The sequence below is a fragment of the Streptomyces sp. NPDC030840 genome (genome assembly GCF_055572015.1).
The window spans coordinates 41,448-98,560 of record NZ_JBVIEE010000017.1 but is presented as its reverse complement, the minus strand read 5'-3'; the positions used below and the strand labels follow the sequence as shown (position 1 = coordinate 98,560).

The window sequence follows — 57,113 nt, the reverse complement described above, 5'->3', positions numbered from 1 at the left end:
GCGCCGATGGTCCTGCTGACGCGTTCCATGCGGGCGGGCTGGCGCGCCAGGTGGACGGGGATCTGGGTCTTCGGCTTGAGCGGCTGGGTCGGCCAGGACTACTTCTCCCCCCAGGGCTTCACGTTCCTGCTGTACCTGGTCTTCGTCGCGATCCTGCTCGTGTGGTTCCGCGCGCCGCGCATGCTGTGGGGCGCGGTCCGTCCTGGCGAGGCGGAGGTGGAACCGACGGACCGCCGGCAGCGCGTGGTGCTGCTGGCGATCCTGATCGCGCTGTACGCCGCGACGGTCCCGGCCCACCAGCTCACGCCCTTCGTGATGCTGGGCGTGCTCGCGGCACTGGTCCTGACCGGCCGCTCGGAGCTGCGGGGTCTGCCGATCCTCTTCGCGGTCATGGTGACGGTGTGGATCGGTTTCCTGGCGGAGCCGTACTGGTCGGGCCACTTCGACGAACTCTTCGGCGGGGTCGGCGGCGTCGGCGGGAACGTCACGTCCTCGGTCTCCGGCCGGATCGGCGAGGGCAGCTCGACCCACAAACTCGTTCTGTACGCGCGCGTGGCACTCGCCGGCTCGGTGATGGCGATGGCCTGCTACGGCTGGTGGCGCCGCCGCGACCACAAGTACCGCGAGCGGTCCCTGCTGGTCCTCACCTTCGTCCCGTTCCTGGGCTTCGGCATGCAGTCGTACGGCGGCGAAATGGCCCTTCGCGTCTTCATGTTCGCCCTGCCGGGCGCGGCCCTGCTCGCCGGGCTGGCCCTGTTCCCGCGCACGGGTGTGACCGAGGAGGAGCGGGACAAGGACAAGGTGAGTCTCGCCCCACTGGCCGCGCTGATGGCCGGGCTCGTCCTCATCGGCGGCTTCCTCGTGGCCCGGTGGGGCAACGAGCCGTTCGAGCGGACCCGCACGGACGAGGTCGCGGCCATGGAGTACGTGTACGCCCACGACAAGCCGACCGTACGGCTGCTGTGGCTCAGCGCCGACCCCGTGAACGACGTGACGCCCGCGATGCCGTGGGGCGCGCGGGACATGGAGAAGGTCGAGTACGTGCCCACGCCGGCGCCGCCCGATCCCGTCCTGGTCTCGGGCCTGGCCAAGTCCCTGAAGGACGCGGGCCCGAACTCGTACCTGATGATCAACCGCAGCCAGGTCACCTACCTCCAGCTGGACTCGGGCTACTCGCGCACCTGGGAAACCCGCCTCATCAGGAACCTCGACGCCCGCGAGGACCTGAAGAGGGTCTTCACCAACGCGGACGTCACGATGTACGCCCTCCGCGACCAGCCGGACGGCAGGATCCCGAAGGCCGACCCCGGCCCGATCGGCCCGCAGGTGACCTGGACGCCCTGGTCGGTCGTGGGCGGCCTGGCGGCGATCGCGCTGATCCTGCTCCTCACGGCACGCGAGGTCGTCCGGGTGGCCGTGCGCCCGAGCGTCCGCCAACTCCGGTGGCTCCAGAGCGCCTTCTGGTTCTCCCTGCCCCTGCTGGCGGTGCTGCTGGCTTCGCTGGTGCAGCGGTTCCTGACGATGGGGGGGTCGTAGGGAGGGCGGCGCCCCCGGAGGGGGCGCGGGGCTGTATCGATATGCGGCTCCGCCGCGTGGGCGCGACAAGCCACGGCGAACCCGCAGCCGGCCACAAACACAACCGGGCAGACGCTAACGCCGCAACCACTTCACTTCGTACGCGCCCATCTCGAACCGCTTCCCGTCAACCTCCGTACTGATCGACCGGTCCAGCGTGTTGACCACAAGCACGACCTTGTCGTCGGCCAGCACCCGCACATGGGGCTTGTCGTCCGCCGCCACGGACACCGTCTCGTACTTCGTCCCGGGCGGGAACGCCTCACTGAACCGGGACAGCAGATCGAACATGGGCAGCGCCCGCCCGCCGTCGGAGCCGGCGGTGGGGGTCCACAGACAGCCCGCGCAGCTCGACCCCTTCTCCTTCTGCGGGTTCCAGTAGAAACCCGAGCTCGCCCCACCCCGGGCCATGGCGATCAACCCGGACGCGTGCACAGCGGAGCGCCGCGTCTCCGACCACCCGTCCCGCTCGTCGTTCGCGTCCCCCGGCTCGACGTAGTACTCGGCCCACCACAGCGGCAGATCCCCGGTCCGCTCGCGCACCCAGCGACTGACGGCGGTCAGCTTGTCGGTCGCCCCGAACTCGTCGGGCAGCATCTCGTCGTCCTCGGTGTAACTGGAGCCGTCGACGACGACGAAGTCCGCACCCGCCTTGTTCTCGTTCCAGTAGTCGAAGGCATCGAGGACCCGCTGGTCCATGGCGCCCCACGGGCCCTTCAGGGTCGTGGACGTGCCCTGCTTCTGGCGGGGGTCGAGACTGTCCATGACCAGGTAGGGGCCGCCCACCATGATGTCCTTGTCGACCTTCTTCAGGGCCTTGTGGACGAGGTTGTACAGCTTGGTGTAGCCCTCGTGGTCCCAGCGGCCCTCGGCGTTGTTCCAGAAGCCCTTGAACTCGTTCCAGACGATGAAGTGCCGTACGTCCGGGTAGCGCTTGGCGACCGTCGCGGCGAGCTCCGCGTAGTCCTCGAAGTGCTCCGGCTCGGGGGCGGTCTCCAGCGAGGCCTGGCTCCAGTTCGTGTTGTCGGCGCCGGCCTTGCCGCCCTTCATCCAGTCCGGGGCGCAGCACAGGGTGACGACCGGTGTGCCGCCGGAGGCGCGGACGAAGTCGACGCGCCGGTCCAGGTCCGCGAAGTCGTACCGCCCCTTGACGGGCTCCGGGTTGCCCGCGCCCCAGCCCATGATGTGCTGGATCTGCGGCATCCCGGTCCTGGACAGCAGCCCTTCAACCCGATCGGTCGCTCCCCCGCTGCCCTCGTCGGCGCTGAACTGGGTGTGCGTGAAGCCCCAGCCGACGTCCGGTCCGAGGTCCTCGGGCGGGACGGCCGGTGTGCCGTGCGCCTTGTCCCCGTCGCGTGAGGTCCCGGCGGTGCTCCCGCCGTCCCCGGGCAGTGTGTTGAGCAGGGTCAGCACCAGGGCCAGAGCGGCCGCGCCCACACCGAGCAGAGCGGTGAGCCGCCACCGCCGTACCCCCGTATTCCACCCATGACGTCCCATCAAGGACAACAGTAATGTTGGGGATGCCCGGGAGGACAGACGGCGAAATGCGACAGCCCGGTAACAGGACGACTCGTACACAACGGGAAGTACGGCCCGCGCGCGCCGGGAGTTCGGCCCGCCGGTACCGGAGGGCCGTGGCGGCGTCGACACAACCGGCGCGCGCGGGAAACCGGGTGCACGGGACGCCCCCGTGCCCGATCATGGCGGCATGTCTGCGAACCCACACGACGCTCTGCCGATCCGGCTCAACGTCGACGACAGCGACTCACCCTCGGACGTCGTCGACGCGCTGTTCCTCGGCCGCTTCGCGACGGGCGAGCAGCCGCACGCGCACGCGGCGAACATCGACCGGGTGCGGTCCGGAGCCACGCTGATGCCGCCGGGCGCCCGTGTACTGCGCTCGACGCGGGACGACGACCGCAGCGCGACCCTCGCGGAGGGGGACGGCTGGACGCTGCTGATCTCCCGCTGGAACCGCGGCGCGGACGTCACGGTCACGGCGACCAGCGCCGAGCTGGCCGAGAAGGTGCTCGGCCAGGCCACTCAGGGCGCGGCGGACGAGCCGGAGCCCCAGCCGGAGAACGTGACGATGGGCTTCTGGTACGTGTCGCCGAGGCGCGGCCCGCACCGCACGACACGGCAGATCTCGGCGGGCACCTGGGAGGAGGTCCGGCCGAACTACACGGCGCCGGTGGCGGAGGCGATGGATCGCCTGATGAAGACGACTCCGGAGGACATCGCGGGCCGGCTCCTGCTGCTGCACGGCCCGCCCGGCACGGGCAAGACGTCGGCGCTGCGCACGCTCGCCCGCTCGTGGCGGGACTGGTGTCAGGTGGACTGCGTCCTGGACCCCGAGCGGCTCTTCTCCGACGTGGGCTATCTGATGGACATCGCGATCGGCGAGGAGGACGCGGCGGGCAAGGGCCGCTGGCGGCTGCTGCTCCTGGAGGACTGCGACGAACTGATCCGCGGCGAGGCCAAGCACACGGCGGGGCAGGCGCTGTCCCGTCTGCTCAACCTCACGGACGGCCTGCTGGGCCAGGGCCGCAACGTCCTGGTGGGCGTCACCACCAACGAGGACCTGGAGCGCCTCCACCCGGCCGTGGTCCGTCCCGGCCGCTGCCTCGCCCGTATCGAGGTCGGCCCGCTGACCCGGCGGGAGGCGGTGACCTGGCTGGGCACCGAGGAGGGCGTGGGCCGCGACGGGGCGACGCTGGCGGAGCTGTACGCGCTGCGCCGGGGGACGTCCCCGACGTCGCTGCCGGAGCCGCGGTCGGGGGCGGACGCGGGGCTGTACCTGTAGTGGTTTGATGAGGGTATGACCCTGTTCGTCGGCACGTCGGGGTGGCAGTACAGGGACTGGCGCGACCTCCTGTACCCGTCCGAGGTGCCCATGCGGCTGTGGCTGGAGGAGTACGCGGCACGGTTCGCGACGGTCGAGCTCAACAACGCCTTCTACCGGTTGCCGTCCCGGGAGAACTTCGAGGCCTGGCGGGACCGCACCCCGCCGGACTTCGTGATCGCGGTCAAGGCGAGCCGGTTCCTCACCCACATCAAGCGGCTGAAGGACCCCGAGGAACCGGTCCACCGCCTCATGAGCCGCGCCACCGGGCTCGGCGGCCGCCTGGGCCCGGTCCTCCTGCAGCTCCCGCCCACACTCCGCGCCGACCCCGGCCTGCTGGACGCCTGCCTGGCGTGCTTCCCCTCCGGCACCCGAGTCGCGGTCGAGCCCCGCCACGACTCGTGGTGGACGCCCGAGGTGCGCCGGACCCTGGAGAACCGGGGCGCCGCCCTGTGCTGGGCCGACGTCCGCGCCCGCCCGGTGACCCCCCTGTGGCGCACCACCAACTGGGGCTACGTCCGCTTCCACGAGGGCCGCACCCAGCAGTGGCCCCGCTACGGCCACCGCTCACTGGAGACCTGGGCCGACAGAATCGCCACCACCTGGCCCCAAGACGAGGACGTCTACACGTACTTCAACAACGACCCGAACGGCGCGGCGGTGAAGGACGCGAAGCTGTTCGCGGCAACAGCAAACAGGGCAGCCCTACGGGTCACGAGAGTCCCGACCCCATCGAGAGCGCCCTGAAGGGGCGCGGTGACCTGCGCGGTCCCTGGGGGCGCGGGAACTGCGCAGTCTTTAGGGGCGCGGGGAACTGCGCAATCTTTAAGGGGCGCGAGGAACTGCGCAGTCTTTAGGGGGGCGAGGAACTGCGCAGTCTTTAGGGGGGCGAGGAACTGCGCAGTCTTTAGGGGCGCGGGGAACTGCGCGACAAGCCACACCAAACCCGCACCCGGCCTACAACAGACCCACCCGAGCCCGGCCCCGCCCCACCGCACCCCACCGCACCCCACCGCACCGCACCGCACCGATCCCCACAGAACCCTTACCCCCCGTAAGCCGCCCGCAGGGCATCCCGCACGGCGTCCAGCGCATCCCCCTCGCTCAACCCCAGCCGCCGCACCCGCTCCGCGTACCCCTGCGCCTCCGCCGCGGCGGCCCGCTCCGCCGCCGAGCCGGCGGCAGCCACGAACGTCCCGTTGCGCCCCCGCGTCTCAATCACCCCGTCCGTCTCCAGGGCGCGATAGGCCTTGGCCACGGTGTTGGCGGCCAGCCCGAGCTGCTCGGCGAGCCCCCGCACGGTGGGGAGCCGGTAGCCGACCGGCAACGCCCCGGAACGTGCCTGCTCGGAGATCTGCGCGCGTACCTGCTCGTAGGGCGCGGTCCCCTCGGTGATGCGGATCTTCAAGGTCACGGACCGATTGTCGCGTACCCGCCCCGGACGATCACCCCGTACCCGCCGGAAAATCGGAGGCGTCCGCCCGCGCTCCCCCCGTAGCGTGCGACTCCATGACAGTGATCGTTCGCGACTTCCGCCCCGAGGACGCCGAGGCCTTCGCCCGCGTACGGCGGCTCGCCCTGCCCGTACTGATCTCCACCGCCGAGTCCGTCGTCCACGACATCACCCACGCCCACCCCGACGCCCACTACCAGCTCCTCGTCGCCGAGGAGGACGGCGAGCTGACCGGCACGGTGCAGATGGGCATCGCCCACGACAGCCCGATTCCGGGGCAGGGGTACCTGAACGTGTACGTGCACCCGGAGCAGGTCCGTCGGGGCGCGGGCAGCCGACTGGTGCGCACCGCCGAGGAGCGTCTGACCGCACTGGGCGCGACAGCACTGTTCAGCTGGGTCCTGGACACCCCCGACAACCGCGCCTTCGCCGAGCGGCGCGGCTACCGCGCGAGCCGCTCGTCCCGCTTCCTCAGCCTCGACCTGGCGCACGGCACGCTCCCGCCCCTCGCCGCGACGCCCCCGGGCGTCGAACTGCGCCCCTCCGCAGCGTGGGCCGACGACCCGCGTCCCCTGTTCGCGCTGGACGCGGAGGCGACGGCGGACGAGCCCAGCGACATCGACGCGGAGCTCGACGACTACGAGCAGTGGCTCCGCGACACCTGGAACCACCCGCTCCTCGACCACGAGCTGACCACGGTGGCCGTCGTGGACGGCACCCCGGCCGCGTTCACCGCGGCCCGCACCGACGGTCAGGGCCGCTACTTCACGGCGATGACGGGCGCCGCGCGGGCCTTCCGCGGCCGGGGCCTGGCCAAGCTCGCCAAGAACGCCTCCCTGCACCGGGCCCGGGCCGCGGGCTGCACGGAGGCGTTCACCGGCAACGACGCGTCCAACGGGCCCATGCTGGCCATCAACAAGTGGCTCGGCTACGTAGAGTGCGTGACGGAGGTGCGCTATGTCCGCGAACTCGGCTGACCCGACGGCTGACCCGGCACCCGACCCCGCGTCCGACCTCGCATCCGACCCGGCGGCCGGCTCGAAGGTTCTCCTGGACGTCGTCCTCGTCAAGGCGGGCCGCACGAAGATCCGCTACCCGGCCGAACTGCTCCACGACGACGGCACCCGCGTCACCGTGCGGGCCTCCTGGGCGGGTGACGGTGTCCGGGACTTCGGCTTCGTACGGTTCGAACCGGGAGACGTCTTCACCGAGTACTACTGGCGGGACCGGTGGTACGCGGTGAAGGAGGTCCGCGATGGGGCGGGCACCCTCAAGGGCTGGTACTGCGACGTCACCCGCCCCGCCGTGCTCTCGGGCGCGGAGCTGGTCGTGGAGGACCTCGACCTGGACCTGTGGCGCTCCGCGGACGGCGGCACCGTACTGCGGCTGGACGAGGACGAGTTCGCGGCGAGCGGCCTCGCGGTCACGGACCCGGATGCCGCCGCGGCGGCCGTCGTCGCCCTGGACGAGCTCGAACTCCTCGCCCGGCGCGACGACCTCACCACCCTGCTGGAGTGACGGTCAGAAACGGGCCACCACCGCGTACCGCTCGTCCTCGACTGTCCGCCCCCACAGCCGGGCGTCGTCCGAGAGCCGCTCCACCCGCACGTCCTGAGTGAGGGGCGCGAGCAGCCCCGTCAGCCGCCCGGCGGATATGCCGACCGGGGCGACAGTCCCCCACACGCCCTCCACCAGCACGAGCCGCCCTTCGGGACGCAGCAACCCGGACCACCCGCGCAGCACGCGCGCCGGGTCCGGCAGCGTCCACAGCACATGGCGGACGAGCACGACGTCGAACCGCTCCTCCCCCACCGGGGGCGCGGCCGCGTCACCGACGAGGAACACCGCGGCCCGGCCGGCGAGCTTGGCGCGGGCCCGGTCGACCATCGCCGGGGAGAGATCGACACCCGTCACCCGGTGTCCCCGCTCGGCGGCGAGAAGCGAGAGGGTTCCCGTCCCGCAGCCGAGATCCAGCACGTCGGCCGGGCGCGGGGGCAGCCAATCGGCCATCCGGTCCGCCCAGGCCCGCCGCACCTCGGGGTCCCGCAGGCCGTGGTCCGGCTCGTCGTCGAAGGTGACGGCCTCGGCGTCCCAGTCGACGTCACGGTTCGTAGTCATGGCCCCACAGTGACACGCGCCACTGACAACCGGATCGTGACAGCCGCCACTGACAGACCGCGAGCGATGAGGAACGCTCCCGGAAAGCGTCCACCTCCGTACGAACGGCGAAGACGGAACCCGGTGGGCACGAGGAGGCAGCCATGCGCCGTACCACCGTGCAGAAGCCCCTGAAGAAGAACGACTCGCGCCGCGTGCGGGAGGAGGCCGACGAGCGCCCGGCAGGGCGCCCGGAGATCCGGAAGGACATCGCGCGCACCTGGTGGCCGGACGCCTGAGCCGCCCGCCTGTCAGTCAGTCAGCCAGCCAGTCAGTCCAGCCGCTTGCGGTAGTGGATCCGGTCGTACGGCCCGTCCACGCGGCGCTCCACGACCTCGTAGCCGAACCTCGGGTACAGCTTCTGGTTCTCCCACATCAGCGCGTTCGTGTAGAGCCTGACCTCGGACAGGCCGAGCGTACGGGCGCGCGCGTCCACGAACTCCAGCAGCCGTCGCCCCACGCCGTATCCGTGCGCGTCGGGGTGGACGGCGATGCTGTCGAGGAACAGATGGTCCTCGTACGCCTCGACGACCACGAGGCCGATCACGGGGTCACCCGTGACGAACACCCGGCCCGCGGCCACGTTCGCCGCGTGGTCCGCCTCCATGGGCACGGGTGCCACTCCGATGCGCTCGATGTACGGCGTGAACGCCGCGTCGGTCACGGCCTTCACGGCGGCCACGTCGGCGGCGACGGCCTGCCGGATCCCCTCGTCGTCCATGCCCGGAACGCTACCTACCTGAGCGCAGCCTGAGCACTCCCTTAAGGCGACCATAAGGATCTCCCTCACCCGCCCCCAGCAGGCGATTCCACGGCTTCCTCGGGCTAGCTTCTGATCACCCCACGGGATTCACGCCACGGTGCTCACCCCACGGTCCGTCCCCCAGGAGATCCCATGCCTGCTCGCCGTAAGGCCACCGCGGTCGCCGCCCTCGGCATGACGCCGCTCGCCCTGACCGCGCTCGCGGGCACGCCCGCCGCCGCCCACGGCTCGATGGGCGACCCGGTCAGCCGGGTCGCACAGTGCCGTGCCGAGGGACCGGAGAGCCCGACGTCGGCCGCGTGCCGGGCGGCGGTCTCGGCCGGTGGTACGCAGGCGCTGTACGACTGGAACGGGGTGCGGATCGGCGAAGCGGCCGGGCGGCACCGGGAGTTGATCCCGGACGGCGAGTTGTGCGGCGCGGGCGACGAGGCGTTCAAGGGGCTCGACCTGCCCCGCGCCGACTGGCCCGCGACGCGGGTGAGCGGCGGCTCGTACACCTTCAGGTACCGGGTGACGGCGCCGCACAAAGGCACGTTCACGGTGTACGTCACCAGGCCCGGGTACGACCCGTCGCGGCCGCTCGCCTGGGACGACCTGGATCTCGCCCGGCCCGTCGCCACGGCCGCCGACCCGGTGGCGTCGGGCGGCTTCTACACCTTCTCCGGCACCCTCCCGGAGCGCTCCGGCAAGCACCTCCTGTACGCGGTGTGGCAGCGCTCGGACAGCCCGGAAGCCTTCTACTCCTGCTCCGACGTGACCTTCGGCAAGAGCTCCGGGCCGTCCGACCCGGCCCCGTCCGACCCGGCCCCGTCCGCCTCCGCGCCGTCCGAGGACCACGTCGTGGACGACGCCGCCAAGTCGGCCGTCGAGCGCAGCGGTCACGGTGACGAGCCCAGCGTCTCCAGCACCTCCGGCTACGGGAACGAGATCCAGCCCGCCGGCGCCGAGGAGAACCTCGCCGAGACGGGCGGCGACCGCGTGACCCCGTACGTCGCGGCCGGCGGGGCGGGCGTCCTGGCGGTCGGTTGCTCGCTGTTGTTCGCGGCGGCTCGCCGCCGCGCCGCACGCGGTCACCGCTGAGGCGGTCCGGCTTCCGGGTTCTGTCCGGCGGCTCAGGCCGGACAGAACCCGGAGAAACACCGTTCACACGTGTCAGCCGAGCACCGAAAGGCACGTCGTCGGCGTGGCGTTGGCCGGGTCCAGGGCGTTGGTCACCTCGTGGAACGCGACGCGGTCGAGGAGCCCGATCGCGGCGTGCTCGGAGAGATCGGTCGCGCACAGGTCCTGGATCACGACGTTGCGCACGTTCGGCCCGCTCAGGAACTGCGACCGGTACGGCGTGACCACCTCGTCGTACTTGGTGGCGATGACCGTGTACTTGACGCCGGGCACGGTGTCGCCGCCCGCGTTGAGCTTGGTGAGGAAGGCGGAGCCCGCGACCTGGTCGGCGAGCGCGGGTGTCGCGGTGGAGAGGAGGTCACCGGCGCCGGGGAAGTGGTCGAGCAGTTGGGTGAGGCCGTTCAGGGTCGTGCCGTGGTTGCTGGGCGCGATGCCGACGAGGGCGTTCACCTCGGCCGCCCCGCCGAGGAACCTGAGGTAGTAGCGGGGCATCATGCCGCCCTGCGAGTGGCCGACGAGGTCGGCTTTCGCGGCACCGGTGGCGGCGAGCACCTTGTCGACGAAGTCGTCGAGTTGCTTGGCCGACTTGTCGATGGGTCCGAGGCCGTTGAAGAACGGGACGCCGGGGAGTTGCCCGTAGTCGAGGGAGTAGACGCAGTAGCCGCGGTTCACCAGGTAGGGGGCGAGCCCGAGCCAGTTGTCGACGGAGTTCGCGAACGTCCCGTGGACGAGGACGACGGGACGGGGGTGGGCGGCGGAGGGTTTGCAGGAGTAGTCGTTCCAGCCGCGGCTCGGGGCCGCTTCGGCCTGTGCGGTGGCGGCGGGGACGAGGGTGGCGGCGGAGGCCAGCAGCAGTGCGGCCAGTGGTCTGAGCACACGTTTCCAGGGCAGCATCGGGTGATCTCCTTGCGGCTCAAGGGAGTTGCGACGACGTACGCCCTGTGATCCGGATCACGAGGATGCTGTTCCACTCGTCAAGTTACGGGCGAGTAGGTGAAGTGGGAAGTTACGGGTCAGTAAAAAACTTGCCGTGACAGCTGTGAGGAACTGGTGCGCACAGCCGCACATGCGATAAGGGGGTTACGGCGAAGGGGGGCCACGAGACCGCGAGTCCGAGTCCCTCGTGCACCACGGCGACGCGGATGCGCATCGGCCGGCCTTCCCTCTCTCCAGTCGCGCGCACAGCCGCCCGCGAGTATCAGCCCGGTGTGACGGAGCAGTCATCCCCACAGGTACTAGGTCGTCCTACTATCTCGTGGACCCGTGCGTGACCGCCGATTCCCGTGCTGGTGCGCCGGATGACAAAGGAGAGGGGATGCCCATGCCCGACACCGAGAAGATCGTGATTCTCGACGGGGCCCGGACACCGGTCGGAAGCTTCGGCGGGGTGTTCAAGGACACTCCGGGCTTCGAACTCGGTGCGACCGCGTCGCGGGAGGCACTGGGGCGCGCGGGAGTCGCCGCGGAGGACATCGGCGAGGTGGTGATGGGCTGTATCGGCCAGGTCGGCCCGGACGCCTACAACGCCCGCCGCGTCGCGTTGGCCGCGGGCCTGCCGAAGAGCGTGCCGGCGTACACGGTGAACAGGCTCTGCGGAAGCGGTCTGCAGGCGATCTGGTCCGCGGCGATGCAGATGCGCTGGGGCGGGCTGGACTTCGCCCTGGCCGGCGGGAACGAGTCGATGACCCGGATGCCCTTCTACGACTTCGGGGCGCGTGCGGGCTACCGGCTCGGCGACCGCACGCTGGCGGACGGCACGGTGTTGATGCTGACCGATCCGTTCCACGGCGTCCACATGGGCATCACGGCGGAGAACGTGGCCGCCAAGTACCAGGTGTCACGCGCGGAGCAGGACGAGTTCGCGGTGGAGTCCCAGCGGCGCGCGGCAACGGAAGCGGCCCGGACGGCGTTCGCCGACGAGATCGTGCCGGTGGAGGCCGGTGGGCGCAAGCCGTTCACGGTGCGCGAGGACGAGCACCCCAAGCCCGGCACCACGGCGGAGACCCTGGCCAGGCTGCGCCCGGCGTTCACCCAGGACGGCACCGTCACCGCCGGCAACGCTTCCGGCATCAATGACGGCGGCGCCGCGGTGGTCCTGGCGCGGGAGTCGGTGGCCAGGGAGCGCGGACTGACGCCGCTGGTGTCGCTGGAGTCGGTGGCGACAGCGGCGATGGAGCCCGAACTCATGGGCTACGCGCCGGTGCTGGCTCTGCAGAAGTTGTTCGCACAGACCGGGACGACTCCTCGCGACATCGACACGATCGAGCTGAACGAGGCATTCGCCTCCCAGGCGGTAGCGGTGATCCGCGACGCCGGACTGAATGCCGAGAAGACCAATCCCTACGGCGGCGCGATCGCACTGGGCCATCCGGTGGGGGCGACCGGCGCGATTCTCTCCCTGCGGGTGGCCAAGGATCTGGTCCGCCGCGACCTCGAACTCGGCATCGTCACCATGTGCATCGGCGGTGGGCAGGCGCTGGCCGCGCTCTTCAGGAGGGCGTGACGGCGTCGGGCAACCGGGACCCAGCCCCTGCGCGGACGAGACGCACGGGCTGGGCAGGAGGCCGGTTGCCGGCGCAGGTCGGTCAGGCGTCGTAGGTGTAGAACCCCCGCCCGCTCTTGCGGCCGAGGTGGCCGGCGGCGACCATGCGGCGCAGCAGGGAGGGGGGTGCGTACAGGGGCTCCTTGAACTCCTCGTACATCGACTCGGCGACCGCCTGGGCGGTGTCGAGGCCGATGAGGTCGAGCAGGCGCAGGGGGCCCATGGGGTGGGCGCAGCCGAGTTCCATGCCCTGGTCGATGTCCTCGGGGCGTGCGGCGCCGGACTCCACCATGCGGACCGCGCTGAGCAGGTAGGGCACGAGGAGCGCGTTGACCACGAAGCCGGAGCGGTCGGGCGCCTGGATGGCCTGCTTGCCCAGTTGTCCGGCGAAGTCGCGGGTGCGTCGCACCGTGTCCTGGCTGGTGGTGAGGGCGGGGATGAGTTCGACCAGCCGCTGTACGGGCACGGGGTTGAAGAAGTGCATGCCGATGACCCGGCCGGGGCGCTCCGTGGCGACGGCGAGGTCCACGATGGGGATGGAGGACGTGTTGGTGGCCAGGATCGCCTCGGGGTCCGCGACCGCCTTGTCCAGGGCCCTCAGCACATCGGTCTTGATATCGCGGTTCTCGGCGACGGCCTCGACGACGAACTGGCACTCCGCCAGGTCACCGATGTCGTGGGTGAAGGAGAGCCGCCCGAGGGCCTGGTCGCGCTGTTCCTCACTGAGCTTGCCGCGCGTCACCCCCTTGTCGAGGGAGGCGGTGAGCCGGCGGCGGCCGGCGTCGACCGCGTCGGGAGTGGCCTCGGCGACGCGGACGTCGATGCCTGCGAGGGCGGCGACTTCGGCGATGCCGGAGCCCATGAGGCCGCAGCCGACGACACCGAGGCGGGTGACGGGATCCATCTGGGGGTCCTCTTTCGTTCGGTTCAGACGTTACGGCGGTACTGGCCGCCGACTTCGAAGAAGGCGTCGGTGATCTGCTGCAGCGAGCAGACCCGGGCGGCGTCCATGAGGACGGCGAAGACGTTGCGGCCGCCCATCGCCGCCTCCTTGAGCTCGGTCAGCGCGGCGTGGGCTTCGTCGCGGTGGGATGCGTGGTATCCGCGTACGCGGTCCAGTTGGGACTGCTTCTCCGCCTCCGTGGCGCGGGCGAGTTCGATGGCGCCGGGTTCGGTGGTGTCGGCGTGGGGGTTGCGGAAGGTGTTGACGCCGATGATGGGCAGGGTGCCGTCGTGCTTGCGCTGCTCGTACAGCATCGACTCGTCCTGGATGCGGCCGCGCTGGTAGCCGGTCTCCATGGCGCCGAGCACTCCCCCGCGTTCGCTGATCCGCTCGAACTCCTGGAGCACGGCCTCCTCGACCAGGTCGGTGAGCTCGTCGACGATGAACGAGCCCTGGAGGGGGTTCTCGTTCATGGCCAGGCCCCACTCGCGGTTGATGATCAGCTGGATGGCCAGGGCCCTGCGGACGGAGTCCTCGGTGGGGGTGGTGACGGCCTCGTCGTAGGCGTTGGTGTGCAGGCTGTTGCAGTTGTCGTAGATGGCGATGAGGGCCTGCAGGGTGGTGCGGATGTCGTTGAAGTCCATCTCCTGGGCGTGCAGGGAGCGTCCGGAGGTCTGGACGTGGTACTTCAGCTTCTGGCTGCGCTCGCCCGCACCGTACTTCTCCTTCATCGCCACCGCCCAGATGCGGCGGGCGACCCGGCCGAGGACGGAGTACTCGGGGTCCATGCCGTTGGAGAAGAAGAACGACAGGTTGGGCGCGAAGTCGTCGATGTGCATGCCCCGGGCGAGGTAGGCCTCGACGTAGGTGAAGCCGTTGGCCAGGGTGAAGGCGAGCTGGCTGATGGGGTTCGCGCCGGCTTCTGCGATGTGGTAGCCGGAGATGGACACCGAGTAGAAGTTGCGGACCTTGTGGGCGATGAACCACTCCTGGATGTCGGCCATCATCCGAAGCGAGAACTCGGTGGAGAACAGGCAGGTGTTCTGGCCCTGGTCCTCCTTGAGGATGTCGGCCTGCACCGTGCCGCGCACGGTCGCCAGCGCGTGGGCGCGCAGTTCGGCCGTCTCCTCGGACGAGGGGTCGCGGCCCTCGGCGGCCCGGAACCGGTCGATCTGCTGGTCGATGGCGGTGTTGAGGAAGAAGGCGAGGATGGTCGGCGCGGGACCGTTGATCGTCATGGAGACCGAGGTCGTCGGCGCGACGAGGTCGAAGCCGTCGTACAGGGCCTTCATGTCCTCCAGGGTGGCCACCGAGACTCCGGAGGTGCCGACCTTGCCGTAGATGTCGGGGCGTTCGTCGGGGTCGCGGCCGTAGAGGGTGACGGAGTCGAAGGCGGTGGACAGCCGGGTGGCGGGCTGGCCCTCGGACAGCAGCTTGAAGCGCCGGTTGGTGCGGAACGGGTCGCCCTCGCCGGCGAACATCCGTGCCGGGTCCTCGCCGTCGCGCTTGAAGGGGAACACCCCGGCGGTGAAGGGGAAGTGGCCGGGCAGGTTCTCCGCGCGCCAGAACCGCACCAGTTCGCCGTGGTCGGTGAAACGGGGCAGGGCGACACGGGGGATCTTGTTGCCGGACAGGGACTCGCGGGTGAGCTTGGTGCGGATCTCCTTGTCCCGGACCGTCACGACCTGCTCGTCGCCCGCGTACGAGGCCACGACGGCCGGCCACTTCTCGATCTGCTCGCCGATCCCGTGCGGGAGCTGCCTGCGGGCGTCCTCGAGCAGCGATGCGACGTTCCCGGCGTCGGAGCCGGCCTCGACGAGTTCGCCGTGGACCGCCTCCAGGCGCTGGACCCGTCGTGCCGCTTCGGCCAGCCGGCCGGTCTGGGCGTGGTAGGCGCGGACGGTGTCGGTGATCTCGGCGAGGTAGCGCACCCGGTCCGCGGGCACCACCTGCCGGATGCCCGAGGAGTGACGTACGTCGACGGGGGCCAGGGTGCCCTCGGACAGCGCCAGTCCCTTCTCCGCCAGGAGGGTCTTCAGGTGCTGGTGGAGCGCGGTGACACCGTCGTCGTTGAAGGTGGCCGCCGAGGTGCCGTACACGGGCATGTCCTCGGGCCGCATGCCGAACGCCTCGCGGTTGCGCACCAGTTGGCGGCCCACGTCGCGCAGGGCGTCCTTGGCTCCGCGCCGCTCGAACTTGTTGATCGCCACCACGTCGGCGAAGTCGAGCATGTCGATCTTCTCCAGCTGCGAGGCGGCGCCGAACTCCGGCGTCATCACATACAGCGAGGTGTCGACGAACGGCACGATCGCCGCGTCGCCCTGGCCGATGCCCGGCGTCTCCACGATCACCAGGTCGAACCCGGCCGCCTTCACCACGTCGATCACATCGGAGAGGTGCTCGGGCAGCTCGCGGCTGCCGCGGGTGGCCAGGCTCCGGAAGAACACCCGGTTCCCGTCCAGGGAGTTCATCCGGATCCGGTCGCCGAGCAACGCCCCGCCGCCCCGGCGCCGCGTCGGGTCGACCGCGATCACCGCGATCCGCAGCTTGTCCTGCTGGTCGACACGGAACCTGCGCACCAACTCGTCGGTGAGCGACGACTTCCCGGAACCGCCGGTGCCGGTGATGCCCAGCACCGGCACGGACCGCGCGGCCGCCGCGGGACGCAGTTGCTGAAGGAACTCCGGGTCCAGCTTTCCGAGTTCGGCGCCGGTGAGGGTGCGGGCGATCGCGAACCGGTCGCCCGCGAGCACCGCCGCGGCGTCGGCCGGCTTGCCGTCCCACAGGTCGAAGTCGCAGTCCCGCACCACCGAGTTGACCATCCCGGCCAGTCCCATCCGCTGCCCGTCCTCCGGGGAGAAGATGGTCACCCCGCTCGCGCGCAGCCGGGCGATCTCCTCGGGCACGATGACACCGCCGCCACCACCCACCACACGGACGTGGTCCGCGCCCTGGGCCCGCAGCGACTCGACCAGGTACTCGAAGTACTCGACATGCCCGCCCTGATAGGACGAGACCGCCACACCGTGCGCGTCCTCCTCCAGCGCGGCGTCCACGACCTCCTGCACGGAGCGGTTGTGCCCGAGATGGATCACCTCGGCTCCCTGCGACTGGAATATCCGCCGCATGATGTTGATCGACGCGTCGTGGCCGTCGAACAGGGCCGACGCTGTGACCAGGCGGACAGGGTGCACGGGGCGATGCAGATCGCTCATGGAGGCCTTCCAGGACGCGTTGGATAACGCCGACAGAATAGATACTAGGACGTCCTAGTAATTCTTGGGCGTGAGGAGAAACACAGCGGGCGAAGGGGTTGGCCCGCCCGGAGCACCGGCCCGCCGGCCGGCCACACGCGGCCGGCCGGTCGGCGACTGGCACACAAGGCGTACGCGTCGCGGATCGGCATCAGGCGCCGCGGGTCGACAACACCGTCGATACCGCGGCGCTGTGACTGAGTGCTTCAGTTGGTTGTGACCGCGCTGCCGTGACGGCTACGAGCGGGAGCGGCACCCCCGCTACGTGGGTGGGCCGAGGAGACACGGATACGCGGTCCACAACTGTCGCGCTACAGGACCCGGTGGTTCAGTCGCGCAGGGGTTGTGAGAGTCGTGCCAGGAGTCCGGCGACGAGGGCGGTCTGGGTGGGGACGGTGTCGGGGTAGATGTATTCGCCCTGGGCGTGGGCGCCGTCGCCGATGGCGCCCATGCCGCACAGGACGGGCAGGCCGAGGGCGGCGACGAAGTTGGCGTCGCTGGCGCCGCCGACGGCGGCGTCGGGCAGGTGGTCGCGGCCTTGTTCGCGGGCGACGTCGCGGGCGAGGTCGAGGAGGGGGGTGGAGGCGGCGTTGAGGGTCATCGGCGGCCGGTTCCAGACGTGTTCGATGTCGATGCGGACGCGGGGGTCGCTGACCTTGACGGCGTCGAAGGCGGCGTCGACGCGGGCCTGTTCGGCCTGGCTGCTGACGCGGATGTCGAGGCTGGCGGTGGCCTGGGCGGCGACGACGTTGGTGGCGGAGCCGCCGTTGATGAGCCCGGTGTTGATCGTGGTGCCCTTCTCGGGGGCGGCGACCGCGGCTGCGGCGAGGACGAACTCGGACAGCGCGGTGATCGCGCTCGCCCCGTCCTGCGGCGCGAGCCCGGCGTGTGCCTCGACGCCGGTGGCGGTGACGCGGAAGATGCCGGTGCCCTTGCGGGCGGTTTTGACCGCGCCGTGGGCGGTCGGCTCCAGCACCAGTGTGGCGTCGGCCTTCCTGGCGACGTCTTCGATCACGGGCCGTGAGGACAGGGAGCCGATTTCCTCGTCGCCGTTGAAGAGGAAGGTGACGGTGGGCACGGGTGCGCCGCTGTCCCGGGCGAGCTTGAGGGCCCAGATGCCTTGGGCCAGGCCGGTCTTCATATCGAAGATGCCCGGTCCGCTGAGCTTCGCCCGGCCGTCGTCGGACGCGGCCGGCTCCGGCTCCTGCCATCGGGCGAGGGTGCCGGTGGGCCATACCGTGTCGTAGTGGCCGACGAGCGCGACGTGCCCCGGGCCGGTGCCGGTGTAGGTGAGGGTGAGGGTGTCGCCGCAGGCGCCGCCGGGGTGGCGCTGTTCGTGGTCGGGCCGGCCGAGTCGGTGGACGGTCAGCTCGCGCAGGAGGTCCAGGCCGACCGCGAGGGCGGGCAGGTCGGAGCTGTTGGTCTCGTGGCGGACGAGGGTCAGGATGTCGGTGACGATCTCCGGCGCGGCCTCCTGGGCGCGGGTGGTGAGGGCGGCGGCGGGCGATGCGGTCATGGTCTGCTTTCTCGTACGAAGAGGTGTGGGGGGTGGTGTATTCCTGGCCGAGCGGGCGGGGTCAGCTGACGCCGAAGGGGATGCCCAGCAGGTACCAGGCGACGAAGAAGGCGATCCAGACGACCCAGACGACGGCGGCGATCGGGATGGTGAAGGAGGCCAGGGTGCCGATGCCGGCGGACTTCTTGTACTGCTGGATGAAGCCGAGCGCCATCACGAAGTACGGGCTCATCGGGGTGACGCAGTTGGTGACGGAGTCGGCGACGCGGTAGACGGCCTGGGTGGTCTCGGGCTCGATGCCGATGAGCATCAGCATGGGCACGAGGACCGGGGCAGCCAGGGCCCACAGGGCGGAGCCGCTGGTGATGACGAGGTTCATGAACGTGATCAGCACGGCGATGCCGACCAGCACCATCCAGCCGTGCAAGTCCAGGTCCCGCAGCATTTCGGCGCCCTTGACGGCGAGGATGTTGCCGATGTTCGTCCACTTGAAGTAGGCGAGGAACTGTGAGATCGCGAAGAACAGCACGAGGATCGGCGCCATTGACCGGGTGCCGTCGACCATCGCGGTGATGATGTCGCGGGCGGCGGAGAACGTGCCGGTGATGCGGCCGTAGACGGTGCCGAGCAGGGCGAAGAACAGGCCCAGGACGAGGGCCATTCCGCCGATCAGGGGTGAGTCGACGATGCCGCCGTGCTCGCCGCGCAGCGGTGAGGCCGAGGGGATCATCGCCGCCGCGAGGAACGCGATGAAGCCGACGGCGACCAGGCCGGTGACGCGCAGGGCGCGGCGCTGCTGCCCGGTGACCTCGATCGCCTCCAGCTCCGCGGCGTTCAGCGCCGTGGTCGGCTCGTCGGGCTGAAGGTCCGAGCGGCGGGCGAGGACCTTGTCGACGACGAGGGTGATCACCAGGGCCACCAGGACGGACGAGCCGAGGCCGAAGAAGTAGTTCGCGACCGGCGTGACGACGTAGTCGGCGTCGATGGTGCGGGCGGCGGCGGTGGAGATCGACGACAGCAGCACGTCGGTCGTGGTCAGCGACGGCGAGGCGTCGTAGCCGGCGGAGATCGATACGTAGGCGACGATGCAGCCGAGCACCGGGCTGCGGCCCGCGGCGCGGAAGATGAGTGCGCCGAGCGGGATGAGGGTGACGTAGGCGGCGTCCCCGGCGACATGGCTGACCATGGCCGTCATCGACAGCGCGAAGGTGAGGTACCGGCCGGGCACCCGCGCGACCATGCGGCGCAGCAGGGTCGAGAACAGCCCGCTCTTCTCGGCGACGGCGATGCCGAACATCACGGTGAGGATGGTGGCCAGCGGCGGGAAGGCCGCGAAGTTGTCGACCGCCCCCCTCGACGGCCATGGTCAGGCCGTCCTTGCTGAGCAGGCTCTCCACCTTGATGGTCTCGTGCGTGCCGGGGTGCACGGCACTGACACCGACCGCCGCCAGCACCGCACTGAGGACGGCGACGAGGCCGGCGAGGATCCAGAACAGCCAGAACGGGTTGGGCAGCTTGTTACCGATCTTCTCGATCGCCGCGAAAGTCCGGAACGCGGTACGCAGGACTCTCGACCGGGGCTCGGTCGGCTGGGGCGGGGCAGAGGTGGCACTCATCGGTACCTCTTCGTGCATTTGAGGGATGTTCCTGCGAACGATGCCACTCAGATGAGAGATTCTCTAGCCCTAGGGCGTAACAGTAGGATTAACCGGCAGTCTAGGGTGTGGTCATGACCCGTCCTCTCCTCGACGAGCTCGACCGGCGCCTTATCGGGGCCCTCCACCTGGCACCCCGGGGCACCTGGGACGACATCGGCGCGATCCTGTCCGCCGATGCCAGCACCCTCAAACGCCGCTACGACCGGCTGCACAAGGCCCGGATGGTCCGCGTGATCGGGCAGGCGGACTGGGGCATGCACTCCACGGCGATGCCGGTCCACGTCTTTCTGGACATCACCGGCGAAACCCCGCTCGCCGTCCTCGACCGGCTCCGTGACCTGCCCCACGTGCAGCTCCTGGCGCAGATCTCCGGCGACTACCCCCTCTACGCCGTCGTCCACGCCCCCTCAGAGGCGGCCACCAGCGAGGCCGTCGACCAGATGTTCTCCATCCCCGGCGTCCGCCGCGTCAACGCCCTGCCCGCCCTGAGCACCCTGCGCCGCGGCATCACCTGGGACCCCCAGTTCCTCACCGACACCGAACGCACCGACCTGCTGAAACTGACCGGCGCCCGCCCCGAGGGCACCGCCACCGCCACCCCACCCGCAAAGCCCCTCAGCGAGGCCGAACGCACCGTCGTCACCGAGCTGATCCACAACGGCCGGGCCTCCGCCGCGGGCATCGGCCGCGCCGCCGGCCTGCCCACCTCCACCGCCCACCGCGTCGTGCGCCGCGTCCTCGACGAGCGATGGGTCCAACCCCGCCTGGAGATCGTCTCCGAATGGCTGGGCTTCCAGACCCCCTTCATGCTCCGCCTACGCGTCGCACCCGGCGAAACCCCCGACGTCATGGCCCGCCTCGACCAGCTCCCCCAGACCCGGCTCGTCGCCCACGTCGCCAGCGACCTGTCCGTCCTCGCCGCCGGCCTGGTCACCGACCGCTCCGCCCTGGCCCACTTCACCGACCACGAACTCGCCCAGATCCCCGGCATCCACACCGTCAGCGTCCACGTCATGCTCGCCGAACCCCGCCGCTACTGGCTCGACCGCGACCTCGCCACCGGCCTCGGCGAATTCCACGCACCATCCCTGCTGTGACGCTCTCTTCCCCGACGTGAACCTCACGGTACGGCGGGCTGTGACTGTCCATGACGACCTGGTGCTCGACGCGGCAGGACGCGGCCCGCCGGGCGCGTGCCCGAGCTGCGCCCGACCTGCCACACGGGTTCACAGCCGCTATTGGCGTCAGACAGCCGACGTGCCGGTGAGCGGGCGGGGACTGATCGTCCGTCTCCACGCGCGTCGGTTCTTCTGCGACCAGCCACCATCCGCAAGGGAACGGCGATCCCTGCCCAAGCAGCGACACCCAACCCTCGCACCCTCACTTCGTTGATCACGCGCCCGCAGGAGCAACTCAGCCCCTCGGACATGGCACGCCTGCAATCCGTACGAAGTGCGTGCCCGGAGATCACTGCATTCTGCGGCCTGGCGCGGGAGTTCACGGCAATGGTGCGCCACCGCCAAGGCCACCTGCTCCAGGAGTGGATCCAGAAAGCCGAGTTGACGGACCCGAGGCCATCGGCATCTTCGCCGACTCCCTCCGCAAGGACCTCGACGCCGTCACCGCCGGCCTCACCCTGCCCTACAGCTCCGGCGTCGTTCGCCGCGGCCTTGGCCGGCTCCAGGGCGGCTGCCACCTTCGGAGTGGCATTCTCCGCGTCCGGGACCCAGAACCCGAAGGCGCGGACCGTCGGCCGGGGCACGGCGGCCTTGGACCGGAGCGCCCAGCTCCGCGGTAAGGACGCGCTGGAGGGTGTCGATGAGCTCGCGGCTGATGTCGCCCGGACGCCGTGTCGTTCTGCAAGCAGAGCAGCATCGCGCAGTCGTCACGGCGCATGGCGGGCCAGGCCATCGGCAGGACGGCGGCCGGGGTGACGGACGGGACGCTCTCCGGCAGGCCGCCCTTTCACCGCCAGCCCGACGCGGCGGCCGACAGCTCGTTGAGGGATGTGCGGTGGCCCGGCCGCGGGGCCCGACGGAGAGGCCATGGTGGTCGCCGTGACCGAGACACTCACTCGTACAGGTGTGAGCGCGACCGAGCTGTAGAGGGCTCCGTGCACAGAACCAGAACACCGGGCCCACACCGTCACCATGACCACTTCAAGACACTGAGCGCCGGGTTGGCCAACTGGCGTACTCAAAGGCCAACTGAGGCGCTCAGTCACAGGCGATCGCTTTCCGGACGTGGCCACTCTCGCCGAAGATTCGGTTGTGTGTTCGAATCGAGTCGCTGACCGGGGCTGATGTGGCTAGAGTAATCGAACGAGCGTACGATGAAGATATCGGACGAACGGGGTGAACTTCCGAAAAGGGGTGGAGTGATGGAGGTGCGGCATGGCGGGCTACGCCCATCTGCACGTCGCGTCCGGTTACTCCGCTCGCTACGGAGCCGCTCATCCCGAACATCTCGTCCGGCGGGCGGCCGAGCGGGGCATGGGGGTACTCGCGCTCACCGACCGGGACACGGTCACTGGTGTCGTCCGGTTCGCGCAGGCGTGCGCCGGCGCGGGAGTCCGACCGGTCTTCGGTGTCGACCTGGCGGTGGAGGCCATCGCGCCCCCGCCGCCCGCCCAGCGGCGCCGCACTCCGGTGCGCGGCGGAGCGCACGTGGCCGAACCGCCGCTGCGGTTCGTGCTGCTCGCGCAGGACCGCGCGGGCTGGGCCCGGCTGTGCCGCATCACCTCGGCCGCCCATGCCGGCACGGCGGCAGGCGGGGTGCCGGTGGTGCCGTGGGAGGCGCTGCGTGAGCACGGCGGCCCCGGCCTGGCCGTGCTGCTGGGTCCGCTGTCGGAGCCGGCGAGGGCACTGGTGGCGGACCGGGAGGACGTCGCGGTGAAGCTGCTCGCGCCATGGCAGGAGATCTTCGGGAGGGGGATCCGGTTGGAAGCTGTCGTGCATAAACGTTTCGGCACTGGTCCGGGGTCGCTTCGTCTGGCAGCCCGCACCCTGTCACTGGCCGATCGCACCGGCACCACGGCCGTGCTCTCCAACGCCGTCCGCTACGCCGACCCCGGCCAGCACCGCATCGCCGACGTCCTCGACGCCGCCCGGCTGCTGCGGCCGATCGACCGGCGGCACCTGGACAGCGGGCAGCGCTGGCTCAAGGACGAGGGAAGGATGGCGGACATCGCGCGGCTGATCGCCGAATGTGCGGGAGCCGGCGCCCGGCGGGCCCGTCGCCTGCTGGCGGACACGGCCGCCACGGCGGCCACGTGCACCGTCGACCCCGTCACCGACCTCGGCCTGGGCACACCGCACCTTCCCGAAGCGGACGTCCTCGGAGCCGGGCCCGTCACGGGCGGCACGGCACAGCTGCTGCGCCGACGGTGCGAGGAAGGCATGGCCCGGCGCGGCCTGGACCGCGACCGAGCCGCGCTCGAGCGGTTGCACGAAGAGCTCTCCGTGATCTCCACACTCGCCTACGACTCGTACTTCCTCGCCGTCGGACAGGTCGTGGCCGACATCCGGGGCAAGGGCATCCGGGTCGCGGCCCGCGGCTCGGGCGCCGGGTCGATGGTCTGCCACGCGCTGGGCATCGCCACCGCCAACCCGCTCGACCACCGTCTGCTGTTCGAACGTTTCCTGAGCGTGCGCCGGGCGTCACTGCCCGACATCGACATCGACGTGGAGTCGGCGAGAAGGCTGGAGTGCTACGACACGATCTTCGACCGGTTCGGCAAGGAGCGCGTGGCCGTCACCGCGATGCCGGAGACCTACCGAGCGCGCAGGGCTCTTCGGGACGCCGGACTCGCCCTGGGGATCGCACCGGCCGAGGTGGACCGGATCGCCAAGAGCTTCCCCCACTTCCGGGCCTCTGACATCACCGCCGCGCTCGCCGAACTGCCCGAGCTGCGGCAGCTGGCGGCCGAAGCGGACCGGTACGGGCCGCTGTGGGAACTCGCCGAAGGCCTCGACTCCCTCGTCCACGGCATGGCCATGCACCCCTGCGGCGTGGTCATCAGCGACGCGACGCTCCTGGACCGCCTGCCGGTGCAGCCCACCCCGCAGGGCGACTACCCCATGGCCATGGCGGCGAAGGAGGAGATCGAGGCACTCGGCAACATCAAACTCGACGTCCTGGGCGTCCGGATGCAGTCCGCGATGGCCCACGCCGTCGCCGAGATCGAACGCACGACAGGCAACCGCATCGACCTGGACGACCCCCGGCAGGTCCCGCTCGACGACGTCTTCGCGTTCAAGCTCATCCAGGAGAGCCGGACCCTGGGCCTGTTCCAACTCGAATCACCTGGCCAGCAAGATCTTCTGTCCCGGCTGCAGCCCCGCGATCCGCAGGACGTCATCGCCGACATCAGCCTCTTCCGCCCCGGCCCGGTCGCCGGCGGCATGCCCGAGCGGTACATCGCCGCCCGCCACGGCGGCACGCCCGTCTACGCCCACCCGGACCTCGAACCGGTGCTCGCCGACACCTACGGCGTGACCATCTGGCACGAGCAGATCATCGAGACGCTGTCGGTCATGACCGGCTGCGACTACGCGCTGGCGGAGATCGCCCGCCGGGCGCTCGGCGAGAAGGACCGGCTGCCCCGGATCAGGGACTGGTTCCACGACCGGGCACGCGCCCGCGGCTACGGCACGGAGGTGCGCGACGAGGTCTGGAGGACCATCGAGGCCTTCGGCGCGTACGGCTTCTGCCGGGCCCACGCGGTCGCCTTCGCCGTACCGGCCCTGCAGAGTGCCTGGCTCAAGGCCCACTACCCGGCGTTCCTGCTGGCCGGCCTGCTCGAACACGACCCCGGTATGTGGCCCAAGCGCGTCCTCGTCTCCGACGCCCGCCGCCACGGCGTACCGGTCCTTCCCGTCGACATCAACCGCTCCAGGGCGCGGCACACCGTGGAGAAGACCGACGGAGAGCGGTGGGGAGTACGGCTCGCGTTGTCCGGGGTGCACGGCATCAGTGAGGGCGAGTGCGCACGGATCGAGGAGGGCCAGCCGTACGGATCGCTGTCGGACTTCTGGCAGCGGGCCCGTCCCAGCAGGCCGGTCGCCGAGCGCCTCGCCGAGATCGGGGCCCTGAGCACCCTCCATGACGGCCGCCTCACGCGACGCGACCTGCTGCTGCAGATCGCCGAACTCCACCGGGCCTCCCGCACCCGGTCCGCGGGCAAGGGCCAGCTGCCCATCGACGTGAACGCCGTCGGAGGAGCGGAGCCGAGCGGTCTGCCGGAGATGACCGGACGCGAGGCCCTGGGCGCGGAGCTGAGCACCCTCGGCATCGACGTCTCCAAGCACCTGATGGGGTACCACCACCGGCTGCTGCGGGAGATCGGCGCGACGGACGCGGCGCATCTGGCCGGGATGCGCGCCGGTCAGCAGGTCCTCGTCGCCGGTGTGCGGGCCTCGACGCAGACCCCGCCGATCGCCAGCGGCAAGCGCATCATCTTCGTCACGCTGGAGGACGGCTCCGGCCTGGTCGACCTGGCGTTCTTCGAGGACTCCCACCCGGCCTGCGCGCACACGGTCTTCCACAGCGGCCTGCTGCTGGTCCGGGGCACGGTCCAGGTGCGCGGCACCCGCCGTACCGTCGTCGGCACCATGGCCTGGGACCTGGACGAGATCGCCGCCGCCCGCCGCGACCGGGGCCCCGAAGCCGCCCTCGCGCTCCTCGGCGCCGACCACCCGCAGCCGACCCCCGCCCAGCCGCAGCCGGCTCCCGCCCAGCCGCACCGCACCCTGGCCAACGGCACCACCGGCGCCCGACTGCATCCGTACGCGGACCTGCAGCCGGCCGGCAGCCGTTCGGCCGATCTGAAGAAGCTGGGCCACCGCAGTCAGGGGAGCGCAGGATGACCGGACGTCGGCGGCACATCGCCCATCTCTACCTGCACGCCTCGCTGAGCGAGGATCAATACGACGACATAATCGAACTGATGTCCGGCATCACGCCTCACGTCCAGGCCGTCCCGCCGAACGCGGTCCAACTCGACCTGACCTCGGCGCTCAGGTACTTCGACCTGTCTCCCTACGATGTGGTCCAGCTGGCGAAGCTCCGCCTGAAGGCCCTGTACGGCATCGACAGCAGCGCCGGCCTCGCGGGCAACCGCATGCTGGCGGCCATGGCGGCCGACGCCTCCGCGCCGGCCGAGACCACCTGGGTCCCCGCCGAACAGGCCGCCGACTGGCTGTACCCGCGACCGGTCACCGCGCTGCCCGGGATCGGCCGCACCACGGCGGAGACGCTCAGCAGGTACGGCCTGCACACCATCGGCCAGATCGTCGACATCCCCGCAGCCACCCTGCAACGCCTCCTCGGCGTCAACCAGGCACGCGTCCTGAGCGAACGTGCCCGAGGGCATGACCCCCGCCCGGTCACTCCCTCGGAGCCGGCAGCTCACCTGACCGCCGACCTCGTGCTGGACCGCGACTGCCTCGACCCGGCACAACACCACCGGGCCGTCCTCGGACTCGCCGACCGGATCGGCGGGCGCCTGCGCAGGGAACGCCAGGTCGCCGGCCGCATCACCCTCACGGTGCGGTATGCCGACCGCAGCTCCACCACGCGCACGCGTTCGCTGCCGGAACCCACCAACCACTCACCCACACTTGCGGCAGCCGGCCTGGGTCTGCTGACCTCCCTCGGGCTGCAGCGGGCGCGCGTCCGCGCCTTCGCGATCCGCGCCGACGACCTCCTGACGGCCGACAGCGTCTACCGTCAGCTCTCCCTGGACCCCGGCGACGCCCGCGTCCGCGCCGCCGAAGCCGCCGCCGACCGCGCTCGCCGCCGCTTCGGACCGGAGGCTGTACGCCCGGCGGCTCTGGCTGATTGACCGCTTCCGCCAAGAACCCGGCGTACGGCCCGACTCGCCCGCCGCCCCGCATTTCCGCAGCTCAGATGCCGTACTCGGCGACGCCTACGACGCGTGGCGATCGGCATCGCGGGGACGTCCGCGATGCCGGTCTCGTCGGGTGGGTGGTTCTCGTGGTGGATCGTCGCCGTGGCAGGTCAGCCCGCCATCTGCCGGATCGGCTCCGGGGTGGCTCCCGTCCGACGGCGCCGGGCGGCGAGGCCGAGTGCGGCGGTGGCGACGGCCCCGGCGAGGGCGAGTACGCCCAGGGCGTTCGCCAGGGTGCCGGCGGCGGAGGCGAGCGCGAGGACCACGAGCGGGCAGAGGAACTGGCCGAGGAAGAAGGAGCCCGTCCACAGGCCGGTGCCGCGGCCACGGTCGGCGTAGTGGAGCTTGGACATGGCGAGGGTGAGCAGGCTCGGCAGCATGATGCCGCTGCCGAGGCAGTTGATCACGGCGCCGATGGTCAGCACGACGGGGTTGGGGGCGAGCCAGATCACCGCGAAGCCGAGGGCGCACAGGCCGAAGGCGGTGGGCAGCCAGGCTTGCGGACTGCGGCCGGCCTTGGCGAAGACGGCGGCGCCGATCACGACCGCGGCGCTGGAGGCGGCTGTGGCCAGTCCGATCACACCGGAGTCGCTCACGCCCATGTCGTCCAGGAGAAACGCCATCTCCACCTGCACGGTGTAGAAGAGGACGGCGCCGAAGAGGGTCAGCGCGCATGTGCCGGCCAGCGGACGCCAGGGGAAGGGCCGCTTGGCCACCGGTTCCGAGGCGGTTGGCGAGGGCTCGTCGGCGCGGTCGGCCGGCCGGGGCCGGGGCAGGAAGGCGGCCATGGCGGGGGCGAGCAGCAGGCTCACGGCGTAGGCCCAGAACGGTGCGCGCCAGCCGGCCGATCCGGCCGCGCCGCCCAGAACGAAGAAGGCCGTCGCGGAGATCGAGGCGCACATCGTCTGCATCGCGAGGTAGCGGTCGCGCTGCCGGCCGGAGTAGTAGTCGCCGATCAGTGTGGTGCAGCAGGTCATGATGGCGGCCTCGGTGACGCCGACGAGGGCGCGGCTGGCGACGATGGCGCCGAGGGAGTCCAGCCACAGGGGCGCGGTGCCGAGGATCGCGTACAGCACGGTCGAGACGACGAGCAGGCGCTTACGGCCGAGCCGGTCGACGAGGACTCCGGCGAAGGGGGCCAGCAGCGCCAGGGAGAGGGCGGGGATGGTCAGGGCCATGGGGACGAGCGCGTCGACGCCCGGCACGTCGGCGAAGTGGTCCTGCATCTGCGGCAGGACGGGGGCGATGAGCACGGCGCCCAGGATGGGCAGACAGGCGCCGGCCATCAGCAGCGTGAGGCGAAGCCGGTGGCCGGGGCCGGACACGGTCTGCTCGGGCCGGCCGTCAGCGACAGCTTCGGACGGAGGGGAAGGGAGCGGGGGCACGGGTGCAGGCATGCGGGAACTCCACGTGGCATGTCGGAAGGGGGACGGGGCGGTGCGGCCGTCGTGGTCGGGCCGTCCGGTACCCGTGGCAGGTTCGGAGCGGGGTGCCGATGACTGCCGGGCGTCGCGGCGGGTCGTCTCGCCGGGCGCCTGCGCGGTCCCGGCAGCGGCTGATGTGGGGGCACCGGCGCCGGGTTGAGACGACTATGGGTCAACGGACAGGTCCTGCCTAGCCCTCATCCGATCGATATCGATGATGTGGATCATCCGGGGCCTGGATGGCTGGCACCTGCATGCCTGACACCCGGATGTCTGGCTCCTGCAGGAGCCGCCGGCTCGGCGCGACCGTGGTGATACGGCCGGGCCCGGAAGCGGCCAGCTCCGCTCCCACGCGGGCCGCGGTCTCACGCAGCCAGATGTGGGCCGCGTCGTGGGTGTGCACCGGGTGCCACCACAGTGCCTGATGAAGAGGGACCGCCCCGTAGGGCGGTTCCATGAGGCGCACGGCGGCCACGCCGCTCAGCAGCTCGGCCAGGCGCTGCTGGACCAGGGCGATCCGGCGGGTGCCCGCGACCAGGAAGGGCAGCGCCTGGAAGCTGTCGACGGAGACCTCCACGCGGGGATCGACGCCGAGCATGCTCAGCTGCCGGGCGGCCGGAGCGTCATAGGCGCGCTGGTACACGACCCAGGGCAGCCGTGCCAGGTCGTCCATGGTCAGCTGGTCACCGACCTCGTCGTTCGTCTCAGCCACCAGGAAGGCCCAGCGGTCGGTGAACAGGTCGACGGCGGGGAAACCGCCGATGATGCCGCGCGGCATCAGCAGCCCGTCTGCGGTGCTGAGCAGCGGTGCCGTGTCCTCCGTGACGTCGATGGGCGTCCGCTGGAAGCGCAGCCGTACCCCCGGAGCCTCGGCGTGCACGGTCCGGGCGAGTTCGGCGCCGAACACGGCGAGGGCGTAGTCGGAGGTGAGCAGGGTGAACTCGTGCTCCTCGCTGCCGGGGGCGAAGTCGGCCCTGCTGCTGAAGACCCGTTCCAGCAGGTCGCAGGCGGTCGAGGTGCGGTCCAGCAGAGCGCGGCCGAGGGCGGTCAGTTCGTACTGCTTGCCGACGCGCGCGAGCAGGTCGTCGTCGAAGTGGCGGCGCAGGCGGGCCAGGGCCGCGCTCATCGCCGGCTGACTGAGCCCGACGCGCTGCCCGGCACGGGTGACGTTGCGTTCCTCCAGCAGGGCGCGCAGGGACAGGACGAGGTTGAGATCGAGGCCGGAGAGGGACACGACGCCTCCAGAGCGAGGCCGCTTGCGGCGGCAGCATCAGCACCACAAATGATCAACATCCAAAGAATCGATTTCCCAGATTACGCGGTGGGGTCCAGATTGGTCTCACCGCAATCTGGAGGACATTCCCGTGAAACCCGCAGCCGCTTCCGCGTCCTTCTCCGGACCCTTCGCCCTTGGTGTTCTCTCCGCCCCTGACCAGGTGCCTTTCCCCGGTCTTGTGATCCCCGGGGGGCGCGTGCTGGATCTTCGTACGGCCCTCGGTGAGCCGGCCCTGACGACCCGGGGGGTCCTGGAGCGCTGGGACGAGATGCTCCCTCGCCTGCACGAGCTCGCGGCCGACGAGACGGCCGACTGGCGACCGTTGGAGCGCCTGCGGGCGCACGCGCCGGTCGAGCCCCGCCAGGTCTTCCAGTCCGGCGCCAACTACCGGCAGCACGTGATCGACCTGGAGGTCGCCCACCGCGCCCCCGACGACCCCCGCACCGTGGAGGAAGCGCGCGCGGAGATCGCCGCGGTCATGGACCGGCGGGCGGCCGAAGACCTGCCGTACGTGTTCATCGGCCTGCCGAGCGCGATCACCGGCCCCTTCGACGACGTCATACTCCCTGACTGGGCCGAACAGCCGGACTGGGAGCTGGAGTTGGCGGCCGTCATCGCCAGGCCCGCCTACCGGGTGACGGTCGAGGAGGCGCTGGGGCACGTCGCCGGCTACACCATCGCCAACGACCTCACCGACCGCGCCACCGTCTTCCGCCGGGACATGAAGGCCATCGGCACCGACTGGCTGCGCTGCAAGAACGCTCCCGGCTTCACCCCGCTCGGCCCGTGGATCGTGCCCGCCGAGTCGATCGCCGACCCGGGTGACCTGCGCGTCACGCTGAAGCTCAACGGCGAGACCATGCAGGACGAGTCCACCAAGGACATGCTCTTCGGCATCGCGCGACTGGTGTCGTACATCTCCCGGACCTCCCGGCTCCTGCCCGGCGACCTGGTGCTCACCGGCAGTCCGGCCGGCAACGGCATGCACTGGGGTCGGCTGCTGCGCGACGGCGACGTCATGGAGGGCTCCATCACGGGTCTGGGCGCGCAGCGCAACCGCTGCGTCGCCGAGAGGACCGCGTCGTGACGGCCCGGCTCGACCCCGCGGACGCCGAGGGCGCGATCAACGAAGCCGCCAAGCGGTACTCCAACTGGGGGCGTTGGGGCGAGGACGACGTCCTCGGCACGCTGAACTTCCTCGACGAGGCCAAGCGCCGCGAGGGCGCGGGACTGGTCCGCCGGGGTGTCAGCTTCTCGCTGTCGCAGCCGTTCGACATGAACGGGCCGCAGAAGGGCTGGCGCCGCCGCACCAACCCCGTCCACACCATGCTCGACACGGGAACGGACGCGGCGCTGGGCAGCCAGGGCTTCCCGCACGGCATCGGCGGCGCCGACGACGTGATCGCGATGCCCCTGCAGTGCTCCACCCAGTGGGACGGGCTCGGGCACATCTTCGACCACGGCAAGGCGTGGAACGGACGCGACGCCGCGAGGACCGTCACCTCCGAGGGTGATCTGGTCACCGGCATCGAGCACATGGCGCCGTACGTCGCCGGGCGCGGGGTCCTCCTCGACGTCGGCCGGGTGATCGGCGACGAACGCGGGGAACTGCCGGACGGTTTCGCGATCACCGAGGAGCACCTGACCGCGACGGCCGAGGCCCACGGCGTGGCCGTAGGCCGCGGGGACATCGTCGTCGTCCGGACCGGGCGGCTGACACGCGCCCGCCGCGAGGGGTGGGGCGACTACGCGGGCGGCGACTCTCCCGGTCTGTCCTTCACCACCGCCGGCTGGCTGCACGCGGGCGAGATCGCCGCGATCGCCACCGACACCTGGGGCTTCGAGGTCCGGCCGAACGAGTTCGAGGGCGCCTTCCAGCCGCTGCACCAGGTCGTCATCCCCAACATGGGCCTGCTGATCGGCGAGATGTGGGACCCCGACGCCCTCGCGGACGACTGCGCCTTCGACGGCGTGTACGAGTTCTGGCTCACCGCCGCACCCCTGCCCATCACCGGAGCCGTCGGCTCCCCCGTCAACCCCGTCGCCGTCAAGTGACCCGTCCAACAAAGGAGTTGGCCATGGAAGGAAAGAGAGTCCTGGTCATCGGAGGGGGCACCTCCGGCAATGTCATGACCGTGCTGCTGCGGCGGGCGGGCATCGACGTCGACCTCGTCGAGGCCAAGGAGGACTGGAACGTACGCGGCTCCGGCATCACCCTTCAGGGCAACGCCCTGCGCGTGCTGCGCGAGGTCGGCGTCTGGGACGAGGTCCGCGAGCACGGCTTCGGCTTCGACGCCCTGGGGCTGACGACGCCCGACGGCACCGTACTGCACGTCGGCGACGTCCTCCGCACCGGCGGAGACGACCTCCCCGCCACCCTCGGCATGCAGCGCCCGGTGCTCCAGCGCATCCTCGTCGACGCCGTCCGGGCATCCGGCGCGAACGTCCGGCTCGGCACCACCGCCGAGATCCTCACCGAGGACGACACGTCGGTGACCGTCCGGTTCAGTGACGGCACCGAGGGCCGCTACGACCTCGTCGTGGCCGCCGACGGCCTGCACTCCGCGACCCGCGCCGCCATCGGCATCGACGTCAAACCCGAGCCGACCGGCATGGCCATCTGGCGTGTCCCGGCGCCCCGTCCGGCCGGAGTGGAGCGCAGCGACCTCTCCCACGGCGGGCCCTGCTACATCGCCGGCTACACGCCCACCAGCAAGGACACGATCTACGCCTATCTGGTGGAGCCCAGCCGCGACCGCGACACGATCCCGCCCGAGTCCTACGCGCGAGAGATGCGCCGCCTCGCCGAGGGCTACGGCGGTGCCTGGGACGAGATCCGCGACTCGATCACCGACCCGGCGCAGGTGAACTACACCTGGTTCGACCGGATGCTGGTCGAGGGGTCCTGGCACCGGGGCCGGGTCGTCCTCGTCGGCGACGCCGCGCACTGCTGCCCGCCCACGATGGCCCAGGGCGCGGCGATGGCCATGGAGGACGCCTGGGTGCTGTTCCAGCTGCTGACCAGCGGATCCGCGTGGGACGAGGAACTGCTCACGCGCTACTACGAGCGGCGGATCGACCGGGTCCGGATGGTCGTCGAAGCGTCCGTGCAGATCGGACAGTGGCAGCTCGACGGCGTGCCCGGTGACGTGCCCGGGCTGCTGGACGCCACCCTGCCGGTGCTCAGGGAGCTGCCGTGACGGCCCACCCGCCCCCGGCTACCGCTGGGAGGCGCCCCCAGCCCGACCACCGCTCCTCGCCGAGCGCTGACGCGCGCCCTTCCCCGACTGTCGACGTACACGCGCACCTCCTGATCCCCGAGGTCGAGGCCCTGGTGGCCGGCCTGCCGGGCCTGGCGGAGGCCAGGGCCCTCGACGCCCGCCGCAACGGGCCCGCGGCCCAGGCCGTCAGCGGCCCCATGGTCGCCGAGCGCGTCCCGAGGCTGACGGACGTCGCCGTACGACTGGCCGCGATGGACGCGCAGGGTGTGGACGTCCAACTGGTCAGCCCGTCGCCCTCGCACTACCACTACTGGGCGGACGAGGAGACGGCGGAGAAGGTGTACCGGCTCGCGGGCGAGGCGACGGCCGCCCACTGCGCCCAGGCGCCCGGCCGGCTGCACGGTCTGGGTCTCGTCCCCCTGCAGCACCCGGAGTCGGCAGTGCGCGCGCTCGAACTGGCCATGGGGATGGGCCTGTTGGGCGTCGAGATCTCCTCGCACGCGCCGGGCCGGGAGCTGTCCGACCCCGCGTACGAACCCTTCTGGACCCGGGCCGAGGAGACGGGCGCGATCCTCTTCCTGCACCCCTTCGGCTGCACGCTCGACGAGCGCCTCGACCAGTGGTACCTGTCCAACACCGTCGGCCAGCCCACCGAGAACGCCGTCGCCCTCTCGCACCTGATCTTCTCCGGGGTGCTGGACCGGCACCCGGAGCTGAAGCTGATCGCCGCGCACGGGGGCGGCTACCTGCCCACCCACATCGGTCGCTCCGACCACGCCTGGTCTGCCCGCTCCGACGCGGGCGCGGGCTGCGCCCACCTCCCCAGCAGTTACCTCAAGCGCCTGTACTTCGACTCCCTGGTCCACGATCCGCACGTCCTGCGGGCGCTGATCGGCGCGGCCGGCGCGGACCGTGTGCTGCTCGGCTCCGACTTCCCCTTCGACATGGGCACCGAGGACCCCGTCGGCGCGCTGCGCGCCGCACGCCTGCCCGACGACGATTTCCACGCCGTGCGCGGCGGCAACGCGACAACGCTGCTGCGCCTCACCTGACCCCCCACACAGGAGGAGAAACCCACCATGAGCGCACGCCTGCTCACGCATCTGCGGCACGTCGACCTCGCCGTGCCCGACTACGACAAGCAGCTCGACTTCTACGCCGGGGTCTGGGGCCTGACCAAGGTCGCCGAGGACTCCGGGATCTCCTTCCTCGCCGCCGAGGGCAGCCCCGAGCAGTACGTGGTACGGCTGCGCAAGGCCGAGGAGAAGCGCCTCGACCTCGTCTCGTACGGCGCGGCGAGCGCGGCGGACGTGGACACCCTCGCCGAACAACTCCTCGCGGGAGGAGTGCGGTTGGTCTCCCAGCCCGGCAAGATCGACACCCCCGGAGGCGGCTACGGCTTCCGCTTCTTCGACGTCGACGGCCGCACCGTCGAAGTGTCCGCCGATGTGGACGTACGGCAGCACCGCAGGATCGAGGAGAAGGAGTCGATCCCGGTCAAGCTGTCGCACGTCGTGCTGAACTCGCCGGACCTGGACAGGACCCGTGAGTGGTACGAGCGCCACCTGGGCTTCCGCCTCTCCGACACACTCAGCTCGCCGCACATGGGCGAGGTCATGCACTTCATGCGGATCTCCAACCAGCACCACTCGATGGCCATAGCGAAGGGCCCGCACACCTCCCTGCACCACGTCTCCTTCGAGATGCGCGGCCTCGACGAGTACATGCGCGGCTCCGGCCGGGTGATGCGGGCCGGGTTCCGCAAGATCTGGGGCCCGGGCCGGCACATGGCGGGCGACAACACGTTCACGTACTTCCTCGACCCCCACGGCAACACCGTCGAGTACACGACAGAGCTGGAACTGCTGGACGAGGACACCTGGCACCCGAGCGTCTACGACTTCTCCCGGCCCGAGGTGACCGACCAGTGGGGCACCGCCAACCCCATGAACGAACTGATCGCCAAGGAGTCCTTCAACGACGTCGACCGCGGCTGCTTCGTCGCCCCGCCGGTCTGACCCCCCTCGCCCCCGGGGACGCGGTGGCCCTGTCAACCGCCCTGACGCCCTTGCCGCGTCCCCGGTTACACCGCTGTCGAAGACCGCCGGAGCCTGGAGCCGTGCATGCGTTTCGCCACCTATGAACACCGACACCAGCGCCGGGTCGCCGTCGTGGAGGAGGACGGCACCCTCCGCCCGGTCCCCGGGGCGCGCTCGCTCACGGAGCTGATCCGCTCCGGCGACGGACTCGACGCGCTCCTGCGTGCCGGCGCCGTCACGCTGGACGTCCCGCCGGGCCCTCACGTGTCCGAGGTGCGGCTGCTGCCACCGCTTGAGCCGCCCACCGTGCGGGACTTCGTCACCTTCGAGGAACACGTCGAAGGGGTACGGCGGTCCGTGGACCGCGTCGTCGGGGTGCCCGAAGCCTGGTACGACGCCCCGACGTTCTACTTCACCAACCCGTACGCCGTCATCGGCGCCCACGACGACGTCCCGGTGCCGCCGGGCAGCGACGTCCTCGACTTCGAGCTGGAGGTCGCCGCCGTCATCGGCCGCGAGGGGCGGGACCTGACGCCAGGGCAGGCACGGGACCACATCATCGGCTACACGGTCTTCAACGACTGGTCGGCCCGCGACCTGCAGTACCGCGAGATGCAGGTCAGCCTCGGACCGTGCAAGGGCAAGGACACGGCCGCCACCCTCGGCCCGTACCTGGTCACCGCCGACGAGCTGGAGCCCTACCGCGACGGCGACGGCTTTCTGCGCCTGGCGCTGACCGCCTCGGTGAACGGCGAGGTGGTCGGCAAGGACCTGCTGTCCAACATGAGCTGGACCTTCGAGGAGATGGTCGCCTACGCCTCGCGGGGCACCGTCGTCCGCCCCGGCGACGTGCTCGGCTCGGGCACCTGCGGCAACGGCGGCTGCCTCGCCGAGCTGTGGGGCGTCCGGGGTGAGCAGTCCCCGCCCCCGCTGAGGCCGGGCGACACCGTGACCCTCACCGTGGAGGGCATCGGCACCGTCTCCAACACCGTGGTCACGGGCAGGGATCCGGAGCCGCTGCCGACCGCGCGCCGCCGCAGCCGGGAGCGGCCGTGAACGACGCGCGCTCCAAGAGGCTCCGGGGCAAGGTCGTCGTCGTCACCGGCGCCGCGCGCGGCCAGGGCGCCGCCGAGGCCGAGGCGCTGGCCCGCGAGGGCGCCCGCGTCATCGCCACCGACGTGACCGAGGCCCCCGGCTGCCGCTGCCTCGACGTCACCGACGAGGAGCACTGGGCACGGTTGGCCGCCGAACTCAGGGATTCGTACGGCCAGGTGCACGGCCTGGTCAACAACGCGGGCATCACCTGGCGCGCCCGCCTCGGCGATGTGACCCCCGACGACTTCGCTCGTGTCCACGCCGTCAACGTCACCGGCCCGCTGCTGGGCATCCAGCATCTGACGCCGCTGATGCCGCCCGGCTCGTCCATCGTCAACGTCGGCTCCACCGCCGCGCTCAGCGGTCATTATCCGGTCGCCTACACGACCAGCAAATGGGCGCTGCGCGGCCTGTCGAAGACCGCGGCCACGGAGCTCGGCGCGCGCGGCATCCGGGTCAACACGATCCACCCGGGCTTCATCGAGACCGAGATGACCGCCTCCGCCGCGCCCGCCTTCCGTGCGGCGAACATCCGCGAGACCCCACTCGGCCGCACCGGCACGGTCGACGAGGTCACCCCGCTCGTGGTCTTCCTCCTGTCCGACGAGTCGTCCTTCATCACCGGCGCCGAGATCCCGGTCGACGGCGGACTCACCGCGCACGGCGGCGTCAAGTCCATCTCGGACACTCTGGGTTCGACTGCTGCGGGTTCGGCGCTTCCGAGCTCAGAGGCGAGGTGAAACGGCTGGCAGGAAAGGCGGCCCTGATATCGGGCAGGGCCCGCGGTCAGAGACGCGCGGCGGCGCCGCGGTTCGCGACCGAGGCCGCGGACGCCTTCGGAGGCATCGACGGCCCCCGAACGCCCCCCGAACCGGGATCCGGGGCGGAGCCCCGAAAGGACGGGGGTCCAGGGGGCGCGGCCCCCTTGGCGGGGTCGAAGGGGCGGAGCCCCTGGGGATGGGACGGGTAGGGGCGGCGGGGGTGAGACACCTTCGCCCCCGGCTCCGGTCACGGCCCCGCCCCCAACCCGGCCCGCCCCCGAACACACTCGGACCCGCAGGCACCGAACAGCCCGCGGGTCCGAGGTTGGTGGAGGGCGTCAGCCGATCTCGGTACCGGTCGCCGAGAGCGCCTCCGTCACCGGCTGGAAGAACGTCTCCCCACCGGAGGTGCAGTCACCGCTGCCACCCGAGGTGAGACCGATGGCCTTGTCCCCCGAGAAGAGCGAGCCACCGCTGTCCCCCGGCTCGGCGCAGACGTCGGTCTGGATCAGCCCGTTGACGATGTCGCCGCTGCCGTAGTTCACGGTGGCGTCCAGCCCCGTGACCGTACCGTCGTGCACCTGCGTCGTCGACCCGCTCCGCGTGACCTCCATACCGACGGTGGCCTCGGCCGCACCCGTGATCTCCTGCGCGGAGCCGTTGTAGAGGTTGACCTCGCTCGGGTGGTCGACGTCGGCCGTGTACTTGACCAGGCCGTAGTCGTTGTCGGGGAAGCTGGAGTCGGCGTTGGTGCCGATCTCGTTGCCGCTGGAGTCCGACCAGGTGGAGATCGACTCGGTGCAGTGGCCCGCGGTCAGGAAGAACGGTTCCCCGCCCTTGACCACGTTGAAGCCGAGGGAGCAGCGGCCACCGCCACCGCTGATGGTGTCCCCGCCGGCGATGAAGGGCTTGAACTCCCCCTTGGTGCGCTGCAGTTCGGCCTTCGCGCCGAGACCGTCCACCACCTTGGTGAGCTTCGCCCACTCGGCCTTGGACACCGTGCGGTCCGCGGTGACGACGACTCTGTTGGTCTTCGGGTCGGTCGCCCACGACGTGCCGGGGATGGTGGCGTCCTTCGTGAGCGTCGAGCGGGCGCTCTTGAGCTCGGCGAGGGAGTTCTCGACGACGCGCGCCTTGGCTCCGGCCGACTCGACGGCCCGGGCCGCCGCCTCGTCGAGCACGTTCACCACGAGGTTCTTGGCCTTCGCGTCGTAATACGTTCCCGCCGCGTCACCGCCGAGGTCCTTGACCAGTGTCGAGGCGAGGTTTCCGGCCGCGGCGACCGAGAGGGTCTTCAGGTCGGGGGCCTTCGCGGTCTCACTCGCGTTCGCAGTCTGGAAGGTGACTCCCGCGGCGACCAGTGCGGCGATACCCGCACCTGCCACAGCGGCACGCCGCCTGGGTATGCGTCGGTGCTTCAACTCGCGTCCTCCTGTGGGGGGTCGGTTCCGGAGGTTGTGGGGACCCGGGAACCGGAAGGTGAGGCACGGATCCGCTGCCCGCAAAAGGCGCGTCCATGCCAACGGACGACGACCACTATTCCCAGGCCACCAGGGCGCACACAAGGTCGACTTCAGGACGAGCGCGGTGCAACTCGCGTACACCCCCCGCAGCTTGACGCGCGTAAACCTGCCATGGCCACGCCAGGTGAGTCCCCACTGCAAACAAGGCGATCGAGGGTTATCCCTGTGCGGTCGACGAGGTCTAGTCCTGTCCGATTCCCTACCCCTCGGGGCCCCGGCCCACTCCGGGCGCGGAGGGCGGCAGTTGCTCCCGCACAGATTGCCCACGCCTCCGGCCCCTGGGCCCGCTCCAGGAACGGCAGCAGCTCCACCGGGAAGGAGAGGACGAGCGTGGAGTTCTTCTCAGCCGCGACCAACCTGGTCCCTGCGCTCACGGTCCGCCTCGGCCTGCCGGGCCATGGACCGCTTCATGGCCTCCACGCTCATCGTGAACCCCAGCGCCCGTACGTGGGACCGCAGCCGCCCGAGCCCCCCGGCTCGTACTGCTTCACCACCCGGGCGGCCGCCACGTACGCCGCGCCGACGGACGCGAGGGACGCTCCCGCGAGAACCAGCTCCTCGACCATGTCGGCCCCCAAGCGGACAAAGGGGAGCCCCCGCACGGCACTTGCCGTGCGGGGGCTGCCGACTGCTGGTTCGGTCGGTCGTGCGGGTGCCGGAGCGGCTCCGGGCCCGCGCGTCGGTCAGAAGACGCTGACCCCGTAGGCGCTCAGGGCCTCGGTGACCGGCTGGAAGAACGTGGTGCCACCGGAGGAGCAGTTGCCGCTGCCGCCGGAGGTCAGACCGTAGGCGGTGCCGTTGCTGCCGTAGAGCGGACCGCCGGAGTCCCCGGGCTCGGCGCAGACCGTGGTCTGGATCATGCCGTAGACGACGTCGCCACCGCCGTAGTTGACGGTCGCGTTGAGCGCGGTGACCCGACCGGTGTGGGTGCCGGTGGTGGAACCGGTGCGTATGACGCTGGTACCCACGCTCGGGGTGGCCGCACGGGTGATGTCCACACTGCCCGCCGTACCGGACTTGGTGATGGACGTGTTGGTGTACCGGACGATGCCGTAGTCGTTCGTCGGGAAGCTGGAACCCGAGGTGGTGCCGAGCGTCGTGGTGCGCCCCGAGTTCGACCACCAGGTGCCGGCGCCGTCGGTGCAGTGACCGGCGGTCACGAAGTAGTCGGCTCCGCTGCTGTTCTTGACGTTGAAGCCGAGGGAGCAGCGCCAGCTACTCGCATAGATGGCGTCGCCGCCCTTGATCAGCTTGTTCATCTTGCCCGGGGTGCGCTTGACCGTCAGGGCGCCGGCGTTGCTGCCCGCCTCCTTCTTGATCTTCGCGAGCTCCGCCTGGGAGACGGTGCTGTCGACCGTGAGGAGGACCTTGTCGGTCTTCGGGTCGATCGCCCAGGCCGTGCCCGGTACGTCGGCCTTGAGGATGGAGGAGCTGGCACTCTTCAGCTGGGCGGTGCTGAAGGTCTGCGCGTCGCTCGCCTGCGCGGTGGGGACTGTGACGGCAGCCGCGGCGACGAGTCCGGTGGTGACGGCGATCAGCCGGGTCCGTCTCGCGATGCCGCTGCGGGGGGTGGTGCGCGTGATCCTCACTGTTCGTTCCCTCCTGAGGGAATTCGGGGGCCCGCTGTGGGGTTTGGGGCCCGTGAGGCGCGGGTCAGGGCGAAGTGTCCGACTTCCGAACACGATGTGCCCCTGACAAGGCGCTGGAGGGAGTATTCGGCTGCGTGACCGGGCGGCGCAAGAGGGCCTTTCCGCCGCGGGAGCACTCAACTCCGTGTGTTACCAGCGGTACTCGATCGCACGACCTCCTTGTGAGGATTCTGTGGAGGCACTTGGACGCACCGGAGCAGCACCTGTGCGCCACCCGGCGTGCTTCCCTTACGGCAGTCGGAGCAGAGCGCACCCACGAGTCGTCGAGCGCCACGAGATCCGGCGCACCACTCTCAACGCGCCGTGCGAGCCCCCATACGAGCCGGTGGCAGGCAGCGGAACCTCTCGCGGAAACGAGAACCTCCCGGGAACCACGCGGCGCGCCGGGGCAGTGCGCTCACCGAGGCGAGCTCGGCCGCGGCCCCGCGCCGACACGCCGTCCCGGCGAAACGCGAGCCCACCCGTGCGCGGCCGGGTGAACGCGCCCGCCCCAGGCATCGGCGGACGGACCGAGCGCGAAGCGCCGTGGGTACGGGGTGCCGGAGCGGTCGAGCACCCGCCCGTCGGCGGAGTCCACGGCGAGCACCAGCGGGACGGCGACGGCGCGCCGCCTCCTCACCCCGGGTGACCGAGGCGGCGCGCATCCCGCGCAGCGGACAAGGCCTTGCGGTCAGCGCCGGCCGGCAGGCCGACCGGCCGACCGGCCGTGCCCGGCCTGATCCCCCGTCAGAACAGAGATGGCGGCATGCCTGGCAATTCCGAACACGACACTCCCCCGCGGCTTGTGCCGTTCTTTCTGCGTGCCGTTCAGTCGCCGCGTCGCACCGCCCCCGGCGTTCACCCGTACGCACCGCTCATCACCCGTCCGCCGCGAGAAATATTATTTCACTCACAGTCAGCAGCCGTGTACATCAGGACCCTTGGGGCATACGGGCTCTCGACGAATTGGTTCTGTGCCAGTACCGTCACGAAACCCCCGAGCGGCGCCTAACCACTTGGCGCGCCATCCGCATCATGGACGACGATAGGGGTGCGGAAAGCAAGCATGACCGCTGTGAGAGGAGGCGTCCATGGGATCGGTGCGCAAGGCGAGTGCCTGGCTTGGCCTCGTCGACGACAACGATGACGAGCGTTACTACGACGACGACTACGCCGAAGGGCAGGAGTCCGGCGATGCCTGGGTCACCGACCCGCGCGTCAAGGTCGCCTCCGAGTCCGCGCAGGAGAAAGGCCGCCGGATCGGCACGGTCACCCCGGACAGCTTCCGGGACGCCCGCAACATCGGCGAGCTCTTCCGGGACGGGGTCCCGGTCATCATGAACCTCACGAACATGGAGCCCGCCGACGCCAAGCGCGTCGTCGACTTCGCGGCCGGCCTGATCTTCGGTCTGCGCGGTTCGATCGAGCGGGTCTCGAACCGGGTGTTCCTGCTGACCCCGGCCGACACCGAGATCGTCAGCGGCGAGCCCGCGGGGCGTCAGGCGGACGGTTTCTTCAACCAGAGCTGAGGCAGGGCCGCTCACCTGCCCCTGACCGGCATTCCGGTGGGGGGATCACCGGAACGCGTCGAGGCCGGTGAGCGCCTTGCCCGGCACCAGCTGGTGCGTCTCGACGGTGCAATCGTGGGTGAGCACCGAGGTCGAGGGACGAGCCGGCGCCGCCTCCCGCCTCAGCTCACGGACGAATCGGCCCGCACCTTCTCGTGCGTCGCCCGGGGAGAGGGCACCGGGGCGACCTCGGCAGAGCCCGACGCAGGCTCCGGCTCCGCGCAGTCCATGACCCGCGGCAGGCGCAGCGCCATGGCGGCGCCCAGCAGCAACAGCACCGCGCTGACCAGCAATGTCACATGCAGTCCGTGCACGAAGGAGTCCCGCGCGGCATCGCGCAGGGCCTCGCCCGACGAGCCGCCGAGCCGTCCGGCCACCTCGTACGCCTCGCCCAGCGAGTGCCCGGCCGCCGCCGAGGCCGACTCGGGGACGCCTGGCACACCGGAGAGTCCGGGCGTGTACGCCGCGTTCATCACGCTGCCGAGCAGCGCGATCCCGATGCCCGCGCCGAGCTGGTACGACGTCTCACCGATGGCCGCGGCCCCGCCCGCCTGGGCCTGGGGCGCCTCGTTGAGCATCGACTCGTACGCCCCGAAGAGCGTCGTCTCCAGGCCGAACCCGAGCAGGATGAAGCCGACCAGCAGCAGGGCGGGGTTGTCCTGGTCGCCCATCACGGTCAGCAGGACGACGGAGCCCGCCGTGAGACCGAAGCCCGCCGAGACCATGCGGCGGGGCCCGAAGCGGCGCAGCATGTGCGAGCCGACCAGCCCGGCCGCCATGGCCGCGATCGTGAGCGGCAGCAGTCGCAGGCCCGTCTCCAGCGGGGACAGCCCCAGCACCAGTTGCAGGTACTGTGCCGCGATCAGCTCCAGGCCCACCAGCGCCAGCATGGCGAGCACGATGCAGCCGACGGACGTGCTGAACGCGGCGCGCGCGAACATCCGCAGATCCACCAGCGGGTGTGCGCGCCTTCGCTGCCGCCGCACGAAGGCGGCCAGCAGCCCGCCGCCCAGCACCAGCGGCCCCAGCGTGACCAGGTCGAACGGGCTGTCGCCGCTGCCGAGCCGCTTCACTCCGAGGACGACACCGAAGAGACCGGCGGCGGCCATCAGCGCGCCCGCCACGTCCCAGGGCCCGTCGCGGTCGCCCGTCGACTCCGGCAGCAGGAGGCGCCCGACCGGCAGACTGACGAGCATCAGCGGGATGTTGATGAGGAAGACCGCGCCCCACCAGAAGTGCTCCAGCAGGAAGCCGCCGAGCAGGGGTCCCACGGCGGCGCCGACCGCTGCCACGCCGGTCCAGATGCCGATCGCCAGCGCCCGCTCGCGCCGGTCGGGGAACACCTGCCGGAGGATCGACAGGGTCGCGGGCATGATCATGGCGCCCCCGACCCCGAGCAGCGCCCGGGCCGCGATCAGTACCGGGGCGCTCTCGGCGAGGGCCGCCAGACCGGAGGCGACACCGAAGAGCCCGTAACCGAGGAGGAGGACCCGTCTGCGGCCGATCCGGTCGCCCAGCGTGCCGAAGAGGATCAGCAGCGAGGCGCAGACGAGCGGATAGACGTCGACGATCCAGAGCAGCTCGACACCGCTGGGCTTGAGGTCCTCCGTGACGGCCGGCACCGCGACGTGCAGCACGGTGGCGTCGAGAGCGACGAGCAGCAGGCTGGCGCAGAGGACGAAGAGGACGACCCAGCGGTTCGCACCGTCCCCGGCCGCCCGACGGCACCGCGCAGCGGCCGTGGTCGTCCCGGACATGTACGTACCTCCCAGATGATCCCTCGCGCTCGGCGGGACCGCTGGGGTGGGGACTCCCCGGCGGCCATGGCCCGGGAGGAGCGGCGTCCCGAGCCCACGCAACGAAGGCGAGTGAGCCGCTAGCGTACGTGAGATACCGCCAGTGGCGCGTGGTGGACCTCTCATGGAACGTTCAGACAGGGTGTGGCATGCGCCACGCCGCCCTTCACCCGTCGCAGTTCAGCGCCTCCGGGGAAGCCGGCCGGTTCCGGGCGCCCTCGATAATCGAGCGCGTGACCGATCTTGCTACGCGCCAGGCGCCGTCCCTCCTGAGGAGGGCCGTCCCCGCGCTCCTCGGGTACGCCGCCGTGCGCGCCCTGGGCCTCGTCGCCCTCGCCGTGTGGAGCGCGGCGCGCGACAAGAGCGCGCACACCCTGCTGACGGCCCGCTGGGACTCGCTCTGGTACGTCAGGGTCGCGGACCTCGGCTACGGCTACGAGGTCCGCCTCCCGAACGGCGACGTCCACTCGAACCTGGCCTTCTTCCCGCTGCTGCCCTGGCTTGAGCGCGCCGTCTCCGCGGTGACCCCGCTGTCGTACGCGGACGCCGGCCTCGTCGTGAGCACGCTGGCCTCGCTGGCCGCGGCCTGGGGGATCTTCGCCGTCGCGGACCACGTGTACGGCTCCCGGGTGGGGACGTGCGCGGTGCTGGTGTGGGCCGTGCTGCCGGTCGGGATCGTGCAGTCGATGGCGTACACCGAGTCGCTGTTCACCGCGCTCGCCGCGTGGGCGCTGTACGCGGTCCTGACCGGCCGCTGGGTCGCCGCGGGCACCCTCGCCGCGCTCGCCGGGCTGACCCGCCCGGTGGGCCTCGCGGTGGTCGCCGCGGTGTGGGTGGCGGTGCTCGTTCCTTCGTTCGTACGGGATCGGAGCGTGCCGGAACCGAACGGCGCCCCGGTATGGCGGCGCGCCCTCGGCATGCTGCTCGCGCCGGCAGGCGCCGCCGGGTACGTGCTGTGGGTGGGGCATCGCACGGGCGGGGGCCCGTTCGGGTACCTGGAGGTGCAGGCGGGCTGGCGCAACGGTTTCGACGGGGGGTACGCCTTCGCCCGGTTCGTCGCCGGGAAGTTCACGTCGTTCCCCTCGGCCGTCGCGGGCGTGGGCCTGCTCGTCGGGGTCGGGCTGGTGGTCTGGCTGTACGTGGTCGGCGTCCGTCAGGGGCAGCCGTTGCCGCTGCTGGTGTACACGGGGGTCGTGGTCGCGCTCGCCCTGTGCGCGTCCAGCTACTTCGGCTCGAAACCACGGCTGCTGATGCCCGCCTTCCCACTGCTGCTGCCGCTCGCCAGGTCCCTCGCCGCGCTGCGTACGGCCAGGGCCGCGCCGGTCCTCGGGGGAGCCGCGGTGGCGTCCGCGCTCTACGGGGCGTTCTGGCTGGGCGGCTCCGGTCCGCCCTGACGGCGTGGCCGCCACAGCCGCCATGGCCAACGGTGCGTGAGCGGGCAGAGAAGTCCACACCAGCAATCGGTGAACGAATCCCAAAAGGGCCACAAAACCAGGACGGCGAATGATCAGTGGAATTGAAGGCGGCGCACCACGCTGATTACGGATTCCATGAAAATAGACCTTCATTGAGAGCAATCCCACATCACATCGTCATCACAAAGCGAGGGATTCGCACCGGAAGAGAGCTCACTCCCTGTAACGTCGATTGAGTGCGTACCGAACGATTGCTGACCCGTCTGGAGCGGGTCTTCGAGCGGCTGGACCGTGAGCCGGAACGACCGGCCCACATCGATGTGCCGGTGATGAGCCGGCACAGGGTGGTGCTCTTCACCGCCACCCTGGCCTTCTACGCGGCCATCGTGTGGGCCGTGGTCATCACCTCGTGGCTGGTCCGCCTCGACTGGCAGGTCATGTTCTTCCGCCCGTACCAGCAGTGGCCGGAGATCCACGCGTTCCTGGACTACTACGTGGTCCTCGGGCAGCGTGGCCCCACCGCCGTGATGGTGGCGGCCTGGCTGGGCTGGCGCTCCTGGCGGCAGCACACCCTGCGCCCGCTGCTCGCACTGGGCGTCTCGCTGCTGCTGCTGAACATCACGGTCGGCGCCGCCAAGATCGGCATGGGCCGCCTCGGGCCGCACTACGCGACCTCGATCGGCTCGAACGAGATGTGGCTGGGCGGCGACATATTTCCTTCGGGCCACACCGCGAACGCCGTCGTGACCTGGGGCATCCTCGCCTATCTGGCCTCCACGCCGAGAGCCCGGCGCTGGCTGTCCGCCCTGTCCGCCGTGATGTCGCTCGGCGTGGGCCTCACCACGGTCTACCTCGGTACGCACTGGCTGAGCGACGTCGTGCTGGGGTGGGCCGCCGGTCTGCTGATCCTGCTGGCGCTGCCCTGGTTCGAGCCGCTCATCGCGCGGGCGGAGGCCCGGATCCTGTCGCTGCGGGACTCCCTGCGGGCACGTCAGGGCGCTACGGCCGGCGCACCGGCCACGGCTCCGGCGGGGGCCTCCCCGCTGCGGACGCCGTCGCAGGAGCCCACCACGGCCCGCGACACGTCCATCGCCGCCCGGTCCGCCCGGCCGCCGCTGCACCTGGCGCCGGGCCCCCACACCACCCGTTCGGAACGCATCCCGGTCACCCCGGTCGGCAGCCGCAGGCCCCCGCACTCCGACCGGATGCCACGGGGCACGGCGGCACGTCCGGTCACCGGCGGCTGACACGAGACAGCGGGGCCGGTACGCACCACCAGCACCCCGCACGGCGAAGGCCCGGCTCCCCTCAGGGGGGCCGGGCCTTCGCCTGTTGTCCTCTCCCGTGCTGGGTCCCGCGCGGCCTCAGCCCTTCCAGCAGCGGGTCACACGGCCGTCCCTGACCTCGAAGTTCAGCCGGCCCACGCGGTACTCCATGGTGATGATCGCGCCCGGCGGCAGCGACCGGACCGCGGACCAGCCGTGCTCCCTGGCGCGACGCTCGGCGCTGCTCGCCTCAAGGCCGACGTAGGCGTCCGGACTGTCCTGGGGCTCCGGTGGCGGAGTGGGAATGGGTGCCATGACGGCCACGTTAGGCGGCGCCCCGCGCCCGCGGAAGCCCGGGCCCACCGAGGGTTCCAGGGTCCTCGCCGGGCCGGGTGTGGCGGAGGGTCACTGTCCCCCCGCGGTCACACTTGTGTCACAAGATCACGACACGCGTTTCGGCCGGCCACCGTCACACGTACGGGCGGTTCCGTACGGGTGATCTCCGTCGTCGTCCGTATTTCCCGACCGACTCGGCGCTCTCGAATAGCTCCCGGGAAAGCCGGTCGAACATCGTGCGGATGTCGCATTTCATTCCGACAACCCGCGTATCCGGGAAACAGGCGGCGTACAGCCAATACGCGGTCAGGGGCGGAGCCGGTGCGGCAGCACCGCGTTGCCCAGCTCCCCGGCCCGGCAGCGCGTCACTCGACCGCGGCCACCTTCACCGCGAGGTCGTTGTCCTTCGTGTAGTACGGCCGCGCCGTGACCGGGCCGTGGCCGGTCTCCAGGGTCACCTTCGGGTAGGTGAAGATCTGCTTCTTGTCGGCGATGTCGTCGAGGAGGCGGGCGATCCGTGCCCGGGGCCCGTTCTCCCCGTCCGGCCGGAGCCACAGGTCCCACAGACCGGGGTGGAGGGCCTCGTACGGCACCGTGAAACGGAACTCGGAACGGTCGGCGGTCAGCTCGGCACGCACCACGGGCGTCTGCGCCTTCCTGGCCACCAGTTCGACGTACGCCTCCTGAGCCAGCCCGGTGCCGTACACCCGTGCCCGGACACTCACGTCGTCCTCGCCGATGTGGAGCTCCCCGGCCTCGGCGTGCGGCGCGCGCAGCCAGCTGCGGACGGTGAGGTTGCCGAGCCTGGTGGAGTACGGGATGCGGGCGGCGACGTGGCCGTGGGAGCCGCCGGGCACGCGGTCCACGAGGGCCCGCAGGTCGTTGACGCCGGGCACCAGACGGCGCGGCTCGTCGTCGGCCACCTGGACGTACACGTCCCAGCGGCCCTCGGCGAGCTCGACGCTGCTGGGCAGGGCGGCCCTGAGGCGGCCGTCGGCGGCCGGGGTGAGCGGCAGGCGCACCTCCCGCTCGCTGTCGCGCAGTCGCATCAGGAGATGGGCGGGCCCGGACTCGCCCCGGTCGGTGACGTCGAACGTGAGGCCGCCCGCGGAGTCCGCGACGCAGTCGGCCCGCGGGCCCGCGACGGGTTCCTCGTCGAAGTGCTGGTTCGCCGCGGGCGGGGCCAGCGTCATCATGCGGTGCGTCCCTTCCTGAAAGCGGTGCGTCCGGCATCCCGAACGGCGTACGCGCCACCGAGCAGTGCTCCCCGGGTGCGGTGCAGGGAGCCGCGCATCCGGCCGCGCGAGGAGGACCCGCCGCGGGCGAGCAGCCCGGAGAAGAGCGACTCGTGGCGCTCGGCGATACGGGCCGGGTCGAAGCGCTCGGAGTCCTTGAGCGCGGCGCGCGCCATCTCCTGCCGGAGCGCGTCGTTGTTGATCAGTTCGAGCAGGCCCTCGGCGATGGCCTCGACGTTGCCGACCTCGACGAGCCGTCCGTCGACGCCGTCGTCGATGATCTCGCCGGGCCCGTGCGGGCAGTCGGTGGAGACGACCGGCAGACCGCAGCGCATGGCCTCGACGATCGTCATGCCGAACGACTCCATGCTGGAGGTGACGGCGGCGATGGAACCCTTGGCCCACTCGGGCTCGATGGGGTTGGCCGGCCCCATGAGGTAGACGTGGTTGTACAGACCCAGCTGGTCGATCAGCTCGCGGAGTCTGTCCTTCTGCTTTCCGCCGCCGTAGATCCGCAGACGCCAGTCCGGCCGCTGGGCGCGCACCGTGTCGAAGGCCTTGATGAGCAGGTCGTACCGCTTGACGGGCGCCAGTCGCCCGGCCGCGACGACCCACTTGCCGGATCCGTCCGCGGGCTCGATGCCCGGCTGGGGCACGGGGTTGGGCACGGACCGCACCTGGACGCCGGGCAGCCGCATCCTGTCGCGGTACGCGCGCGCGTCGGCCTCCGTGGTGGTGGTGAGCGCGTCGAGGCGCGGGTAGACGCGGCGCAGCGTGGCGCGCAGGGCCCCGGAATGGGTGTCGAGCGTGAGGTGCTCCTGGCCGACACGGACCGGGCCGCGGCGGGTCTCCCGGGCCAGGTGGACGTTCAGCCCCGGCCGTGTGCCGACGACCACGTCCGCCTCGACCGCGGCGAGGTGCTCGGCGATGCGCCGGTCGGTCAGGGCGCTGTACTGCTCGTAGCGGCCCTCCGCGCGCGGGAAGACACGCGCCGGGCGGCCCAGGTCAGGATCCCCGGCGTCGGCGCCGTCCGGGCGGACGTCGACGAGGTGGCGCACACGGACCCGCGGGTGCGGCGTGAAGACCGGCTCGTCACGGTGGCGGAAAACCGAGACGATCTCGACGTCGTGCTGCTCGGCGAGAGTGCCCGCCAGGTTGTACGTGGTCCTGATCGTCCCCCCGATGCCGTACGCGTTGTGTATGAGGAATGAGATGTGCATACGTCCCCCGAACCCCCTGTATCCCCGATCTCGTCCGCCTACCTGATGGGTTGGACCCGGAGCCGCCGCACTGGGTTGGGCTCCATCACCGACTTGTTCCAGAACAGTTGCCCGATTGGTAGCCGATAAGGGGAACCTTTCGGCCGTGTCGTGCATCGGGGTACGAACGACATCCGTACGGCACACGCGCGTTGACGGCGCGCAGGACGGGTGGCTCACGGTTCATAGGACAACTGCGGTACGTCGAAGCAGGTGTTGTTCATGTCCCCCTGGCTCACCCAGCCTTCGCCGTCCTCCCAGCGGGCCACCGAGACGCACGTCGTCCGGGACCGGGGAGGTTCGGCGAGGCGCTCGTAGGTGACGGGCAGGAGCAGCCCGCCCGCGGTGTACGGCTCGTCGCGGTTCATGAAGCGGTCGACGCACGCGCGCGTGACGCCCTCCCGCGCGCAGGACTTCGCCGCGTCGGTGAACCACATGGCGGCCGCCCAGCCCTCCAACTGCCACTGGGAGTGCGTCTTCAGCCCCTTCGTCGCGTCGCGGAACTCCCGTACCGCCGGGTGCCCGGTGTCCTGGAAGTTGCGGCTCGAACCGGTGGCCCACAGGGCGTTGCGGCAGCGCGGGGCGTCCTTGTAGTCCTCCGGGACCGTGGACGTCCAGTTCTGCACGTTGGTGACCTTGGCGGTCACCTCGGCGCCGGCCTCGTCCATCGCCCGGCACAGACGGGCGTTGCCGTGCGTGTCGAGGGCGTCGAAGACGAGGTCGGCGCCCTGCTCCTTCAGATCGGCCGCCGCCGCGCGGACGTTGGGGAGCGCGAAGTCGACCTGTTCGGTGACCACCTTGTAGCCCTCCGCCTTCAGGCCCCGGGCCACGAGACGGGCGTACGAGGCCGACGCGGCCTGGTTGTACGACACCACCGCGGCCGTCCGGGCGCCGTGCTCGCGCTTGAAGTAGCGGTAGACCTCGGTACCGCCGTACTGCTTGCCGTCCCAGCCGGTCGTGCCGTTCCGTGGCGCGAGACTGCCGTAGACGCTGTAGAGGTGCGGGTACGTGTCGTACGCCGGGCCGAGGGGCTGTCCGCCGATGTCGGGCACGCCCGCGTGCGAGACCCGTGAGGCACCCGCGTAGTCGAACGCGGTGGTGGCGACGAGGGCGACCACCTGGTCCTCGTCCACGAGCCGGTGCACGCACTCGTTGTTGCCGACGCCGCTGCCGCCGTCGTCGCACGCACGGACCTCGACCGTCCGGCCGTCGACGCCCCCGCGCGCGTTGAGGCGGTCGAACCAGGCTCTGGCGCCGTCGCGCGGACCGGTGAAGGCGGCGCCGCCGACCGGGCTGGTGGCGCTGGTGATGATGCCGACGCGGATCGGCTCGCCGGTCTGCCCGGTCGGCGGCGGCCCGGTGGTCCGGTCCTCGAAGTCGCTCTCCGGGAGGCGGCTGCCGCAGGCGGCGGTCAGCAGGAGGAGCAGTCCCGCGCCGACGCACTCAGCAGCCCGGGACCTTCTCATTGCCGCTCAGCCCGACCAGCCCGCACAGCGTCTTCACGGACACCTTCCAGGTGCCGTCCTGCTCGACCGACGTGCCCTTCGAGTCCGGCAGGACGGTGGCCCCCTTCAGGAGCAGTGAGTACGTCACGTCCGCCTCGGTCGCCGAGGTGAACTCCACCTTCGTGACCTTCGCCTCGACGTCCTGTCCGCGCTGGTCACCGCTGAAGGCGTCGAGGAGCGGCCCCAGCAGGTTGCCGTTCTCCAGGACGGCCTGCCGGTCCTCCTTGGACGTGCCCGGGTCGAAGAACGTCGCCCAGTTCGCCCTGATCTCCTTCTCGGCCGCCGCCGGGTCGTCCGGTTCGGCCGCCGCCCCCGTGGGCGACGCCTCGGCACTCGTGGTCCTGTCCTCCGTACGGGTAGGTGACGTGTAGCCGCCCCCGCTGTCGTCGCCGCACGCCGCGAGGGCGACGGCGAGGACCGCCGCCGCGATCAGTGCCCCCAGCCGTCCTCTCCCCCGCCTGAGGTCGCTCCCGAGAACCATCTGGCTCACCACCGGGTGTCGTCCGGGCCGGTCGCGCCCGGTGCTTTCAGGGTCAGCTTCCAGAGGGCATAGTGCAAGACATCGGGATACATCGGCATCGGGATACACCGATATCCGGATACATCGATGTCCGGATACATCGACACCGGGACACCACCGGTGCGCATCGACAGCCAGCCGGACAGCCGGACACACGACGTGTGGGAGCCCCGGATGCGGACAGCTCGACTGCGGACCGCGCACCCCGTCCTCTGGGCCGGCTGGGCCGCGCTCGCCGCCGGGGCGGTGCTGTGTGTCGTGGGCTGGTACGGCGTCTCGGGCGAGCGGTTCGCGGAGCGGCAGCTGCCGTACCTGGCCTCCTGCACGATCCCGGGCGCCGCGCTCATCGTCGCGGGCGCCGTCCTGCTCACCCACGGCAGGAACGCTTCGGCGGCGGCCCGTGTGGAGGAGCTGTACCGCCTCCTGGCCGCCGAGGAGCCGGCCGAGGCGGAGGAGGCCGGGCCGGCCGCCGCGCCCGTCGCCACCAGCGGGGAGCTGCTCATGGTGCCCGGCGGCACCCTGTGGCACCGCGCGGACTGTCCCCTGGTGGCGGGCAGGCCCAGGGCCGTACCCGTGGACTCGCGCGTCATGACGCTCGGAGACCTGGGCCCGTGCCCGATCTGCGAGCCGCCCTCCGGCGCTGAGCCTTCCGAGCCCCCGGAGGGCTGATGGCCTCCCTGACCTACGACCTCACCCTCGCGGGGCTGTCCGTCGGCGGTGCGGCCGCGCTGACCGGGATCGGACTGGTCGTCACGTACCGCGCGACAGGGGTGCTGAACTTCGCGCACGGGGCGATCGCGATGGTCTGCGCGTACCTGCTGCGCCAGCTCACGGTGGAGTGGGGCTGGCCCCTCGCCCCGGCCGCCGCCCTCACGCTGCTGGTGGTGGCCCCGGCCATCGGGGTGGCACTGGAACGGTTCGTCTTCCGTCCGCTGTCGGTCCTGGGCAGTGATCCCGCGCGTACCCTGGTGGCCTCCATCGGGGTCTTCGTGCTGCTCGTCGGTGGGGCGGCGCTGGTGTGGGGCCCGGGGGCGCGGGCGGACGCGCCGACGCTGGTCCCGGCGGAGCCGTGGGGGCAGCTGGCGGTGGCCGTGGCGCTGGCCGTGGCCGTGGGTGCCGTCACGCGATGGACGCGCTTCGGCCGCGAGTTGCGCGCCGTCGTGGACGACCGGTCGCTCGCCGTCCTCTCGGGCATCGGCGCGGACCGGGTGGCGGCGGCCGGCTGGGCGTTCGGCTCGTTCACGGCGGGCCTGACGGGCGTGCTGCTGGCGCCGTACGTCCGGCTCGACCCGTACGGTCTGCCACTGCTGGTCATGGAGGTCGTGGCCGTCGCGGTGGCCGCCCGTATGCGGAGCCTGGCGGTGGCCGTGGTGGTCGCCGTGGGCATCGGGGTCGCCCAGAGCCAGCTGACCCGGCTGCACCCGTCGGGCTGGGCGGAACCCCTGCTCCAGGCCGTCGGCGCCAACCTGTTCGTGGTGGCGCTCCTGGTCGCGGCCCTCGTCCTGCCGGGCGTCGGCGCGCACGCCCCCGTCCCGCGCACCACGGCCACGCGTGTGCCGGCGCCTCCGGGGGCGTGGATCGTGGCGGCGGTCCTCTTCCTGCTTCCGCTCGGCTTCGCGGGCGGGGACCTGCACACCTCGGTCCAGGTCCCGGCGCTGGCGGTGGTCCTGCTGTCGCTGGTGGTGGTCACGGGCCGCGGCGGCCAGATCTCCCTGGGCCAGGCGGCGTACGCGGGTCTGGGCGCCCTCTTCACGGCACTGCTGGCGGCGGGCCGCTTCCCGTTCCTGCCGGCGCTGCCCGAGCCGGCCGCGCTGGCCGTGGCCGTGCTGCTCGTCGCTCCCCTGGGCCTGCTGACCGGATGGCCGGCGATCCGCCGCCACGGTCTGGCGCTCGCCCTGGCGACGTTCGCGGTGGGCGTCGGGGTCAGCCGCTTCGTCTTCGACCAGCCGTACGCGACGTCGGGTCTGACCCTCGGGCGCCCCGCGGGCTTCGAGGGCGACCGCGCGTACTACGTCCTGGAGCTCGGCCTGCTCGCTCTCGCCCTGCTGGCGGTCCACGCCCTGCGCCGGGGCCGCACCGGCCGGGCCCTGGCGGCGATGCGGGACCACGAGCCGGGGGCGTCGGCCGCGGGCGTACGCGTCCCGGCCCTGAAGCTGTCGGCCTTCGTGACGGGCGCCGCGCTGGCGGCCCTGGGCGGCGGCATGCTCGGCATGGGCCTGCGGGCCTTCGACGCCTCCGCGTACGACCCGGTCCGCGGGCTCCTGTGGTTCGCGGCGGTCGTCGTCCTCGGCGCGGACAGCATGCTGGGCGCCCTGGCCGCCGCGGCACTCCTCGTGGGGCTCGACGCGGGGGCCCGAGGCGGCGTGGCCGCGGCGCTGGTCGGCCTGCTCGCGGTCCTCGTCGGCCGCTTCCCCGGCGGCCCGCAGGAGGCCCTGCACACGGTGATCGCCCGCCTGCGCCCGCGTCACGGGGCGGTGCTGACGCCGGTGGGGGCACGGGTGCGGCGCAGGGTGCGGGAGCGGGGCGGTGGGGGCACTGCTGGGGGTGTCCCGCCACGGGAAGCGTCCGGTGGCCCGGGCGGTCGGAGAGCCACCGACCGCGTGGGGGCCGGTCCGGGGCGGCCCGAGGGTGTGGCTGCGCGAGCGGCCTCGGGCGGTCCGGCTCCGTCGGAGCGAGCGGTGGCGGGAACCGCGAGGCCCGGTCCGACGGCGCACGAGCCGGCGCGAGGAGCCGACCGGGCGGAGCCGGCGTCTGCCGAGCCCGTACGGCTGGGCCGGGCCGAGCCCGCGGAGCGCGGCGCACGGCATGCGGGCGGCGGCGAGCAGCCGCCGCCGGAGCGGCGGGGCCGTGGTGCGGGGCGGGGGGAACACCCCGCTGTCCTGCGGGCCCGCCGGCTCCGCGTCACCTACGGCGGGTTCACCGCCCTGGACGGTGTCGACCTCGACGTCCGCCGGGGCCGCGTCACCGCGGTCGTGGGCCCGAACGGGGCCGGGAAGAGCACCCTCTTCCACTGCCTCGCCGGAACCGTGCGGCCCACGCGCGGGCGGGTGCTGCTCGGGGAGCGGGACATCACACGGCTCGCGGCCCACACCCGCACGCGGCAGGGCATCGCGCGGACGTTCCAGCAACTGGCCGTGTTCCCCTCGCTGTCCGTGGCCGAGAACGTCCTGGTGGGCGCCGAGCAGGGCCGGGCCGCCGATCCGGGGGCCGTCGGGCGCGTCTCGCGGCTGCTGGGGCTCGACGGGCCGGTGGGCGCGCTGCCCGCCGCGGGGCTGCCCACGGGAACCCTGCGCGGGGTCGAGCTGGCACGGGCGCTCGCCGGGGACCCCCGCGTGCTGCTGCTCGACGAACCGGCCGCCGGGCTCGACACCGGCGAGGTGGCCGCCCTCACGCGCGTGTTGCGCGCTCTCGCCGCGGACGGCACGGCCCTGCTCGTCGTCGAGCACGACCTGGACCTCGTCGCGGACCTCGCCGACGTGGTGCATGTCATGGCGGCGGGGCGGATCGTGGCCTCCGGCCCCGCCGGCCGGGTACTCGACGTGCTGGACGACGCGGAGGTGGACCGGTGACCGTCATCTCCCTGCGGAACGCGCGCGTGCGGTACGGCCCCCTGGAGGCCCTGCACGGAGTGACGCTCGCCGCGCCCGGTCCGGGGCTGACGGTGCTGCTCGGCCGCAACGGCTCGGGCCGTACGACCGTGTTGCGGGCCCTCGCCGGGACGGTCCCGCTGTCCTCGGGCGCCGTCGTCTGGGACGGGGCCGACGTGACGAGGACACCCGCCCACGAACGCGCCCGCCGGGGGCTCTGCCTGGTCCCGGAGCGACGGGCCGTCTTCGGCTCGCTCACGGTCCGGGAGAACCTCGAACTGGCGGCACCCTCCGGCGGCTTCGCGCCCGCCCTCGACGCCTACCCCCGGCTCCAGCCGCTCCTCCCCCGCCGTGCGGACACCCTCTCCGGCGGCGAGCAGCGCATGCTGGCCGTCTCCCGTGCCCTGCTGGCCCGTGCGCGCGTGGTGCTCCTCGACGAGCCCGCCCAGGGCATGTCCCCGGCGGTCGCGGCCCGCACGTACGAACTGCTCGGCACCCTGGACGCCTGCGTGGTGGTGGCCGAACAGCGCCTGCCGCCCGGGCCGCGCGCGGCGGGAGCGCTGGTGTACGAACTGCGGCGCGGCTCCGTCGTGTTCGGCGGCGAGGCGGCCGAACTGGCCTGACGTCGGCCGTACGTCGGCCTGGTGCCGAGGGTCCCGCCCGGTCGGCGTGCCGGGCGGGACCCCGTGCCCAGGGCTGGGGAGCCGGCTCAGATGTCGAGCCGCTGCCCGGGCACGATCATGTTGGGATCCCCGCCGATGACGGCCTCGTTCGCGGCGAAGATCCGCTCCCAGGTGGTCCCGTGCCGTGCGGCGATGCCGCTCAGCGTGTCCCCGCCGCGCACCGTGTAGTCGCCGCGGGAGGTGCCGCGGCCGGTGTGGCCCGAGGCACGGGCCGGCGTCTTCGACGGCTGCGCGGCCGGGGCCGGCTTCGTGGACCGCCCCGGCGCCGAGCCGGTGGACGGCGCGGCGGGTGCCGTGCCGGACGCCCCGGCCCGGGCGGAGCAGGTGGGCCAGGCGCCCCACCCCTGGGCGCGCTGGACCTTGGTGGCGACCGCGATCTGCTGGCCCTTGGAGGCCTGGTCGGCCGTGGCCGCGTAGGCCGTGCCGCCGTACGCGCGCCAGGTGGAGGCGGAGAACTGCAGCCCGCCGTAGTAGCCGTTGCCGGTGTTGATGTGCCAGTTACCGCCGCTCTCGCACTGGGCGATGCGGTCCCACACTCCGCCGTCCGCCGCGGCGGCGCTGCCGCCTGCGGCCAGGAGGCCCAGCGGGGCGAGCAGTGCCGCCCCGGCGAGGACCGCCGTCGTACGTGTCGTACGCGTCTTACGAGTGGTGTCGTGGGTGTTGTCGGCACATGCGGACATGTAATTCCCTCTCGCAGGACCCGGGGTCCCCCAAGGCGGCCCACGACTCCCGGCGCACGGGACGCGGTCGTCGTACTCCGCCCCGTCCGCCGACGGTGGTGCTGTGGAGCTGGCTGTGGTGCGGTCGGCGGACGACCCGAGCGGTGCTCGATGCACTCGGCGGAGGAATGTAGAGAGCCAGACGGCCGTCCATCAACCAACTCCTCGTCGTTCGAGGCCAGTTCGACGTTACCGCGAGTATCGTCTTTTTCGGCCACCCACTTCATTGCGCGATTTCGGGATTTGTCGACCAGGAGCGTGCGCGATCTGTGACCCACTTCACCGTCTTAACTTCCTTTTGCAGTCGCGGAGTTGCCGTGGAGTAACCGGTTCCGCCCCTGGATTCACGCTGTGCTTCGGATGGGTCGATTCCATTCGCTGCCGGGCGTGACTCCGGCCACAGATCGCCCGTTGTCTTCTTCATGAGCCGGGAACCACCCGCGCTCATGGGCCGGGAGCCACCCGGCTGTCGTCCCGCATCACATCCCGAGGAGCCACCCGTGCCGCGCATGCTCGACGTCAGCGACGCCGTACGCGCCGAGATCGGCGACGAAGAAGCCGACCGGCTGCTCGCCGGAGAGAACGCCCCCGGCAGTTACGACTGCACGTCCTGCCGCACCCCGGGCGACTCCGAGCAGGAGCGCACCAGCACCGTCCTGTTCATCGGCGACGAGACCGCCGTCCTCGCCTTCGCCCACGCCACCTGCCTGCCCTCGCAGGTCGTCCAGGTCACGGAGGAGCAGTTGCAGGGCGCCGTCCGGTCCATCGCGGGCGACGGCGGCTCCGCGCGGGCGGTGCCGGAGCAGGCCGTGGCCGAACAGGCCGTGCTCGGCGTGACCAGCGGACTCGTCCTGATCAACGGCGAGTTGCACCCGGCGCTCGTCGTCGAACCGACCGCTCCTATCGCCCGCCCCGGCACCACCACCGCGGGCGACGACTTCCTGCCGCTCCTCATCGAGCAGGGCTTCATGCCGCTGACGGAGATCGACTCGGTGCCGTCGGTGCTGCACGGCTGGTCCGTGCTGCTCGCCATGGGCCAGCTGCACGCCATCCTCCAGCCGGGCACCGCGGGCGGCCAGCCGGTCGCCTGGTGGCAGGCCCACCAGGCGCTGCAGGTCGCCGACAGCTGGCGCGCGGCCGCCAACAAGCACCAGCAGGTGCTGCTCTTCGCGGCTCCGGTCGGCTCGATCGGCCGCCAGCCGCGCGAGGACCTGCTGCGCGAGGCACTCGACAAGGCCGCGGCGAACGGGAAGCTGGTGGCGGCGACGCTGCCGCTCGCCGGAACGTGAGCGCTCCGCTTGGGGCGCGGTAAGGGGGGCCGGTCGTGGGGTGGGTGCGGGTTCGTCGTGGTTGCTCGCGCCGTTCCCCGCGCCCCTTTCAGGGCCGCCGTCACAGGGACGGCCGTCGGGCGAGTGCCGGTCCGTCGTGGATGCTCGCGCCGTTCCCCGCGCCCCTTTCAGGGCCGCCGTCACAGGGACGGCCGTCGGGCGAGTGCCGGTCCGTCGTGGATGCTCGCGCCGTTCCCC

At 71.5% G+C, this 57,113-nt stretch carries 46 protein-coding genes and 4 pseudogenes (1 of these 50 only partly in view); 26 read left to right on the top strand and 24 right to left on the bottom strand.

Annotation, left to right across the window (positions count from 1 at the left end):
- A protein-coding gene (locus ACZ49J_RS30800) for a lipopolysaccharide biosynthesis protein (RefSeq protein ID WP_467453796.1) crosses the window boundary here: on the top strand, nt 1–1,536 show its 3' end. 2,346 nt of this gene lie to the left of the window's left edge; the window shows 1,536 of its 3,882 coding nt (coding positions 2,347–3,882); its start codon lies off the left edge, out of view; the stop codon is at nt 1,534–1,536.
- A 114-nt stretch (nt 1,537–1,650) separates the two neighbouring features.
- Here the strand turns inward: ACZ49J_RS30800 and ACZ49J_RS30795 are convergent, their stop codons facing one another.
- Nucleotides 1,651–3,072, bottom strand: a complete 1,422-nt coding sequence (locus ACZ49J_RS30795; RefSeq protein ID WP_467453798.1) for a GH39 family glycosyl hydrolase — start codon at nt 3,070–3,072, stop codon at nt 1,651–1,653.
- A gap of 211 nt (nt 3,073–3,283) precedes the next feature.
- Between ACZ49J_RS30795 and ACZ49J_RS30790 the strand changes: the two genes are divergently transcribed.
- Both ACZ49J_RS30790 and ACZ49J_RS30785 read left to right on the top strand, forming a co-directional pair.
- A complete protein-coding gene (locus ACZ49J_RS30790) occupies nt 3,284–4,378 on the top strand; it encodes a DUF5925 domain-containing protein (protein WP_467453800.1) in 1,095 nt (364 codons plus the stop codon).
- A 15-nt stretch (nt 4,379–4,393) separates the two neighbouring features.
- The gene (locus tag ACZ49J_RS30785; protein ID WP_467453801.1) at nt 4,394–5,164 is read left to right on the top strand and encodes a DUF72 domain-containing protein; all 771 of its coding nucleotides are present in this window, start codon (nt 4,394–4,396) and stop codon (nt 5,162–5,164) included.
- A 298-nt stretch (nt 5,165–5,462) separates the two neighbouring features.
- Here the strand turns inward: ACZ49J_RS30785 and ACZ49J_RS30780 are convergent, their stop codons facing one another.
- Complete coding sequence (locus tag ACZ49J_RS30780) at nt 5,463–5,831, bottom strand: GntR family transcriptional regulator (RefSeq protein ID WP_467453802.1); 369 nt, start codon at nt 5,829–5,831, stop codon at nt 5,463–5,465.
- 95 nt (nt 5,832–5,926) lie between these two features.
- Here ACZ49J_RS30780 and ACZ49J_RS30775 point away from each other — a divergent pair, with 95 nt between their 5' ends.
- Together ACZ49J_RS30775 and ACZ49J_RS30770 are read left to right on the top strand one after the other, a co-directional pair.
- Nucleotides 5,927–6,847: a GNAT family N-acetyltransferase gene (locus tag ACZ49J_RS30775; RefSeq protein ID WP_467453803.1), complete on the top strand. Its 921-nt coding sequence runs from the start codon at nt 5,927–5,929 to the stop codon at nt 6,845–6,847.
- Nucleotides 6,828–7,388, top strand: a complete 561-nt coding sequence (locus tag ACZ49J_RS30770) for a ribonuclease FAU-1 family protein (RefSeq protein ID WP_467453804.1) — start codon at nt 6,828–6,830, stop codon at nt 7,386–7,388. The genes ACZ49J_RS30775 and ACZ49J_RS30770 overlap by 20 nt, the downstream gene beginning before the upstream one ends.
- A gap of 3 nt (nt 7,389–7,391) precedes the next feature.
- Here the strand turns inward: ACZ49J_RS30770 and ACZ49J_RS30765 are convergent, their stop codons facing one another.
- The gene (locus ACZ49J_RS30765; protein ID WP_467453805.1) at nt 7,392–7,988 is read right to left on the bottom strand and encodes a class I SAM-dependent methyltransferase; all 597 of its coding nucleotides are present in this window, start codon (nt 7,986–7,988) and stop codon (nt 7,392–7,394) included.
- A 143-nt stretch (nt 7,989–8,131) separates the two neighbouring features.
- Here ACZ49J_RS30765 and ACZ49J_RS30760 point away from each other — a divergent pair, with 143 nt between their 5' ends.
- On the top strand, nt 8,132–8,266 hold the full coding sequence (locus ACZ49J_RS30760; protein ID WP_467453806.1) for a hypothetical protein: 135 nt from the start codon (nt 8,132–8,134) through the stop codon (nt 8,264–8,266).
- A gap of 32 nt (nt 8,267–8,298) precedes the next feature.
- Here ACZ49J_RS30760 and ACZ49J_RS30755 read toward each other — a convergent pair whose 3' ends face one another.
- Nucleotides 8,299–8,748, bottom strand: a complete 450-nt coding sequence (locus ACZ49J_RS30755; protein ID WP_467453807.1) for a GNAT family N-acetyltransferase — start codon at nt 8,746–8,748, stop codon at nt 8,299–8,301.
- Between the two features lie 174 nt (nt 8,749–8,922).
- Between ACZ49J_RS30755 and ACZ49J_RS30750 the strand changes: the two genes are divergently transcribed.
- Entirely contained in the window at nt 8,923–9,870 is a 948-nt protein-coding gene (locus ACZ49J_RS30750; RefSeq protein WP_467453808.1) for a lytic polysaccharide monooxygenase auxiliary activity family 9 protein, read from the top strand.
- Nucleotides 9,871–9,942: 72 nt separating this feature from the next.
- Here the strand turns inward: ACZ49J_RS30750 and ACZ49J_RS30745 are convergent, their stop codons facing one another.
- Nucleotides 9,943–10,803 carry an esterase/lipase family protein gene (locus ACZ49J_RS30745; protein WP_467453809.1) on the bottom strand — a complete coding sequence of 287 codons (861 nt, stop codon included), beginning with the start codon at nt 10,801–10,803 and terminating at the stop codon, nt 9,943–9,945.
- 427 nt (nt 10,804–11,230) lie between these two features.
- Here ACZ49J_RS30745 and ACZ49J_RS30740 point away from each other — a divergent pair, with 427 nt between their 5' ends.
- On the top strand, nt 11,231–12,412 hold the full coding sequence (locus tag ACZ49J_RS30740; RefSeq protein WP_467453810.1) for a thiolase family protein: 1,182 nt from the start codon (nt 11,231–11,233) through the stop codon (nt 12,410–12,412).
- 82 nt (nt 12,413–12,494) lie between these two features.
- On the opposite strand, the gene ACZ49J_RS30735 is transcribed toward ACZ49J_RS30740, so the two are convergent.
- From ACZ49J_RS30735 to ACZ49J_RS30720, 4 genes and pseudogenes are all read right to left on the bottom strand, one after another.
- The gene (locus ACZ49J_RS30735; RefSeq protein ID WP_467453811.1) at nt 12,495–13,355 is read right to left on the bottom strand and encodes a 3-hydroxybutyryl-CoA dehydrogenase; all 861 of its coding nucleotides are present in this window, start codon (nt 13,353–13,355) and stop codon (nt 12,495–12,497) included.
- Nucleotides 13,356–13,378: 23 nt separating this feature from the next.
- Nucleotides 13,379–16,609 carry a fused isobutyryl-CoA mutase/GTPase IcmF gene (icmF, locus tag ACZ49J_RS30730; RefSeq protein ID WP_467453812.1) on the bottom strand — a complete coding sequence of 1,077 codons (3,231 nt, stop codon included), beginning with the start codon at nt 16,607–16,609 and terminating at the stop codon, nt 13,379–13,381.
- A 367-nt stretch (nt 16,610–16,976) separates the two neighbouring features.
- Entirely contained in the window at nt 16,977–18,164 is a 1,188-nt protein-coding gene (locus ACZ49J_RS30725; RefSeq protein WP_467453813.1) for a M20 family metallopeptidase, read from the bottom strand.
- Nucleotides 18,165–18,225: 61 nt separating this feature from the next.
- Nucleotides 18,226–19,780, bottom strand: a pseudogene (locus ACZ49J_RS30720) (AbgT family transporter).
- Nucleotides 19,781–19,893: 113 nt separating this feature from the next.
- On the opposite strand from ACZ49J_RS30720, the gene ACZ49J_RS30715 reads away from it, so the two are divergent.
- On the top strand, nt 19,894–20,919 hold the full coding sequence (locus ACZ49J_RS30715) for an Lrp/AsnC family transcriptional regulator (RefSeq protein ID WP_467453815.1): 1,026 nt from the start codon (nt 19,894–19,896) through the stop codon (nt 20,917–20,919).
- 16 nt (nt 20,920–20,935) lie between these two features.
- A complete protein-coding gene (locus ACZ49J_RS30710) occupies nt 20,936–21,214 on the top strand; it encodes a transposase family protein (RefSeq protein WP_468350948.1) in 279 nt (92 codons plus the stop codon).
- Nucleotides 21,215–21,482: 268 nt separating this feature from the next.
- Here the strand turns inward: ACZ49J_RS30710 and ACZ49J_RS30705 are convergent.
- Nucleotides 21,483–21,787 (bottom strand): annotated as a pseudogene (locus ACZ49J_RS30705) (DUF5926 family protein); the annotation flags it as partial.
- A gap of 428 nt (nt 21,788–22,215) precedes the next feature.
- On the opposite strand from ACZ49J_RS30705, the gene ACZ49J_RS30700 reads away from it, so the two are divergent.
- A complete protein-coding gene (locus tag ACZ49J_RS30700; RefSeq protein ID WP_467453817.1) occupies nt 22,216–25,689 on the top strand; it encodes a DNA polymerase III subunit alpha in 3,474 nt (1,157 codons plus the stop codon).
- Nucleotides 25,686–26,666, top strand: a complete 981-nt coding sequence (locus ACZ49J_RS30695) for a DNA polymerase Y family protein (protein ID WP_467453818.1) — start codon at nt 25,686–25,688, stop codon at nt 26,664–26,666. Before ACZ49J_RS30700 ends, ACZ49J_RS30695 begins: the two co-directional genes overlap by 4 nt.
- A 176-nt stretch (nt 26,667–26,842) precedes the next feature.
- Here the strand turns inward: ACZ49J_RS30695 and ACZ49J_RS30690 are convergent, their stop codons facing one another.
- A complete protein-coding gene (locus tag ACZ49J_RS30690) occupies nt 26,843–28,129 on the bottom strand; it encodes an MFS transporter (protein WP_467453820.1) in 1,287 nt (428 codons plus the stop codon).
- A gap of 217 nt (nt 28,130–28,346) precedes the next feature.
- Nucleotides 28,347–29,390, bottom strand: a complete 1,044-nt coding sequence (locus ACZ49J_RS30685; protein ID WP_467453821.1) for a LysR family transcriptional regulator — start codon at nt 29,388–29,390, stop codon at nt 28,347–28,349.
- A 130-nt stretch (nt 29,391–29,520) separates the two neighbouring features.
- Between ACZ49J_RS30685 and ACZ49J_RS30680 the strand changes: the two genes are divergently transcribed.
- The 7 genes from ACZ49J_RS30680 to ACZ49J_RS30650 all read left to right on the top strand — a co-directional run bounded on the left by ACZ49J_RS30680 (nt 29,521) and on the right by ACZ49J_RS30650 (nt 36,527).
- Complete coding sequence (locus ACZ49J_RS30680) at nt 29,521–30,519, top strand: fumarylacetoacetate hydrolase family protein (RefSeq protein WP_467453822.1); 999 nt, start codon at nt 29,521–29,523, stop codon at nt 30,517–30,519.
- Nucleotides 30,516–31,487, top strand: a complete 972-nt coding sequence (locus ACZ49J_RS30675) for a cyclase family protein (protein WP_467453824.1) — start codon at nt 30,516–30,518, stop codon at nt 31,485–31,487. Before ACZ49J_RS30680 ends, ACZ49J_RS30675 begins: the two co-directional genes overlap by 4 nt.
- A 23-nt stretch (nt 31,488–31,510) precedes the next feature.
- Complete coding sequence (locus ACZ49J_RS30670; RefSeq protein WP_467453825.1) at nt 31,511–32,632, top strand: FAD-dependent oxidoreductase; 1,122 nt, start codon at nt 31,511–31,513, stop codon at nt 32,630–32,632.
- On the top strand, nt 32,629–33,705 hold the full coding sequence (locus ACZ49J_RS30665; protein WP_467453827.1) for an amidohydrolase family protein: 1,077 nt from the start codon (nt 32,629–32,631) through the stop codon (nt 33,703–33,705). The genes ACZ49J_RS30670 and ACZ49J_RS30665 overlap by 4 nt, the downstream gene beginning before the upstream one ends.
- A 27-nt stretch (nt 33,706–33,732) precedes the next feature.
- Nucleotides 33,733–34,671 (top strand): VOC family protein, encoded by a 939-nt coding sequence (locus ACZ49J_RS30660; protein WP_467453828.1) that lies wholly within the window; start codon nt 33,733–33,735, stop codon nt 34,669–34,671.
- Nucleotides 34,672–34,776: 105 nt separating this feature from the next.
- On the top strand, nt 34,777–35,748 hold the full coding sequence (locus ACZ49J_RS30655; protein ID WP_467453829.1) for a fumarylacetoacetate hydrolase family protein: 972 nt from the start codon (nt 34,777–34,779) through the stop codon (nt 35,746–35,748).
- On the top strand, nt 35,745–36,527 hold the full coding sequence (locus tag ACZ49J_RS30650) for an SDR family NAD(P)-dependent oxidoreductase (protein ID WP_467453830.1): 783 nt from the start codon (nt 35,745–35,747) through the stop codon (nt 36,525–36,527). Before ACZ49J_RS30655 ends, ACZ49J_RS30650 begins: the two co-directional genes overlap by 4 nt.
- A gap of 359 nt (nt 36,528–36,886) precedes the next feature.
- On the opposite strand, the gene ACZ49J_RS30645 is transcribed toward ACZ49J_RS30650, so the two are convergent.
- From ACZ49J_RS30645 to ACZ49J_RS30625, 5 genes and pseudogenes are all read right to left on the bottom strand, one after another.
- Nucleotides 36,887–37,969: a S1 family peptidase gene (locus ACZ49J_RS30645; RefSeq protein WP_467453831.1), complete on the bottom strand. Its 1,083-nt coding sequence runs from the start codon at nt 37,967–37,969 to the stop codon at nt 36,887–36,889.
- Nucleotides 37,970–38,121: 152 nt separating this feature from the next.
- Nucleotides 38,122–38,488: pseudogene (locus ACZ49J_RS30640) on the bottom strand (hypothetical protein); the annotation flags it as partial.
- 5 nt (nt 38,489–38,493) lie between these two features.
- Nucleotides 38,494–38,649: a hypothetical protein gene (locus tag ACZ49J_RS30635; RefSeq protein WP_467453832.1), complete on the bottom strand. Its 156-nt coding sequence runs from the start codon at nt 38,647–38,649 to the stop codon at nt 38,494–38,496.
- 105 nt (nt 38,650–38,754) lie between these two features.
- On the bottom strand, nt 38,755–39,660 hold the full coding sequence (locus ACZ49J_RS30630) for a S1 family peptidase (RefSeq protein ID WP_467453833.1): 906 nt from the start codon (nt 39,658–39,660) through the stop codon (nt 38,755–38,757).
- Between the two features lie 288 nt (nt 39,661–39,948).
- A pseudogene (locus tag ACZ49J_RS30625) lies at nt 39,949–40,306 on the bottom strand (hypothetical protein); the annotation flags it as partial.
- Between the two features lie 484 nt (nt 40,307–40,790).
- Here ACZ49J_RS30625 and ACZ49J_RS30620 point away from each other — a divergent pair.
- A complete protein-coding gene (locus tag ACZ49J_RS30620) occupies nt 40,791–41,228 on the top strand; it encodes a cell division protein SepF (protein ID WP_467453835.1) in 438 nt (145 codons plus the stop codon).
- 161 nt (nt 41,229–41,389) lie between these two features.
- On the opposite strand, the gene ACZ49J_RS30615 is transcribed toward ACZ49J_RS30620, so the two are convergent.
- Nucleotides 41,390–43,024: an MFS transporter gene (locus ACZ49J_RS30615; protein WP_467453836.1), complete on the bottom strand. Its 1,635-nt coding sequence runs from the start codon at nt 43,022–43,024 to the stop codon at nt 41,390–41,392.
- 272 nt (nt 43,025–43,296) lie between these two features.
- Here ACZ49J_RS30615 and ACZ49J_RS30610 point away from each other — a divergent pair, with 272 nt between their 5' ends.
- A complete protein-coding gene (locus ACZ49J_RS30610; RefSeq protein ID WP_467453837.1) occupies nt 43,297–44,457 on the top strand; it encodes a hypothetical protein in 1,161 nt (386 codons plus the stop codon).
- 257 nt (nt 44,458–44,714) lie between these two features.
- Entirely contained in the window at nt 44,715–45,725 is a 1,011-nt protein-coding gene (locus ACZ49J_RS30605) for a phosphatase PAP2 family protein (RefSeq protein WP_467453838.1), read from the top strand.
- A gap of 117 nt (nt 45,726–45,842) precedes the next feature.
- On the opposite strand, the gene ACZ49J_RS30600 is transcribed toward ACZ49J_RS30605, so the two are convergent.
- From ACZ49J_RS30600 to ACZ49J_RS30580, 5 genes are all read right to left on the bottom strand, one after another.
- Nucleotides 45,843–46,058, bottom strand: coding sequence for an I78 family peptidase inhibitor (locus ACZ49J_RS30600; protein ID WP_467453839.1), 216 nt, complete (start codon nt 46,056–46,058; stop codon nt 45,843–45,845).
- Nucleotides 46,059–46,444: 386 nt separating this feature from the next.
- Nucleotides 46,445–47,275, bottom strand: coding sequence for a hypothetical protein (locus ACZ49J_RS30595; protein WP_467453840.1), 831 nt, complete (start codon nt 47,273–47,275; stop codon nt 46,445–46,447).
- Nucleotides 47,272–48,534, bottom strand: coding sequence for a glycosyltransferase family 4 protein (locus ACZ49J_RS30590; protein WP_467453841.1), 1,263 nt, complete (start codon nt 48,532–48,534; stop codon nt 47,272–47,274). The genes ACZ49J_RS30595 and ACZ49J_RS30590 overlap by 4 nt, the downstream gene beginning before the upstream one ends.
- 215 nt (nt 48,535–48,749) lie before the next feature.
- On the bottom strand, nt 48,750–50,039 hold the full coding sequence (locus ACZ49J_RS30585; RefSeq protein WP_467453842.1) for an ABC transporter substrate-binding protein: 1,290 nt from the start codon (nt 50,037–50,039) through the stop codon (nt 48,750–48,752).
- Nucleotides 50,017–50,559, bottom strand: a complete 543-nt coding sequence (locus ACZ49J_RS30580; protein ID WP_467453844.1) for an MTB12 C-terminal domain-containing protein — start codon at nt 50,557–50,559, stop codon at nt 50,017–50,019. The genes ACZ49J_RS30585 and ACZ49J_RS30580 overlap by 23 nt, the downstream gene beginning before the upstream one ends.
- A 213-nt stretch (nt 50,560–50,772) precedes the next feature.
- Between ACZ49J_RS30580 and ACZ49J_RS30575 the strand changes: the two genes are divergently transcribed.
- The 3 genes from ACZ49J_RS30575 to ACZ49J_RS30565 are packed head-to-tail and all read left to right on the top strand — an operon-like array spanning nt 50,773 to nt 54,808.
- Nucleotides 50,773–51,267: a hypothetical protein gene (locus ACZ49J_RS30575; protein ID WP_467453893.1), complete on the top strand. Its 495-nt coding sequence runs from the start codon at nt 50,773–50,775 to the stop codon at nt 51,265–51,267.
- Nucleotides 51,267–54,167 (top strand): ABC transporter permease subunit, encoded by a 2,901-nt coding sequence (locus tag ACZ49J_RS30570; protein WP_467453845.1) that lies wholly within the window; start codon nt 51,267–51,269, stop codon nt 54,165–54,167. The genes ACZ49J_RS30575 and ACZ49J_RS30570 overlap by 1 nt, the downstream gene beginning before the upstream one ends.
- Entirely contained in the window at nt 54,164–54,808 is a 645-nt protein-coding gene (locus ACZ49J_RS30565) for an ABC transporter ATP-binding protein (protein ID WP_467453846.1), read from the top strand. The genes ACZ49J_RS30570 and ACZ49J_RS30565 overlap by 4 nt, the downstream gene beginning before the upstream one ends.
- Before the next feature lie 86 nt (nt 54,809–54,894).
- Here ACZ49J_RS30565 and ACZ49J_RS30560 read toward each other — a convergent pair whose 3' ends face one another.
- Complete coding sequence (locus tag ACZ49J_RS30560) at nt 54,895–55,548, bottom strand: LysM peptidoglycan-binding domain-containing protein (protein WP_467453847.1); 654 nt, start codon at nt 55,546–55,548, stop codon at nt 54,895–54,897.
- A 539-nt stretch (nt 55,549–56,087) separates the two neighbouring features.
- Between ACZ49J_RS30560 and ACZ49J_RS30555 the strand changes: the two genes are divergently transcribed.
- A complete protein-coding gene (locus ACZ49J_RS30555) occupies nt 56,088–56,876 on the top strand; it encodes a hypothetical protein (protein ID WP_467453849.1) in 789 nt (262 codons plus the stop codon).
- The last annotated feature ends 237 nt before the right edge of the window (nt 56,877–57,113 follow it).

Excerpts from the sequence above, each read along its gene's own strand:
- ACZ49J_RS30790 (WP_467453800.1), top strand. The coding sequence starts at position 3,284 with ATGTCTGCGAACCCACACGACGCTCTGCCGATCCGGCTCAACGTCGAC.
- ACZ49J_RS30660 (WP_467453828.1), top strand. The coding sequence starts at position 33,733 with ATGAGCGCACGCCTGCTCACGCATCTGCGGCACGTCGACCTCGCCGTG.
- ACZ49J_RS30690 (WP_467453820.1), bottom strand. The coding sequence starts at position 28,129 with ATGCCTGCACCCGTGCCCCCGCTCCCTTCCCCTCCGTCCGAAGCTGTC.
- ACZ49J_RS30765 (WP_467453805.1), bottom strand. The coding sequence starts at position 7,988 with ATGACTACGAACCGTGACGTCGACTGGGACGCCGAGGCCGTCACCTTC.
- ACZ49J_RS30750 (WP_467453808.1), top strand. The coding sequence starts at position 8,923 with ATGCCTGCTCGCCGTAAGGCCACCGCGGTCGCCGCCCTCGGCATGACG.
- ACZ49J_RS30785 (WP_467453801.1), top strand. The coding sequence starts at position 4,394 with ATGACCCTGTTCGTCGGCACGTCGGGGTGGCAGTACAGGGACTGGCGC.
- ACZ49J_RS30585 (WP_467453842.1), bottom strand. The coding sequence starts at position 50,039 with ATGAGAAGGTCCCGGGCTGCTGAGTGCGTCGGCGCGGGACTGCTCCTC.
- ACZ49J_RS30715 (WP_467453815.1), top strand. The coding sequence starts at position 19,894 with ATGACCCGTCCTCTCCTCGACGAGCTCGACCGGCGCCTTATCGGGGCC.
- ACZ49J_RS30745 (WP_467453809.1), bottom strand. The coding sequence starts at position 10,803 with ATGCTGCCCTGGAAACGTGTGCTCAGACCACTGGCCGCACTGCTGCTG.
- ACZ49J_RS30740 (WP_467453810.1), top strand. The coding sequence starts at position 11,231 with ATGCCCGACACCGAGAAGATCGTGATTCTCGACGGGGCCCGGACACCG.
- ACZ49J_RS30620 (WP_467453835.1), top strand. The coding sequence starts at position 40,791 with ATGGGATCGGTGCGCAAGGCGAGTGCCTGGCTTGGCCTCGTCGACGAC.
- ACZ49J_RS30760 (WP_467453806.1), top strand. The coding sequence starts at position 8,132 with ATGCGCCGTACCACCGTGCAGAAGCCCCTGAAGAAGAACGACTCGCGC.
- ACZ49J_RS30560 (WP_467453847.1), bottom strand. The coding sequence starts at position 55,548 with ATGTCCGCATGTGCCGACAACACCCACGACACCACTCGTAAGACGCGT.
- ACZ49J_RS30735 (WP_467453811.1), bottom strand. The coding sequence starts at position 13,355 with ATGGATCCCGTCACCCGCCTCGGTGTCGTCGGCTGCGGCCTCATGGGC.
- ACZ49J_RS30775 (WP_467453803.1), top strand. The coding sequence starts at position 5,927 with ATGACAGTGATCGTTCGCGACTTCCGCCCCGAGGACGCCGAGGCCTTC.
- ACZ49J_RS30580 (WP_467453844.1), bottom strand. The coding sequence starts at position 50,559 with ATGGTTCTCGGGAGCGACCTCAGGCGGGGGAGAGGACGGCTGGGGGCA.
- ACZ49J_RS30575 (WP_467453893.1), top strand. The coding sequence starts at position 50,773 with ATGCGGACAGCTCGACTGCGGACCGCGCACCCCGTCCTCTGGGCCGGC.
- ACZ49J_RS30700 (WP_467453817.1), top strand. The coding sequence starts at position 22,216 with ATGGCGGGCTACGCCCATCTGCACGTCGCGTCCGGTTACTCCGCTCGC.
- ACZ49J_RS30655 (WP_467453829.1), top strand. The coding sequence starts at position 34,777 with ATGCGTTTCGCCACCTATGAACACCGACACCAGCGCCGGGTCGCCGTC.
- ACZ49J_RS30570 (WP_467453845.1), top strand. The coding sequence starts at position 51,267 with ATGGCCTCCCTGACCTACGACCTCACCCTCGCGGGGCTGTCCGTCGGC.
- ACZ49J_RS30755 (WP_467453807.1), bottom strand. The coding sequence starts at position 8,748 with ATGGACGACGAGGGGATCCGGCAGGCCGTCGCCGCCGACGTGGCCGCC.
- ACZ49J_RS30595 (WP_467453840.1), bottom strand. The coding sequence starts at position 47,275 with ATGATGACGCTGGCCCCGCCCGCGGCGAACCAGCACTTCGACGAGGAA.
- ACZ49J_RS30770 (WP_467453804.1), top strand. The coding sequence starts at position 6,828 with ATGTCCGCGAACTCGGCTGACCCGACGGCTGACCCGGCACCCGACCCC.
- ACZ49J_RS30795 (WP_467453798.1), bottom strand. The coding sequence starts at position 3,072 with ATGGGACGTCATGGGTGGAATACGGGGGTACGGCGGTGGCGGCTCACC.
- ACZ49J_RS30590 (WP_467453841.1), bottom strand. The coding sequence starts at position 48,534 with ATGCACATCTCATTCCTCATACACAACGCGTACGGCATCGGGGGGACG.
- ACZ49J_RS30695 (WP_467453818.1), top strand. The coding sequence starts at position 25,686 with ATGACCGGACGTCGGCGGCACATCGCCCATCTCTACCTGCACGCCTCG.
- ACZ49J_RS30725 (WP_467453813.1), bottom strand. The coding sequence starts at position 18,164 with ATGACCGCATCGCCCGCCGCCGCCCTCACCACCCGCGCCCAGGAGGCC.
- ACZ49J_RS30670 (WP_467453825.1), top strand. The coding sequence starts at position 31,511 with ATGGAAGGAAAGAGAGTCCTGGTCATCGGAGGGGGCACCTCCGGCAAT.
- ACZ49J_RS30615 (WP_467453836.1), bottom strand. The coding sequence starts at position 43,024 with ATGTCCGGGACGACCACGGCCGCTGCGCGGTGCCGTCGGGCGGCCGGG.
- ACZ49J_RS30600 (WP_467453839.1), bottom strand. The coding sequence starts at position 46,058 with ATGGCACCCATTCCCACTCCGCCACCGGAGCCCCAGGACAGTCCGGAC.
- icmF (WP_467453812.1), bottom strand. The coding sequence starts at position 16,609 with ATGAGCGATCTGCATCGCCCCGTGCACCCTGTCCGCCTGGTCACAGCG.